This is a genomic window from Pseudidiomarina piscicola (assembly GCF_902806985.1).
Taxonomy (GTDB): Bacteria; Pseudomonadota; Gammaproteobacteria; order Enterobacterales; family Alteromonadaceae; genus Pseudidiomarina; species Pseudidiomarina piscicola.
On record NZ_CADCXY010000008.1, the window covers coordinates 1 to 57,671 of the forward strand.

At 49.3% G+C, this 57,671-nt stretch carries 47 protein-coding genes and 1 pseudogene (1 of these 48 running past the window's edge); 25 read left to right on the plus strand and 23 right to left on the minus strand.

Annotated features, from left to right (window positions below; genetic code table 11):
• The first annotated feature begins 364 nt into the window (after positions 1 to 364).
• From murB to PSI9734_RS11245, 3 genes are read left to right on the plus strand one after another with little or no spacing between them, the layout of a single operon-like run.
• Positions 365 to 1,366 (plus strand): UDP-N-acetylmuramate dehydrogenase, encoded by a 1,002-nt coding sequence (murB, locus tag PSI9734_RS11235; protein ID WP_173921223.1) that lies wholly within the window; start codon positions 365 to 367, stop codon positions 1,364 to 1,366.
• A complete protein-coding gene (gene birA / locus PSI9734_RS11240; protein ID WP_173921224.1) occupies positions 1,363 to 2,352 on the plus strand; it encodes a bifunctional biotin--[acetyl-CoA-carboxylase] ligase/biotin operon repressor BirA in 990 nt (329 codons plus the stop codon). The genes murB and birA overlap by 4 nt, the downstream gene beginning before the upstream one ends.
• Positions 2,339 to 3,094, plus strand: coding sequence for a type III pantothenate kinase (locus tag PSI9734_RS11245; protein WP_173921225.1), 756 nt, complete (start codon positions 2,339 to 2,341; stop codon positions 3,092 to 3,094). Before birA ends, PSI9734_RS11245 begins: the two co-directional genes overlap by 14 nt.
• Before the next feature lie 67 nt (positions 3,095 to 3,161).
• On the opposite strand, the gene nspC is transcribed toward PSI9734_RS11245, so the two are convergent.
• From nspC to PSI9734_RS11265, 4 genes are all read right to left on the minus strand, one after another.
• Positions 3,162 to 4,298 (minus strand): carboxynorspermidine decarboxylase, encoded by a 1,137-nt coding sequence (gene nspC, locus PSI9734_RS11250; RefSeq protein ID WP_173921226.1) that lies wholly within the window; start codon positions 4,296 to 4,298, stop codon positions 3,162 to 3,164.
• A 3-nt stretch (positions 4,299 to 4,301) separates the two neighbouring features.
• Positions 4,302 to 5,501, minus strand: a complete 1,200-nt coding sequence (locus PSI9734_RS11255) for a saccharopine dehydrogenase family protein (protein WP_173921227.1) — start codon at positions 5,499 to 5,501, stop codon at positions 4,302 to 4,304.
• A gap of 81 nt (positions 5,502 to 5,582) precedes the next feature.
• The gene (locus PSI9734_RS11260) at positions 5,583 to 7,502 is read right to left on the minus strand and encodes a tRNA(Met) cytidine acetyltransferase TmcA domain-containing protein (RefSeq protein WP_173921228.1); all 1,920 of its coding nucleotides are present in this window, start codon (positions 7,500 to 7,502) and stop codon (positions 5,583 to 5,585) included.
• A gap of 12 nt (positions 7,503 to 7,514) precedes the next feature.
• Positions 7,515 to 8,933 (minus strand): sodium-dependent transporter, encoded by a 1,419-nt coding sequence (locus PSI9734_RS11265; RefSeq protein ID WP_173921229.1) that lies wholly within the window; start codon positions 8,931 to 8,933, stop codon positions 7,515 to 7,517.
• Between the two features lie 125 nt (positions 8,934 to 9,058).
• Between PSI9734_RS11265 and alkB the strand changes: the two genes are divergently transcribed.
• Positions 9,059 to 9,709 (plus strand): DNA oxidative demethylase AlkB, encoded by a 651-nt coding sequence (alkB, locus tag PSI9734_RS11270; RefSeq protein ID WP_173921230.1) that lies wholly within the window; start codon positions 9,059 to 9,061, stop codon positions 9,707 to 9,709.
• Here the strand turns inward: alkB and trxA are convergent.
• From trxA to PSI9734_RS11285, 3 genes are read right to left on the minus strand one after another with little or no spacing between them, the layout of a single operon-like run.
• Positions 9,706 to 10,554 carry a thioredoxin gene (gene trxA, locus PSI9734_RS11275; RefSeq protein ID WP_246194939.1) on the minus strand — a complete coding sequence of 283 codons (849 nt, stop codon included), beginning with the start codon at positions 10,552 to 10,554 and terminating at the stop codon, positions 9,706 to 9,708. The two genes, alkB and trxA, sit on opposite strands and share 4 nt — an antisense overlap.
• 39 nt (positions 10,555 to 10,593) lie before the next feature.
• Positions 10,594 to 11,973 (minus strand): aldehyde dehydrogenase family protein, encoded by a 1,380-nt coding sequence (locus tag PSI9734_RS11280; RefSeq protein WP_173921231.1) that lies wholly within the window; start codon positions 11,971 to 11,973, stop codon positions 10,594 to 10,596.
• Between the two features lie 6 nt (positions 11,974 to 11,979).
• Positions 11,980 to 13,443, minus strand: coding sequence for an NAD-dependent succinate-semialdehyde dehydrogenase (locus PSI9734_RS11285; protein WP_246194940.1), 1,464 nt, complete (start codon positions 13,441 to 13,443; stop codon positions 11,980 to 11,982).
• A gap of 280 nt (positions 13,444 to 13,723) precedes the next feature.
• Between PSI9734_RS11285 and PSI9734_RS11290 the strand changes: the two genes are divergently transcribed.
• Entirely contained in the window at positions 13,724 to 15,514 is a 1,791-nt protein-coding gene (locus PSI9734_RS11290) for a DEAD/DEAH box helicase (protein WP_173921232.1), read from the plus strand.
• Between the two features lie 51 nt (positions 15,515 to 15,565).
• On the opposite strand, the gene PSI9734_RS11295 is transcribed toward PSI9734_RS11290, so the two are convergent.
• On the minus strand, positions 15,566 to 17,155 hold the full coding sequence (locus PSI9734_RS11295) for a cryptochrome/photolyase family protein (protein WP_173921233.1): 1,590 nt from the start codon (positions 17,153 to 17,155) through the stop codon (positions 15,566 to 15,568).
• 169 nt (positions 17,156 to 17,324) lie between these two features.
• Here PSI9734_RS11295 and PSI9734_RS11300 point away from each other — a divergent pair, with 169 nt between their 5' ends.
• Together PSI9734_RS11300 and waaA are read left to right on the plus strand one after the other, a co-directional pair.
• Positions 17,325 to 18,065, plus strand: a complete 741-nt coding sequence (locus PSI9734_RS11300; protein ID WP_173921234.1) for a glycosyltransferase — start codon at positions 17,325 to 17,327, stop codon at positions 18,063 to 18,065.
• A gap of 4 nt (positions 18,066 to 18,069) precedes the next feature.
• Positions 18,070 to 20,130, plus strand: a complete 2,061-nt coding sequence (waaA, locus tag PSI9734_RS11305) for a lipid IV(A) 3-deoxy-D-manno-octulosonic acid transferase (protein ID WP_173921235.1) — start codon at positions 18,070 to 18,072, stop codon at positions 20,128 to 20,130.
• Here the strand turns inward: waaA and PSI9734_RS11310 are convergent.
• From PSI9734_RS11310 to mutY, 4 genes are all read right to left on the minus strand, one after another.
• A complete protein-coding gene (locus tag PSI9734_RS11310; protein ID WP_173921236.1) occupies positions 20,127 to 21,380 on the minus strand; it encodes a glutamate-5-semialdehyde dehydrogenase in 1,254 nt (417 codons plus the stop codon). The two genes, waaA and PSI9734_RS11310, sit on opposite strands and share 4 nt — an antisense overlap.
• The gene (proB, locus tag PSI9734_RS11315) at positions 21,377 to 22,489 is read right to left on the minus strand and encodes a glutamate 5-kinase (RefSeq protein WP_173921237.1); all 1,113 of its coding nucleotides are present in this window, start codon (positions 22,487 to 22,489) and stop codon (positions 21,377 to 21,379) included. Before proB ends, PSI9734_RS11310 begins: the two co-directional genes overlap by 4 nt.
• A gap of 187 nt (positions 22,490 to 22,676) precedes the next feature.
• Positions 22,677 to 22,949, minus strand: coding sequence for an oxidative damage protection protein (locus PSI9734_RS11320; RefSeq protein ID WP_173921238.1), 273 nt, complete (start codon positions 22,947 to 22,949; stop codon positions 22,677 to 22,679).
• Positions 22,950 to 23,013: 64 nt separating this feature from the next.
• Positions 23,014 to 24,036, minus strand: coding sequence for an A/G-specific adenine glycosylase (gene mutY, locus PSI9734_RS11325; protein WP_173921239.1), 1,023 nt, complete (start codon positions 24,034 to 24,036; stop codon positions 23,014 to 23,016).
• Positions 24,037 to 24,189: 153 nt separating this feature from the next.
• Between mutY and PSI9734_RS11330 the strand changes: the two genes are divergently transcribed.
• On the plus strand, positions 24,190 to 25,248 hold the full coding sequence (locus tag PSI9734_RS11330; protein WP_173921240.1) for an OmpA family protein: 1,059 nt from the start codon (positions 24,190 to 24,192) through the stop codon (positions 25,246 to 25,248).
• Positions 25,249 to 25,330: 82 nt separating this feature from the next.
• Positions 25,331 to 26,062, plus strand: coding sequence for a tRNA (guanosine(46)-N7)-methyltransferase TrmB (gene trmB, locus PSI9734_RS11335; protein ID WP_173921241.1), 732 nt, complete (start codon positions 25,331 to 25,333; stop codon positions 26,060 to 26,062).
• 6 nt (positions 26,063 to 26,068) lie between these two features.
• On the opposite strand, the gene hemW is transcribed toward trmB, so the two are convergent.
• The gene (hemW, locus tag PSI9734_RS11340) at positions 26,069 to 27,205 is read right to left on the minus strand and encodes a radical SAM family heme chaperone HemW (protein ID WP_173921286.1); all 1,137 of its coding nucleotides are present in this window, start codon (positions 27,203 to 27,205) and stop codon (positions 26,069 to 26,071) included.
• Positions 27,205 to 27,798: an RdgB/HAM1 family non-canonical purine NTP pyrophosphatase gene (gene rdgB / locus PSI9734_RS11345; RefSeq protein ID WP_173921242.1), complete on the minus strand. Its 594-nt coding sequence runs from the start codon at positions 27,796 to 27,798 to the stop codon at positions 27,205 to 27,207. Before rdgB ends, hemW begins: the two co-directional genes overlap by 1 nt.
• A 71-nt stretch (positions 27,799 to 27,869) precedes the next feature.
• On the opposite strand from rdgB, the gene PSI9734_RS11350 reads away from it, so the two are divergent.
• Positions 27,870 to 29,609, plus strand: coding sequence for a potassium/proton antiporter (locus tag PSI9734_RS11350; RefSeq protein ID WP_217420788.1), 1,740 nt, complete (start codon positions 27,870 to 27,872; stop codon positions 29,607 to 29,609).
• Here PSI9734_RS11350 and PSI9734_RS11355 read toward each other — a convergent pair.
• Genes PSI9734_RS11355 through PSI9734_RS11370 form a run of 4 tightly spaced genes read right to left on the minus strand, consistent with a single transcriptional unit; the run spans position 29,606 to position 32,119 of the window.
• Complete coding sequence (locus PSI9734_RS11355) at positions 29,606 to 30,049, minus strand: DUF4426 domain-containing protein (RefSeq protein WP_246194942.1); 444 nt, start codon at positions 30,047 to 30,049, stop codon at positions 29,606 to 29,608. The genes PSI9734_RS11350 and PSI9734_RS11355 overlap by 4 nt on opposite strands.
• 4 nt (positions 30,050 to 30,053) lie before the next feature.
• Entirely contained in the window at positions 30,054 to 30,578 is a 525-nt protein-coding gene (locus PSI9734_RS11360; RefSeq protein WP_173921243.1) for a YggT family protein, read from the minus strand.
• Between the two features lie 12 nt (positions 30,579 to 30,590).
• A complete protein-coding gene (proC, locus tag PSI9734_RS11365; protein ID WP_173921244.1) occupies positions 30,591 to 31,418 on the minus strand; it encodes a pyrroline-5-carboxylate reductase in 828 nt (275 codons plus the stop codon).
• Positions 31,415 to 32,119 carry a YggS family pyridoxal phosphate-dependent enzyme gene (locus PSI9734_RS11370; RefSeq protein WP_173921289.1) on the minus strand — a complete coding sequence of 235 codons (705 nt, stop codon included), beginning with the start codon at positions 32,117 to 32,119 and terminating at the stop codon, positions 31,415 to 31,417. Before PSI9734_RS11370 ends, proC begins: the two co-directional genes overlap by 4 nt.
• 37 nt (positions 32,120 to 32,156) lie before the next feature.
• Here PSI9734_RS11370 and PSI9734_RS11375 point away from each other — a divergent pair, with 37 nt between their 5' ends.
• The 3 genes from PSI9734_RS11375 to tsaD are packed head-to-tail and all read left to right on the plus strand — an operon-like array spanning position 32,157 to position 35,408.
• The gene (locus PSI9734_RS11375) at positions 32,157 to 33,194 is read left to right on the plus strand and encodes a type IV pilus twitching motility protein PilT (RefSeq protein ID WP_173921245.1); all 1,038 of its coding nucleotides are present in this window, start codon (positions 32,157 to 32,159) and stop codon (positions 33,192 to 33,194) included.
• Positions 33,195 to 33,227: 33 nt separating this feature from the next.
• On the plus strand, positions 33,228 to 34,340 hold the full coding sequence (locus PSI9734_RS11380) for a PilT/PilU family type 4a pilus ATPase (protein ID WP_173921246.1): 1,113 nt from the start codon (positions 33,228 to 33,230) through the stop codon (positions 34,338 to 34,340).
• Positions 34,341 to 34,394: 54 nt separating this feature from the next.
• Positions 34,395 to 35,408 carry a tRNA (adenosine(37)-N6)-threonylcarbamoyltransferase complex transferase subunit TsaD gene (gene tsaD / locus PSI9734_RS11385; RefSeq protein ID WP_173921247.1) on the plus strand — a complete coding sequence of 338 codons (1,014 nt, stop codon included), beginning with the start codon at positions 34,395 to 34,397 and terminating at the stop codon, positions 35,406 to 35,408.
• 6 nt (positions 35,409 to 35,414) lie between these two features.
• Here the strand turns inward: tsaD and plsY are convergent, their stop codons facing one another.
• Complete coding sequence (gene plsY, locus PSI9734_RS11390; protein WP_173921248.1) at positions 35,415 to 36,005, minus strand: glycerol-3-phosphate 1-O-acyltransferase PlsY; 591 nt, start codon at positions 36,003 to 36,005, stop codon at positions 35,415 to 35,417.
• Between the two features lie 98 nt (positions 36,006 to 36,103).
• On the opposite strand from plsY, the gene folB reads away from it, so the two are divergent.
• The 3 genes from folB to PSI9734_RS11405 are packed head-to-tail and all read left to right on the plus strand — an operon-like array spanning position 36,104 to position 37,800.
• On the plus strand, positions 36,104 to 36,457 hold the full coding sequence (gene folB / locus PSI9734_RS11395) for a dihydroneopterin aldolase (protein WP_173921249.1): 354 nt from the start codon (positions 36,104 to 36,106) through the stop codon (positions 36,455 to 36,457).
• Position 36,458: 1 nt separating this feature from the next.
• On the plus strand, positions 36,459 to 37,004 hold the full coding sequence (gene folK, locus PSI9734_RS11400; RefSeq protein ID WP_173921250.1) for a 2-amino-4-hydroxy-6-hydroxymethyldihydropteridine diphosphokinase: 546 nt from the start codon (positions 36,459 to 36,461) through the stop codon (positions 37,002 to 37,004).
• Between the two features lies 1 nt (position 37,005).
• Entirely contained in the window at positions 37,006 to 37,800 is a 795-nt protein-coding gene (locus PSI9734_RS11405; RefSeq protein WP_173921251.1) for an undecaprenyl-diphosphate phosphatase, read from the plus strand.
• Here the strand turns inward: PSI9734_RS11405 and PSI9734_RS11410 are convergent.
• Complete coding sequence (locus PSI9734_RS11410) at positions 37,777 to 38,895, minus strand: tRNA nucleotidyltransferase/poly(A) polymerase-related protein (RefSeq protein WP_173921252.1); 1,119 nt, start codon at positions 38,893 to 38,895, stop codon at positions 37,777 to 37,779. The two genes, PSI9734_RS11405 and PSI9734_RS11410, sit on opposite strands and share 24 nt — an antisense overlap.
• A gap of 92 nt (positions 38,896 to 38,987) precedes the next feature.
• Between PSI9734_RS11410 and PSI9734_RS12115 the strand changes: the two genes are divergently transcribed.
• The 3 genes from PSI9734_RS12115 to PSI9734_RS11425 are packed head-to-tail and all read left to right on the plus strand — an operon-like array spanning position 38,988 to position 42,988.
• On the plus strand, positions 38,988 to 40,460 hold the full coding sequence (locus PSI9734_RS12115) for an ExeA family protein (protein WP_425500059.1): 1,473 nt from the start codon (positions 38,988 to 38,990) through the stop codon (positions 40,458 to 40,460).
• A complete protein-coding gene (locus PSI9734_RS11420) occupies positions 40,460 to 41,158 on the plus strand; it encodes a general secretion pathway protein GspB (RefSeq protein WP_173921253.1) in 699 nt (232 codons plus the stop codon). Before PSI9734_RS12115 ends, PSI9734_RS11420 begins: the two co-directional genes overlap by 1 nt.
• 54 nt (positions 41,159 to 41,212) lie before the next feature.
• Positions 41,213 to 42,988: an acyl-CoA dehydrogenase C-terminal domain-containing protein gene (locus PSI9734_RS11425; protein WP_173921254.1), complete on the plus strand. Its 1,776-nt coding sequence runs from the start codon at positions 41,213 to 41,215 to the stop codon at positions 42,986 to 42,988.
• On the opposite strand, the gene putA is transcribed toward PSI9734_RS11425, so the two are convergent.
• Entirely contained in the window at positions 42,985 to 46,152 is a 3,168-nt protein-coding gene (putA, locus tag PSI9734_RS11430; protein ID WP_173921255.1) for a bifunctional proline dehydrogenase/L-glutamate gamma-semialdehyde dehydrogenase PutA, read from the minus strand. The two genes, PSI9734_RS11425 and putA, sit on opposite strands and share 4 nt — an antisense overlap.
• A 227-nt stretch (positions 46,153 to 46,379) precedes the next feature.
• Between putA and PSI9734_RS11435 the strand changes: the two genes are divergently transcribed.
• Positions 46,380 to 47,870, plus strand: a complete 1,491-nt coding sequence (locus PSI9734_RS11435; protein ID WP_173921256.1) for a CYTH domain-containing protein — start codon at positions 46,380 to 46,382, stop codon at positions 47,868 to 47,870.
• A 19-nt stretch (positions 47,871 to 47,889) separates the two neighbouring features.
• Positions 47,890 to 50,658 (plus strand): annotated as a pseudogene (glnE, locus tag PSI9734_RS11440) (bifunctional [glutamate--ammonia ligase]-adenylyl-L-tyrosine phosphorylase/[glutamate--ammonia-ligase] adenylyltransferase); the annotation flags it as partial.
• On the opposite strand, the gene lpxL reads toward glnE, so the two are convergent.
• Positions 50,642 to 51,568, minus strand: coding sequence for an LpxL/LpxP family Kdo(2)-lipid IV(A) lauroyl/palmitoleoyl acyltransferase (gene lpxL, locus PSI9734_RS11445; RefSeq protein WP_173921291.1), 927 nt, complete (start codon positions 51,566 to 51,568; stop codon positions 50,642 to 50,644). The pseudogene glnE and the gene lpxL overlap by 17 nt on opposite strands.
• On the minus strand, positions 51,561 to 52,919 hold the full coding sequence (gene tolC, locus PSI9734_RS11450; protein WP_173921258.1) for an outer membrane channel protein TolC: 1,359 nt from the start codon (positions 52,917 to 52,919) through the stop codon (positions 51,561 to 51,563). The genes lpxL and tolC overlap by 8 nt, the downstream gene beginning before the upstream one ends.
• 229 nt (positions 52,920 to 53,148) lie before the next feature.
• Between tolC and PSI9734_RS11455 the strand changes: the two genes are divergently transcribed.
• From PSI9734_RS11455 to parC, 4 genes are all read left to right on the plus strand, one after another.
• On the plus strand, positions 53,149 to 53,757 hold the full coding sequence (locus PSI9734_RS11455; RefSeq protein ID WP_173921259.1) for an NUDIX domain-containing protein: 609 nt from the start codon (positions 53,149 to 53,151) through the stop codon (positions 53,755 to 53,757).
• A 9-nt stretch (positions 53,758 to 53,766) separates the two neighbouring features.
• Positions 53,767 to 54,207: a DUF1249 domain-containing protein gene (locus tag PSI9734_RS11460; RefSeq protein WP_173921260.1), complete on the plus strand. Its 441-nt coding sequence runs from the start codon at positions 53,767 to 53,769 to the stop codon at positions 54,205 to 54,207.
• A 76-nt stretch (positions 54,208 to 54,283) separates the two neighbouring features.
• On the plus strand, positions 54,284 to 56,176 hold the full coding sequence (gene parE / locus PSI9734_RS11465) for a DNA topoisomerase IV subunit B (protein WP_173921261.1): 1,893 nt from the start codon (positions 54,284 to 54,286) through the stop codon (positions 56,174 to 56,176).
• Positions 56,177 to 56,188: 12 nt separating this feature from the next.
• A protein-coding gene (gene parC, locus PSI9734_RS11470) for a DNA topoisomerase IV subunit A (RefSeq protein ID WP_173921262.1) crosses the window boundary here: on the plus strand, positions 56,189 to 57,671 show its 5' portion. 758 nt of this gene lie beyond the right edge of the window; the window shows 1,483 of its 2,241 coding nt (coding positions 1–1,483); the start codon lies at positions 56,189 to 56,191; the stop codon falls past the right edge of the window.

The following is a 57,671-nucleotide window of genomic DNA, read 5'->3' on the forward strand; positions in this document are numbered from 1 at the left end:
TAGTGAAACGCTTCAGCGCCGATGGTAGTGTGGGGCTTCCCCATGTGAGAGTAGGACACCGCCAGGCTTTAATTTAGAAGAGGCCCTCAGCTAACGCTGAGGGCTTTTTTTTTGTGGAAAAACGAAGCAAGAGCAAGAGCGATGTTCGATGTTTGCTGTTCGCTGTTTGAAAAAGACATAAAGAGCAAGAGCGATGTTAGCTGTTTGCTGTTCGCTGTTTGAAAAAGATAAAACAAACATCGTTTTTCGCCCTTCGTCTTTTGCCCTAACGAACATCCAACAGCTAACATCGAACATCGTTCTTCGTCTTTGTCCTTCGCTTTTGTCCTTGCTCCTGTTTCGCTTGCTGGTTTAGAATGCCCCTATGACAACACACCATAAACATACCTCGCTGAAAGAACTGCATACATTTCGCTTACCCTACAGTGCACAGGCGCTGATCGAATTGACGTGTGCCAATGATTTAGCTGAGCTGAATGACGACTATTACGTACTCGGTGAGGGCAGTAATACTATTTTTACTGAAGACTTTTCCTATCCGGTGCTTCGGGTTGCGATAGAGGGCTACGAGCAGACATCAACCGAGCAAGGCTATGAGCTGCGTGTCGGCGCCGGTGAGAACTGGCACGCGCTTGTGGTCAGAACTTTATCGGCAGGTATGCCTGGACTGGAAAATTTAGCTTTAATTCCCGGTAGTGTAGGTGCTGCGCCGGTACAGAATATTGGTGCTTATGGCGTCGAGGTGGCTGAGTATGTGCGCTCGGTTGAAGCTTGGGATCGGCAGGCTCGGAAATTTGTGGTTTTCACAGCCGAGGAATGTCAGTTCGCCTATCGAGATAGTCTTTTTAAAAAGCGACCTGGCCGGTATGTGATTACTTACGTTAACTTGCTGCTGCCTAAGCAATGGCAACCGAGGGTAAGTTATGGAGCCCTTGCGGAATTGGGCGCAGAAGCGTCAGCTAGCGCTATAATGGAAGCTGTTATCCGTATCCGTAATAGCAAATTGCCCAACCCAAAAGAGTTGCCAAATGCTGGCAGTTTTTTTAAGAATCCAATTGTTAGCCGCGGCGATTTAAAACGGTTGTTAACGACTTACCCGGCCTTACCGTATTTTTCTGTTGATGCGCAGCATGTAAAGCTCGCAGCCGGTTGGATGATTGACTATTTGGGCCTTAAGGGCTTTTCAGTTGGCGATGCTGCGGTTCATGATAAACAAGCCTTAGTACTCGTCAATAAAGGAAGTGCTTGCGGCACAGAGTTGCTGTCGTTGGCGAAGGCTGTACAGGCTAGGGTTGCAAAGGAGTTTTCAGTGGCACTCGAAGTGGAAGTGCGATTGTTAAATGATAAGGAACTGATCAACGTATGAACAAGCGTGATGATCGTGTCATTCGAGTTATAGAGCTGCTGGCCGATGGTGAATTCCATTCCGGTCAAGATATCGGTGAAGATATCGGCGTGTCTCGTACCGCCATAAGCCAGTATATTAAACAAATTCAGGCGCTAGGCCTTGATGTATTTCGCGTGACAGGTAAAGGGTACCGGTTAGCGCACTCGATAAATCTATTGGACGAACCAGAAATAGAAAAGGCCCTCGGTGAAGAACATCGTTCGAGCTTTGAAGTGTGCCGGGTCGTCACGTCGAGCAACGATGTATTACGTCAGCGACTCAATGAACAGTCGAGCCTCGAAGCGGGTTATGCAGTATTAGCCGAAGCACAAACGGCTGGGCGTGGTAGACGTGGGAAAAGCTGGTACTCGCCATTCGCATCCAACCTTTACGTAAGTATGTATTGGCCGTTAGAACACGGTATGGCGGGCGCGATGGGGTTGAGTATTGCCATAGGTACGGCGCTTGCTTCAACCTTGTCAGAAGAGGGTGTGGCCGACGTTGAGCTTAAATGGCCTAATGATGTTTTAGTGAAGGGCAAGAAGCTAGCTGGTATTTTGATTGAACTTGAAGGGCAAGCAATCGACTCGGCTCATGCGATCATCGGCGTTGGTATTAATCTGAACATGCCCGAATGGTTGGCGTCGCCGATAGAGCAGCCGTGGACCGACGTGGCCACCGAGATCAATGGACCGGTGGTGCGAAATCGACTCGCTGCAAGGCTACTCGAAAGTTTACGGCAGGCGCTTACACGTTATGACGCGGACGGTTTAGGAAGTTTTATAGAGCAATGGCAGCGATTTGATAGCCTGGAAGGTAAGGCCGTGCGATTGTTGTTTGGAGAGAAGTCTATTGCCGGTACTGCGGTGGGTATCGCCGAGGACGGTTCGCTACTGGTGAACGTCGACGGGCAGGTTAAACGTTTTCATGCTGGAGAAGTTAGCTTACGTTATGAAGCCAAATAAATTACTGATCGACGCGGGGAATACCCGTGTAAAAACTGCCCTAATGGACGCTGAAGGTCATTTAGAGCCGCTTTTCAACTTGTCTTATGCCGAGCTAGCAGCGAATCCCATGGATGTCGCTGTCGAGTCGGTGTGGTTAGCGATGGTTGGTGGTAAACCCCAACAACTGTTGCTGAATGATTGGTTACAACTGCAATGCCCTGCGGCGGAGGTCCATACGGTTAACTCAGAGGCCGAACATTTCAACGTGACCAACGCCTATGCGCAACCTGGCGACCTAGGCGTGGACCGTTGGTTAGCCATCGTTGGCGCCTATAATGAAGCGCAAAAGCCGACACTAATCATTGATGCGGGCACCGCAATCACTGTTGACTGGGTTGATAGAGACGGGCGGCATTTGGGGGGCTGGATAGCTCCTGGGGTAGAGCTCATGCAAAACACGGTGGTAGAACGTGCACCTAAGGTTTTTGCGAATGCTGGCGACATGTGGGGCCGTGCAAATCAGCTCGGCAAGTCGACACCAGACGGCTTAATGGATGGTTGTGTCAATATGTTCACTGGGTTGGTACGACAGGCCGTTCAGGTGACTGAGACAGAACTAGACTGGCTGGACTACCGACTCCTTTACAGTGGTGGGTCGACACCGCTATTACCTATTGATCTGAAACGTCGCGGCGAAACACGAACGGAGTTGGTGCTACAAGGCTTGGCCTTGTATGCGCGCGAAGCTGAAAAGTGTTAGAGGGCTAGTACTGGTGATTGATGCGCGTCATCTGAGCTTCGATAGGCTAAGATGACGCTGCAATTTATTAGGATAAACGCGAGCGGAAATCCTGATAATTAAACTTTCGAACCAAATCGAAGTGTCCATCGGCGCGTAAAATACCGATACTCGGATGCTCAACGCCATTAAAAAATGATGTTTTCACCATGGTGTAGTGCATCATATCTTCAAAGATCACGCGGCTGCCAACCTGCAAGGGTTCAGCGAAGCTATAAAGGCCTACCACGTCGCCGGCCAGACACGAGTTGCCGCCAAGCTTATAGGTGTGGGGAAGAACCCCAGGCTCACGTGCGCCGGTAATGTTTGGCCGGTAGGGCATTTCTAATACATCTGGCATGTGCGCCGTGGCGGAAATATCCAAAATTGCTATTTGGCCTTCGTTTTCGACGATATCTACGACTTCAGCAACTAAAGGACCGGTTTGCCAAGCGACGGCTGAACCCGGTTCGAGAATCACTTCTAAGTCATAGGTTTCACGTAGGTGCTTCAGCTGTTTAATTAAATGCTCAACGTCATAACCTTTGCGAGTCATAAGATGACCGCCACCTAAATTCAACCACTTGATCTGATGCAGGTAGTCGCCAAACTTTTCCTCTACCGCCGCTAAAGTTCGCTCTAGGGCAAACGAATCACACTCGCATAAGTTGTGTACGTGTAGCCCCTCAATACCGTCCATGTCGGCCGCTTGTAAGTCGCTGGCACGCACCCCTAGGCGCGAGCCTGGGGCGCTTGGGTCATAGAGTTCGGTTTCAGCTTCTTGGTGTTCCGGGTTCACTCTTAAGCCCGCGGAGACACCCGCTTCTGAAACCTGTTCTCTGAAGCTACGCCACTGACTTAAACTATTGAACGATATGTGTTTAACAAGAGGTAATAGCTCTTCCATCTCGGTAGCTTTATAGCCGGGTGCATAGGCATGTACTTCGCGGCCGAATTCTTCTGCCGCTAGCTTTGCTTCCCAGACCGAACTGGCGGTACACCCAACCAAGTACTTTCGAATCAACGGAAAAGTGCTCCACATTGAGAAGCCTTTTAATGCCAGAATGATACGGGCACCGCTTTCATCTTGTACCCGCTGCATTAACTTCAGGTTCGCTTCCAATAACGCCTCGTTACAAACGTAACAAGGCGATGGAATAGCTTTTGATAAATAGTCTTGGCTCATGGCTTAACGCTTAAAAGGTGAGTCGCACTCAATAACCTGCCACGGCAAGCCGTACTGGCTTAAGCGCTCCATAAATTGGTCTGGATCGAATTGCTCCATATTCCAGACACCGGGCTTCATCCAATGTTGTTGTAACATCATTGATGCGCCAATCATTGCTGGAACACCCGTGGTGTAAGAAACGGCTTGGGCACCGACTTCATCGTTACAAACGGCGTGATCGCAGTTATTAAAAATAAAGATGGTTTTTTCTTGGCCATCTTTCATGCCGGTAACGTAGGTACCAATACAGGTACGACCGGTGTAACCTTCCGCCAATGAGCCAGGGTTTGGAAGAACCGCCTTCAAAAACTCCAGCGGGACAATCTTCTGTCCTTGAAAGTCGACGGGCTTGATTGAGGTCATGCCGACATTTTCAAGTACCCGTAAATGCGTCAAGTATTCATCGCCGAACGTCATCCAAAAGCGCGCCCGCTTTAGTGTTGGGAAGTGTTTCACCAATGACTCAAGCTCTTCGTGAAAGAGTAAGTAGGACGCGCGGACGCCCACATTTGGGTAATCTAGGTCTTCACGAACACTGATAGGATCAGTTTCATGCCAGGCACCGTTTTCCCAGAATTTACCGCGTTGAGTGATCTCACGGATATTAATTTCAGGGTTGAAGTTGGTTGCGAAAGCTTGGCCGTGGTCACCACCATTACAGTCGACAATATCGAGGTAGTGAATTTCGTCAAAATAGTGTTTCGCAGCGTAGGCTGTAAATACGTTGGTCACACCTGGATCAAAACCGGCGCCAAGCAACGCCATGATACCTTTCTCTTTGAAACGTTCATGGTACGCCCATTGCCAGGAGTATTCGAATTTGGCTTCGTCTTTCGGTTCGTAGTTCGCGGTGTCCAGGTAGTGCACGCCAGTTTCCAAGCAGGCATCCATAATTGGAAGGTCTTGATAAGGTAGTGCAACGTTAATGACTAAGTCAGGCTCAACCTTACGAATCAGGTCAGCCACTTCACTGGCTTCATCGGCATCGACTTTATAAACGCCGACCACGCGATCTTTACCTACTTCATTTTGTAGATTTTCGCACTTAGATACCGTGCGGCTTGCTAAATGAATTTCCGAGAAATACTCAGGTAGCATGGCGCATTTCTTTACCACAACTCCAGCAACGCCACCGGCGCCGATAATTAATACTCGTGACATGTAGACCACCCTTTGTGATTCAATTTTCGGGTAACAGAAAGGCTGAAATATAGCATAACTTTGGCAAAACAGCAGCCGTTGTTAGTCACTGTAACCGTGCTCATTTAGATAATGACTGATGGTGTGGCGTAATTGCTGCTCGAACTGAAAGCGGCTGCTTGCTTGGTAAATTTGCGCCAGTTCTGAACTTGCTACATTAGGCCTAAATAATTCTGCGCCGAGTTTCTTGAGGGTGGCATGATCACCGCGATGGTGTAGTAGATACCACCAGGCAAACCGGCTATTGGAAAACGGTAAATAGCCGCGAGTGAAACCGAGCAGCAGTGGAATGATAACGTCGTCGATGGCTAGGTTCGTGCTTGGAACTTTGCCTTGTAACCAGTCCTGCTCAGCCTGCTGAAGTCGCTGAAGCTGGTTTAGTACGGCGTGCACTTCTGGCCGCAATGCGACTGCCCAAATAGCACTCACCACGCCACTTGCCATATTCTTTTTTTGTCCACGCCGAATTTCTCGCAAGGTTGACGAACGCCAGAATTCCTCAACTTCTTGGGTAACACCAAAGCTGGAACCGATAGCGTCGATTCCGTCATTTTTGGCGGCAACGGCGAGTTGCTCGAGTAAGTAGCTTGCGATACCGTGGCGGCGTAGCTGTGGGTGTGCGGCAATTCGCACTATTCGCAGCCACCGCCAGTTTAGTGCTTGAGGTTGCTGTCGGTAGAAGCCGATCGCTTGGGGTAACAACTCACCCTTTATACGTCGTTGCCCGCAAAGCACGGGCTCATGTAGTTTCTTATCCAGCGGCCCTTCATAGGCGACCCAACAAACCCCGATCAAATCGTCTGCTGAGAACACTAGGCCTAACATTTGTTTCGGGTCGTCGAGTAGCAGCCGCAGGTCGTTTGGACTGCTCTGGTAATGAGCTTCCAGTAACAGTGTCATGACCTGATGCAATAACGGTTCTGCGAGTTCGCTTGCGTGACGATAGTGCCAACGGTACTGTGCAAGCGGTGTTGGAGGGCAAACCAGAGAAGGATGTTTAAGTAGTAGCAACTCATTTAACCAAGGCTCAACAGCGTCAGCAGTACTCCATCTCAAAGGTTGCTCTAAACGGTGTTGCCGACAATCAGTGTGGTCCTGCAGCCAAGTAAGAAAACGCAATGCGAAGCCTTTACCACAGCCTTCATAGCCATCAATCGTGGTTGCCACCGCCCAAACTCGGTAGTGCTGCTGTAACAACTTTAGAATGTGCAAAGGTATTGCGGCAGCTTCATCGATCACCAGTTGCGCACCGTAGCTGCTGGTATCTCGCAGTAACCTGTCCCAAGCGCGAAATTGTGCGCCACCTGCGGCATGATCAATCAAGGTGGCTACGGCATGTGGGTGCGAGGCAGTGACGAGTATTGGCGCTTGTTGATGATAGCCGGCTTGCTTTATTGCTAGGCCTAAACAAGTACTTTTACCGCGGCCGCGGTCAGCGACGATCAGGTGAGTGATGGTCGGCTGCGCTGTCATTGCATCAATGGCCGTTTGTTGTGCATCACTTGGTAAACTTGGCTGCTCAGAGGCGGGCAGTTTGAGGTGTGTTAAGGCCTTCAAATGTTCTGCTAAATCCTTCCACTGCGTGACCAAGATGACTTGGTCGTAGCTGCTTATTGACGCTAGAAAACGGTCATAAAACGCGGTTTTTTGCGGCGGTAGTATTAACCAGATACAGCCCCCGCCGGCAACCGTGCCGGTAAGTGCCGCCAACGCATCTGCATGAATTAATTGCTGGAAATCGAGCACCAGTTGTTGATGACTTTGACCTAGTGCATCGCGGTAACGGTGTACTGCTTTGTGGCGCGTGTCACCGTCGCTGAACCAGATAGCGCCGGGCACCATTTGTTCTATGGCTTTAAGCAGCTCGTTGCGCTTATCAGGAGACTCGGGGGCAAAAACAAAAACACCACGCTGGCGTGCTGTTTTTAACTGTTGCTTCAACCTTTGTAAGGCCACATTCATGGGGTTTGAGAGCTACAACAGTGACACGTCGAAAAACTTCATTGCCACGGTGTTGATAAACACGATTGCAAGAATCACCGGAATAAAGGTGCTAATGGCAAAGTTAACGTATTTATGCAAAAAGCTGGTTGCATAGCTTTCGTTGCCGTTGCTCAACTCGGCTGTGAAGTTCTCACGCTTCCAACGGTAGCGAACGAATAAACAAATCAGCAAGCCGTTAAGCGGTAAAATAGTGTCGTAGAATACGTCAACGATAATATCGAACAGCGATTTATCGACACCCGCATAAGTGATGACGTTGCTTACCCATGGTACTAAGCCAAACGAGGTAGCGGCCAAAAGAGTCAAAATAGTAATGGCTAAACCCATGACCAATAACGCGGTGCTGCGGGAAACCTTTCGTTTCTCCATAAATGACGATGTTGGAACTTCGATAATCGATACCAGCGAGGTAATTGCCGCAACGAGCGCAAGCAAAAAGAACACCGAAGCGGCAACCGTTGCAAAGCCATAACCAACAATATCTGACAGTTGCATAAAGATCTGTGGGAAGAATGAGAAAATCATCGACACAGATGAATCACTTAAAGAAGCTGGATTAGTGTCTGGATAAATGGCAAAAATCGCTGGTAAGGTCATTAAACCAGCGGTAAAGGCGACCGCGGTATCAGTGATAGCAACGAGCTTACCAGAAGTAACGATGTCGTCGTTGCGACGGAAATAAGAGCCATAGGTGATTAAGATACCCATGCCTAACGACAACGAGAAGAAGGCCTGAGCTAAGGCTCCATTGATGACACTGCCGTCGATTTTGCTGAAATCTGGTACTAGATAGAATTCGACACCGGCCATAGCATTGTCGAGGGTAAGTACAAAAATCACCAACAAGATTAGCATCAAGAACAAGGTCGGCATCAAGATTTTTGAGGCGCGCTCGATACCCTTGCGCACACCGCCGAGCAAAATGAAATTGATGATGACGGTAACGGCGACTAGGTAGCCAATAAATGAGTAGTCATTTACAAACTGGCCAAAATATTCAGGCTGGGCAATAACATCAAGGTTGCCAGACAAGGTTTGGAACAGATAGCCAAAGATCCACACCGTAATGACCATATAGAACACAGCGATCATAAACGGTGTAATGGTGGCAAACCAACCAGCGATACGCCAATGGAGCGTGTTTTGTCCAAGTTCAGCATAAGCGCTATAGGGGCTATGCTGCGTGCGGCGACCAAGGCCCATTTCGGCAAGCATAATGGGCAAACAGATAAAAGCGACAAAGAGCGCGTAGATAATCAAAAACGCACCACCGCCATTCTTCGTTGCTGCAACCGGAAAGCCAACGAGGTTACCGATTCCAACAGCAGAACCTGCTGCAGCCAATATGAAGCCAATTTTCGAGCTAAAATGCTCGCGTGATGTACTCATAGGGAGACCTTTGTTTATAGTTATTATGCTGAGCGTGATGGGGTGGCTGAAGCCCCCCCTAAGTTATTCGCTCAATCCTAGCGTATGCCGTAGAATGCGGCAAGCGCCAGCAACGGATAGATACGATGCAACACGACTTATTTTCGACAAATGGTGGTAGCGAACCAATTTCGCTGGGTGCGCAGAGCGGACTATTGCGTGGATTTGCCTTACCACTGCAGGATCAATTGCTAGATGCTATTCAAGACATTGCACTTGAAGCTCCGTGGCGGCAATTATTTACCCCCGGCGGTAAACCTATGTCGGTGCGTACGACGAATTGCGGAACTTGGGGGTGGCACAGCGACCGACAGGGGTATCGCTATGTGGCGCACGACCCGCACACCGGCAAACCATGGCCGCAACTACCCGAGTTGCTCCAGCAGCTTGCGAGGCGAGCCGCGAGTCAGTTGGGGTTTAGCGACTTCGAAGCCGATGCTTGCCTACTGAATTGTTATGAACCAGGCGCTCAAATGGGTTTGCACCAAGACCGTGATGAACAGTCTTTTGCTGCACCTATTGTTTCGGTATCACTGGGTTTACCAGCGCAGTTTTTATGGGGCGGAACACAGCGCAATGAGCGGCCCGCGCGCATTGAATTGCTACATGGTGATGTGGTGGTATGGGGAGGTGTCGACCGTTTGCGGTTTCATGGTGTGGCCAAACTTGCAGCGGGAAAACATCCGCAATTAGGGGCGCAACGTATTAACTTAACGCTGCGCCACGCCGGCAATTAATACATCATGCTATAAAGTACACGACGGTAGTGCGCTGCTAATGGGTCGCCTTTGGGTAACCCGTTGAGCATATCGAGGGCTTTTTGTTTGGCATTGGCAAACTCAAAGTCTTGCTTAAGCACTTGGAAAACCAATTCCAAAGCTTCCTCCATACGGTGCGCCTGATAAAGCGCCGTTGCCAGTTCAAGTGCCAGTTCCAAATCGTCCGGCTGTTCCTCAACCTGTTGTTGCAAGGCCCTTAATTCAGGGCTGTCGGCGGCCTCACGGGCAAGTTGAAGTTTACTTTGTACATGCTGAAAGTAGCTGTCTTGATCAGCTAAAGCGATGGCCTTTAGCAGGGTTTCAGTCTGTTCGATGCGGCCAACACTGCAGGCAGCATCTGCGAGGGTAAGTTGTGCTTGCACGTTATCACTCTGCAGGTCGTAAGCTTGTTTCGCGGCCGCATAGGCCTCGTCAAATTGCTCTTGCTGTAGTAGCTGTTGCGCTTGCTGCAAAAGGTCGTCGCCAGGGCCTGGAATATGTTGTTCAATACGTGCTCGAATTGCGCTTTCCGGCTCAACTCCGGCGAAACCATCAACCGGTTGCCCGTCTTTAAAAAAGGCAACCGTGGGCAGACTCCGAATCCCAAATTGTGCAGCTAACTGCTGTTGTTCTTCGCAATCAATCTTGGCCAAGGTCACCCGATCACTGTAGTCACTTGCAAGTTTCTCGAGTATTGGCATAAGTTGCTTGCAGGGCTCACACCAGTCAGCCCAAAAGTCGACCATAACTAATTTAGTCTTAGAACCGGTGAGAATAATCTGTTCAAAGTTCTCTATGGTTACAGGAATTCCTATGTTTGCCACACTTTATCCTTTCTGTTGATTGCTTAGAAAATGAAGAGCTTAACTAAACCACCGTAAAAGCTTCTGTTTGAACGACGTATAAGGCGGATAGCGAAATTTTGGATCAAACCAAAACGGTCGTTGCATCACGGATTTTTGATGACTGAAGGTATCGAAACCATACTTACCGTGATAGCGCCCCATACCGCTCGGGCCCACACCACCGAACGGCAGCTTCGGGTTGAGCATAAACATCAGGGTATCATTATTACATTGATTGCCGGCGTGCGTTTGCTCGGTTAATTGTTGCAAACTTCGTGACGAACGACTAAAGCCGTATAAGGCCAAAGGCTTGTCTCGCTCACGAATAAATTCAATGGCGCTGGCAAGGTTAGGAATGGTTAACACCGGTAATATTGGCCCAAAAATCTCTTCTTGCATGACCGGACTGTCAGCTGCTACGTCAGTTAATACGGTGGGTTCGATAAAGCGGTTCTGGCGGTCGTACTCACCACCATAGCTAAGAGTTCCCTGATCTATGTAGCCGACTAATCGTTGCCAATGTTGTTCACTGACAATTTTGCCATAGTCTTCAGCGTTACTTGCATCGGTACCGAAAAACGACTCGATAGCATCGCGCAACGCATCAAGAAAGGGGCCTTTAATACTTTCCGCCACCAAAACATAATCGGGAGCGATACAGGTTTGGCCGGCATTGAGCCATTTGCCCCAAGCGATGCGGCGCGCGGTGATCGTTAAATCAGCGTCACTTAGAACCACAGCTGGACTTTTACCGCCAAGCTCGAGGGTCACTGGGGTCAGGTGTTCCGCAGCGGCCTTCATCACTAGGCGGCCCACGCGTCCGCCACCAGTGTACATAATATGGTCGAAACGTTGCGCTAATAGTTGCTGCGCAGTTTCTTTACCGCCGTTGATCACTTGTACTGCTTCATTGGCTAAATAATCAGGGATCAAGCGAGCCATCAGATCGGCAGTTGCTGGCGCTAATTCTGATGGTTTTAGCACCACGCAGTTACCGGCGGCCAATGCTGCGACTAGGGGGCTTAGGAGAAGTTGTAGCGGATAATTCCAAGCGCCGATAATCAACACCACGCCAAGTGGCTCAGGTTGCAAAAAGCTCTTGCCTGGCCACGCCATCAAAGGCTGACTGACTGCGTGTGGCTTCATCCACCGGCGCAGGTGCTTACAGGTATGGCTGATATCGCTGTGTAAGTATCCAAGTTCAGTAAGCCAGCCTTCGGCATTACTTTTGCCGAGGTCTGTCTGCAACGCCTCAAGTAGCTCAGTCTCATGGGTTTCAAGCATTAATGCTAACTGTTTTAGTTGTTTTATCCGCCAAGTATGTGGACGAGTAAGTCCGCCGACATAGGTATGACGCAAACGCTCCATGAGCGGTTCCAGCTCGCTGGTTACTTGCATTGACTGTTACTCCTTGGCAAAGCCACCTAAAGTAAGGGTTTTAGTTTCTTGATATTCTGCCAGCCCATAGCGAGAGCCTTCACGGCCAATACCTGACTCTTTCACTCCGCCGAACGCATTGTAGGCATGTGAGATAGCCCCAGCATTGATGCCTATCATACCGCACTCAAGTGCATTACTAACCCGCTCAATACGGCGATAGTCTTCGGCACAAAAGTACCCGGCAAGCCCAAACGGAGTTGCATTCGCTTTGCGTATACCTTCCTCTTCAGTGCTAAACGATTGAACCGCTACCACAGGGCCGAAAATCTCTTCTTGAGTAATAGCCATGGTCGAGGTGACTTGAGTAAGCAAGGTGGGGGCATAAAATAGCTCGCCTAGGTCGGTAAGCACTTCACCACCGAGCAGGCACTCAGCGCCTTGTTCCGTAGCTTCACCGACCAACCGTTCAACCTTTTCAATTGCGTCGCTATTAATCAGCGGGCCATAATCAACCTCATCAGCAGTGCCAACGTTTACTTTAAGTTTTTCCATTGCTGTTTTAAGCGCATTGACGAAAGTGTCGAGTACTTGTTCCTGCACTAATACTCGGTTTGCACTGATACAGGTTTGACCGGCGTTACGGAATTTACAAACCATCAACTGCTCTACCGCAAGCTCTATATCGGCATCGTCGAAAACGACAAAAGGTGCGTTACCGCCAAGTTCGAACGAAACTTTCTTCATGGTGCTTGCGCATTGCTGCATTAATGTTTTTCCGACCTCGGTGGAACCGGTAAAGCTAAATTTTTTCACGGCCGGATGTTCGGTGAGCACTTTGCCAACGGCTTTCGCGTTCGTGCTCGGAACAATATTAATCACACCGTCAGGAATTCCGACCTCACTGGCTAGCTGCGCAATCGCCAATGCCGAAAGCGGTGTCAGTTGCGGCGGTTTTACCACCATAGTACAGCCCGCAGCGAGGGCTGGCGCAACTTTACGGGTAATCATCGCGTTTGGAAAATTCCAAGGGGTGATGGCAGCACAAACACCAACGCCCTGTTTAACAATCGACACACGCTTATCGTCACTTTGGCGCGGTAAAATATCACCGTAACTGCGCTCACCCTCGGCGGCAAACCATTTTACAAAACTAGCACCATACTCGATTTCTGCAGCGGCCTCTGCGACCGGCTTACCTTGCTCTGCGGACATTAGCTCTGCCAATGCCTGTTTATTGACAAGCATTGAGTCGAACCAACGCTGTAAAAGAGCTGCTCGCTCGCCCGGAGTTTTCTTCCGCCAGCCAGGCAAGGCTTTATGTGCTGCTTCGATAGCGCGCTCTGCCAATACCGCATCAGCGTCCGCAACTTCGGCAATTAGCTCACCTGTTGCTGGATTAGCTACTTCGAAGCGCTGATCAACAGGAACCCAATGCCCATCGATGAACGCGTTAGTCTTGGTAAGTGATCGCATGCTATGGGATGTCATAGATTACCCCTTGTTAGTTGGCAGAATTTCAGAGATTTAATACTGTTCTTATGAGTATGTTGGTTATAAGGTTCACATGCAATCTTACTTTAACTTGCTAAGTTGCTCTAATTCACGTATAGTTCGCGGCCTCAGGGTCATTACCGCTAATGATGGGAGCGGCTCAACCCCTGACTACGCTGGGGTTCAGCGCCTAATCATCCTGCCAGAGTGTTCATCGTGTTCTGTAGCTGGGCGTACTTCCCCCTATGAAGCTTTACAGAAATGATGTGAGAAAAATATGTCTGATTTAATGACTGGCCAATCGTTCAGCGATTTTGGCCTACCTGAAGCTGTGCTTAATCAAGTTGAAAGCATGGGCTTTACCCAACCTACTCCTATTCAAACTCAAGCAATTCCTGCCCTATTAGAAGGCAAAAATGTCTTGGGTGAAGCGCAGACCGGTACCGGTAAAACGGCAGCTTTTGGCCTGCCCGGTTTGACCTTAGTCGACCCTAAGGTTCGTCAAACACAAATGTTAGTTGTCGCTCCAACACGTGAGCTAGCGATTCAAGTTGCAGAAGCTATTACCGAATTCGGTAAGAAAATGCGCGGCCTAGAAGTTGCAACAGTTTACGGTGGCGCTGCATTTGGTCCACAAATTAAAGCTTTACGCACTGGTGCACAAGTTATTGTGGGAACACCTGGTCGCTTACTCGATATGCTGAAAAAGGGCGTGCTGAAGTTAGATGCATTGCGCATGGCTGTATTGGACGAAGCTGATGAAATGCTGAACATGGGCTTTATCGACGATATCGAAGCCATCATGGGAGCGGTACCAAGCACTTCGCAACGCACGCTATTCTCGGCGACCATGCCGAATGCAATTCGTAAACTGGCGAAAACCTTCCTGGTAACGAGCGAAGGCGAGCAACCGATATCTATTAAAATAGAAGCCAAAACGGCAGCGAAGTCAACGATCCGTCAACGTGCGTGGCAAGTTCGTGGTATCACGAAAATGATGGCACTGACGCGGTTACTAGAAACCATGGAGTATCAGCGTGTATTGATCTTTGTTCGTACGCGTAACGATACTATGGAAGTGACCGAGTTGTTGCAGTCTGCGGGCTTCAAAGCTTCACCTTTGAGTGGCGACTTGAACCAAAGCCAACGTGAGCAAACAGTCAACCAGCTTCGTAGCGGCAAAATTGAAATTCTTGTTGCGACAGACGTTGTTGCACGTGGACTCGATGTTCCGGAAATCACCCATGTTGTAAACTATGATTTGCCAGGTGACACCGAGTCTTATGTTCACCGTATTGGCCGTACTGGCCGTGCTGGCCGTAGCGGCGAAGCGATCTTATTTTTCCGCCCACGTGAGAAGCACTTACTGCGTCACTATGAACGGTTAACGAACAGTTCAATCGAGTTCTTTGAAGTGCCTAACGCGACAGAGCTAAGTGCTCATCGCCAGGCGTCACTGCAACAGAAAATTGTGAACAAAGTTGAGAAGGGCGGCTTGGAGCAACTCACTGCTATTATCGAAAAAATGCAAGAGCAGACTGAGCTAAGTGCCACTGAAATCGCTGCAGCCTTATTGGCACAACAACAGCAGCGTCCACTGATTGTGTCAGCAGACCCAGCACCGAAGAAATTCGCTGAGCGCGCTGATCGCAACGACCGTGGCGATCGCAAGCGTCAAGACAAACGCGCAAGTTCGCGTGACCGTCGCGATGCGAGTGTCGAATTTGATACCTATCGCATCCAAGTTGGTCGTGACCACGGTGCACGTCCACAGGATATCGTTGGCGCTATTGCGAACGAAGCTGAAATGGATAGTAAATACATTGGTCAGATCCAATTATTTGAAAATCACAGTTTGGTAGAGTTACCTAAAGGTTTGCCAACTGGCGTATTACGCATTTTGCAACGGGCGCGTGTGCGTCAAACGCAGATGGGCATGGAACTTGCTGATCAAGCTATTCCACCGCGCTCGCGTAACCCTCGAGGCGACCGTCCAGCACCGAAGGGCCTTGCTCGTGGTGGTGAACGCCAGCCGCGTGGTGAGCGTCGTCAACGTCGCTTCCAGTAAGCGCTAGCGTAAAGAGAAAAAGGAGCTCACCGAGCTCCTTTTTTTATGCTGTTACGACCTCGGTAAACTTTCTAGAAAGGCTTGGGCTTGGTCGATAATTGCTGCCTTATCGTCAGGTTTACGCTGCTGCCATTGGCTCAAAATAAGCGACATTCGTTGGTTACTTTTAAGCTTTTCAAAATGCTGGTCAATAAAATTCCAATACAACAAATTAAATGGGCACGCGTTAGCACCGAACTTGCGTTTTACGTCGTAGTGACAGTTGTGGCAGTAATTTGACATCTTGTTGATGTAGCTACCACTGGAGACATAAGGTTTGCTCGCCAGCTTCCCAGCATCGGCAAATTGACTCATTGAGCGTGTATTGGGTAATTCAACCCATTCGATAGCATCAATATAAATGCCTAAATACCAACTATCTACGGCGTCTGGATGGGTGCCCGTTAGCAACGCAAAATTACCGGTCACCATGAGCCTCTGAATGTGATGGGCATAAGCATGATCAAGCGACTGTTGAATACTATGCTGCAGACAGTTCATTTTGGTTTCGCCATTCCAATAAAACGATGGCAGTGGCTGGTGCAGGTCAAAAAAGTTAGTGCTACTGTAGGCGGGCATAAAGTGCCAGTAAATGGCGCGAATGAACTCACGCCAACCAATAATTTGCCTGACAAACCCCTCAATTTGATTCAGAGAAATGCGCTCTGGGTCGTTTTGCCACGCATCAATCGCTGCTTCAACAACCTCTTTGGGAGCTATCAGCTTAGTGTTTAGTGCAAACGACAAGCGTGCATGGAATAGCGTCCACGAGTCGGTGTGCATCGCATCTTGATAGTCGCCAAAGTGGCATAGCAAGTGACTGACAAAGTAATCAAGCAGTTCCAGTGCTTCGCCGCGGTGAAGGGGCCAAATAAAACGTTGGGGCTCGATGTTGCCCATGGTACCTATGCCCTGTTGCTCTATAAGTTTGACCAAAGGGGTCACATCATGGGCAAATAGTAAGGGTTCGGGTAATGGATCTTTGGTACCCAGCGACTTTCTATTCTGTTTGTCGAAGTTCCACTGCTCACCGACTGGCTGGTCACCGTTCATTAGATAACCCGTTTGCTTGCGCACCCGCCGGTAGAAATACTCCATTAGGTAGCTGTCTTTATCGCCAAACCAGCGAGTTAAGCTATCCCGTTCAGTAAGGAAGTGCTCGCTGTCATACCAGTCGATGGTAGCCTTGGACGTTGCAGACCATTGGCTAAGCATATGATCGAGCCGGTATTCATCAGGTTGTTGTAGTAAAACCTGGTTACACTGGGTGTGTTTAATCACGGCATCAAGGTTATCAAGCAACTTTTGCTGATTTTGTTTGTTATCTAAAGCAAGGTAGAGAACCTTGTGTCCTTTATCCGCCAAAGCACTGGCAAAGGCTCTCATGGCAGCAAAGAAACCGACAACTTTTTGAATATGGTGGCGGCAATAATCGGTTTCTTGACGCATTTCAAACATCACAAATAACCGGTGCTGCCGAACCTCTGCAAACCAGCTATGCTTGCTATTCAATTGGTCGCCAAGAACCAAAGCGACTTCAGCGAATTGTTCTGTAGATAGATCGGCAATGCTGGTGAGGCAGTCGGAATGCAGTTCATTCATTGGTGGTGCTACCGTTTCTTATGTTTAGGAGATTCTGTACTACACTAGCAGTCAACTACGGCGTAAGTTGTGGAAAAGATCGCAATTTTACCCCTTAAACATAGCCACACACGGCAGAATTTGGCATCATGCGCAGATTCATCGGTGAGTCTTACAGGCAGGAATAATAATGCAGCCAGTTAATGTTATTTGTATCAAGTGGGGCCAAAAATATGGCTCGGATTATGTTAATACACTTTATTCGATGGTGAGTCGTAACTTATCTCGACCGTTTCGATTTGTCTGTTTGACCGATGATAACGATGGCATTCGAGAAGAAGTCGAAGTGAAGCCGATTCCAGAGGTAGGCTTTGAGGACTTTGATCAGCGCAAGCCTTGGACTTTTGGTCACGGCTGGTTGAAACTGACATGCTTCGCAAAGCCGCTGTATGATCTTGAAGGGCCCACCTTATTCCTAGATTTAGACATTGTCATTGTGGGTAGTTTGGATGAATTCTTCGAGCCCGAAGGTGACTTCCTGGTGATCAAAGAGTGGGACAAATCGGATGCGACGGGTAATACGTCAGTATTCCGCTTCACCATAGGAGCACACGTTGATGCGCTTGAGCACCTTAAAAACGATCCTATCGGCTCACGCAAGGAAGTACGCAATGAGCAGGAATTTATCACCCAATTCGTCGATCGACAGGGTAAGCTGAGCTATTGGCCAGCTGAATGGTGTCGTAGCTTTAAGCGCCATTGTTTACGTCCATTTCCATTAAGCTTCTTCCAGCAACCGCGGATTCCAGAAGGTGCGAAAGTGATCATTTTCCATGGCCGTCCGCATCCTGATGATGCTGTCGCTGGGCGCAGTGGTAAGTGGTATCGCAAAGTGCTACCAACGACCTGGATCAAAGAATACTGGCGCTAGTTGAATGACTTGGCTTTATCGTCTGCTGATACGCACATGCGTACCGTTAGCCTTTGTCTATTTATGGCTACGAGGCGCAAAAGCACCTGCTTATCGACGCCGTTGGCGTGAAAGGTTAGCGTTACAAGCGATTCCGATTCAAGCACGTCACGGGTTACTCATCCACTGCGTGTCGGTAGGTGAAACCGTGGCGGCTCGACAACTGATCGAGCGGTTACTGCAGCAGTACCCGAGTTTGCCAGTGACGCTATCGTCAATGACACCTACCGCATCTGAACTCGCGCGGTCACTCTTTGGTGAACGGGTTCACCATCTGTATTTGCCACTCGACACACCAGCAGCGATGCAGCGTTTTTTTAATAAACTGGCCCCCCGTGCGGTGGTTATCTTAGAAACCGAACTTTGGCCGAGCCTTTTACAGCAAGCCACGCGACGCGACGTGCCCGTCATATTACTGAACGCTCGAATGTCCGAAAAATCCGAACGCACCTACCACAAGTACGGTTGGCTACTGGGTCCGATATGGCAGCAATTAACCTGGGTGGGCGCGCAAAACGAAAGTAGCTACGAGCGCTTTCGAGGTCTGGGCGTCGGCACTGAACGTATTGGAGTAAGGGGCAATCTTAAGTTTGATAGCCAAGCGCCTGCCGAGCTATTAGCTGAGGCCGCGACACTTAAACATCAATTACAGCGGCCTATTGTCGTGGCTGCGAGTACGCACAATGGTGAAGATGAAATTGTGCTTGCTGCCTACCAAAAGCTACTACACAGTCAGCCCGACGCCTTACTGATACTGGTGCCTCGTCACCCGGAACGTTTTGCTGAAGTTGCCAGCAAAGTTGAAGCTACGGGGTTTGCTTTAGTGCGACGAAGTTCAGGACAATTACCGCAGCCCAAGCAGCAGGTATGGCTTGGCGATAGCATGGGTGAATTGTTACTTTGGTATGCTGTAGCCGATGTAGCCTTTATCGGTGGTAGTTTGATAACGCGTGGTGGGCATAATCCGTTGGAGCCACTGGCCACCAACACGCCGATTGTTACCGGCCGTCATGTGTTTAACTTTGCGGACATATTCGAACGTCTTGAGCGGGTTCAAGCCGTGCGTTGGGCCGAAGATGCGAAAGAGTTGGCTGAGTGTTGGCAACAGCTACTGACCGACGACGATTTGTGTTTTCAAATGCAACGGGCTGCAACCGAAGAATTTGCGCAGGACCAAGGTGCGACTGCAGCCATGCTGACTGATATTGATCAGCTTTTGGTAAATGATGAACAACGCCCAAACGGCACCGAACTGAAATCTGCAATGGAGTTGAACAGTATGAAAAATATAGCCACTTATTCGCCCCATAAAGCGGCTGAAGTTTGGTATGACCGGCGGGTGTTTGACTCCTTCGAAAATGACTTTTTTAGCGCCGAATACTGGCGCCAAAAAGGCAAAATAAAAGGTTCAGCAACAGGGCGCAGCACCGCTTGGTTTATTGATAATGGCGAGCAAGGGATGTTACTTCGACATTACTATCGAGGTGGACTGGTCGGCAAAGTCAACAAAGATCGTTTTGCTCGCGAAGTGGTTTCGAACAGTCGGGCTATGGCTGAGTTTGAGCTATTATTACAGCTTCGTGAGCGTGATTTACCAGTGCCTAAGCCTTTGGCTGCGCGTTTTGAACGTGCTCGCATTTGGGGCTATCGCGCCGACATCTTGGTCGAAACCATACCACATACCCAAGACGTGTTTCGTCTACTTGGGCAACGTTCACTGACAAGTGAAGAGTGGTTCAGTATCGGTGCGGTGATACGTCAGTTTCATCAACAAGGCGTTTACCATTCAGACTTAAACTGTCACAACGTGATGCTTGATAAGCTGGGTAAGGTTTGGTTAGTCGACTTTGATAAATGTGAATTGCGGCCAACAGGCGAGTGGCAGCAAGATAACCTAGCGCGTCTATTACGGAGTCTCGTTAAAGAGACGACTAAAGCAAAAGAGGCCAGCCGCGAGTTCCATTGGCAGGAACAACGCGACTGGCCTCAACTTATCGCTGGCTATGATAAAGCAAATAAACTTTAGTCGCGAATTTGACCGGTACCGGTGACCACAAACTTCTCTGTGGTCAGGGCTTCAAGGCCCATAGGTCCATAGGCGTGCAGTTTGCTGGTAGAAATACCAATTTCTGCGCCTAAGCCTAATTGCCCACCATCGCTAAAGCGTGATGATGCATTCCACATGGTCACCGCAGAGTCGATATTGCGAATAAAGCGCTGTGCGGTTGCTTCATTTTCTGTTGCAATAACTTCAGTATGGCCACTACCAAAGTTTTGGATGTGTTCCATGGCACCATCAAAGTCAGCAACAGTGCGAACTGCGATCTCAAGCGCTAAGTATTCTTCACCGAAGGCATCATCAGCGATAACGTCTGGCTCGTTAAAGTAGCTTGCCGATTTTTGATCGCTATGGATTTTAACGCCTTTGTCTTGCAACGCTTCTGCGACGCGAGGTAAGAACTCGGCTGCTACCGCTTTATGTACTAATAACCCTTCGAGGGCGTTACAAACACCGGTGCGTTGCGTTTTACCATTCAACAGCAGTGCGAGGGCTTTATCTAAATCCGCATCTTTATCGACATAAAGGTGGCACACACCTTTGTAATGTTGAATGACTGGAATTTTACTATTATCGCTAACGAAGTGGATTAAGCCTTCGCCGCCACGCGGTATGACCAAATCGATGGAGTCGTCTTGCTGTAACAGTTCAAGCATTAACTCGCGATCTGGGGTTGGAACAACCGTGATCACATCTTCAGGCAAGTTACACTCACGTAATGCTTCATGAAGGGCCGCAGCGATAGCTTTACTGCTATCAATGGCTTCACGGCCGCAGCGCAAAATAACCGCATTACCTGATTTGAAACACAATGCACCAGCGTCCGCAGTTACGTTCGGGCGTGCTTCATAAATCATGCAGATAACACCAAGTGGGATACGCATTTTTTCAATCACCATACCGTTTGGGCGGGTGTTGAAAGGTTTGCGGCTACCAACCGGGTCCTGCAGCTCAATGATTTCTTCGATGGCAGTTGCCATGCCTTCGATACGCTCAGGGTTTAGTTGCAAACGGTCGAGCATTGAGTCAGATAACTGTTTTTCGCGGCCTGCTTTCATATCGTTTTCGTTCACTTCAAGAATTTTATCTTGATGCTTACGAATGGCATTTGCCATGCTTTGTAGAACTTTGTTTTTTTCATCTTCAGTCAATGTTGCGACTGCACGCGCTGCGACAGCAGCGCGTTGAGAAATTTCTTGTGCTACGGAGTTACTCATTCATCCTCCAAAATCATTAAGTCGTTACTTTCGATCACTTCAGTGATGGGGCTATAACCAAACTGTTCGGCAATGTCACTGACCTCTTGGCCTTTAATGTGAATCAATTCATGCGAACTGTATTGGCATATGCCTTTGGCCACGGCCTCGGCATTGTCGCCATTGCGAATTACTACAGCATCACCGCGGTTGAAATCACCTTGAATATCAACAATACCCATAGTGGTCAAAGATTGGCCATTGACAACACCTTGCGCCGTTTCAGCATCCACGACAATTTCGCCCTGCGAAACTAACGTATGACGTAACCAATGCTTTTTATTTGTCATCGGGTCTTGTTGACGACTAAATAGAGTGCCTGGGTTTTCGCCTTGTAATAGCCGCTCAAAGGTTTCGCCTTTACGACCATTGACAATATAAGTGTCAATGCCATGGGACGTCGCTTTCTCTGCTGCTTCAATCTTCGTGCGCATACCGCCCGTTGCGATTTTATTGGTGGTACCGCCGGCCAACGCAAAAATTTCCTCGGTGATGGTATCGACCACAGGAATTTTCTTGGCATCAGGTTTGACGCGTGGATCCGCGTCGAACAGACCATCAATATCTGAGCAAATAAACAGTGCGTCCGCATCAACCAGTGTCGCAACCATGGCGGCAAGGTTGTCGTTGTCGCCGACTTTCATTTCGTCAGTGGCGAGCGCATCATTTTCATTCACAATAGGTAATACATCGTGGTCTAACAATGTGTGCAATGTATTGCGGATACTGACGTAGCGCGCTCGATCACGGAGATCACCGTGAGTCATTAATACTTGGGCACAGGGAAAGTCAAAAAAGCGTGACCAATTCGCCATCATGTCGGTTTGACCGACGGCAGCCATTGCTTTTTTCACGGTGACTGGAATAGTCTCGCTGTCAAAAGTGATGTGTTTACGTCCGGCAGCAGCGCTGCCCGATGACACTAAGACAACTTCTTGCCCGCGTTCATGACATTCAATGATAAAACGGGCAATGGCTAATAAGAATTTACTGCTCGTTCCTGTATCGTCTGGCGCAATCAAAGCACTGCCTACTTTCACAACAGCACGCTGCCAGGAAGGCATTTTCATAGTGGCTCCCTACTTGAAAAATTCGTTCGTAGTCTAACAGAATACAGGGTGTTTCTCTAGCTTCGAACTATAACTGGTGTGTATGTTGATCATAGTTTAGTAAAATTTAGGAAATGGCGCCTAAATTTTCGGCAAAAATAAGATTAAGATAAAAAAAAGCCCCTAAGGCTAGGGGCTGAACAAGAACTTATTGGCTAGGCGGTGTGTAACCTTCGATTTCAACATCACGGCCTTCGAAAAGAAACGCTTTCATCTGTTGTTCGAGGAACTCGCGAGACTTTGGGTCCATCAAATTTAAACGGTTTTCATTAATCAGCATAGTCTGCTTTTTTTGCCACTCGGCCCAAGCCTCTTTTGAAATATTTTCAAAGATTTCCTGACCAAGCTCGCCTGGGTACATTTGAAAATCCAAGCCCTCAGCTTCTTTCTTTAAGTATTGACAATAAACGGTGCGACTCATAATTACCTCAACGCTGGTTTGATAAAGATAATAGTACGCATTATGGCTAATGCTGACAAACTTATCAGGTATTAATTTGCTGTAAATAAGTGCGAATCGGAGCTGGCAAACCAACACTGTCTAAATCGGTGAGAGCAACACGCCGATAGTGTTGTGATGGTGCTAGAGTTTGGCGCCATACGGTGGCATGCAGTTTGTAGTGACTGAAAGTGTGTTTAAAATGTCCATCCGGAGTGCCTTGCGCGGCAGCTTCTAGTTCCGGTAAACACCATAAGTTGGGCCAGACGCTATCGCTGCCACGTTTTAATAACAGTATTCCAGCGTCATTAATATCTAAAGCAAAGTAGCCGGAGCGAGTAGGGGTTGCCTTTTTCTCGGCACGTTTAGGGAAGTCTGTGACCGTATTATCTTGGTAGCTACGGCAAGTGAGGCGAAATGGACAATCGCCACATTGGGGTTGGGTTGGCTTGCAGATGGTTGCACCCAAGTCGAGTAACCCTTGCGCAAAACGGCGGCCATTACTTTGCGGAGTGTAATGTTCGGCAAGGGCCCAAAAGTAACGGTCAAATGAGCTTTTATTGACTAAGAAGGGCAAACTAAAGAGCCGCGCAAATAGCCGTTTCACGTTGCCGTCGACAATTGCCGCTGAGGCATCAAAGGCAAACGCCCGTATTGCTCCTACGGTATAGGGGCCGACACCAGGGATTTCGCGTAGTTGATCCGCGTTCTCTGGAATTTTTCCTTGATAGTGCTCAACTACGGTCATTGCCGCAGCATGCAAGTTTCGAGCACGGCGGTAATAGCCTAAGCCTTGCCAAAGTTGCATAACATCATCTTCTGGCGCGTCCGCGAGTGACTGCACATCAGGAAACCGCTCTAACCAACGATTAAAGTACGGGATCACGGTTTGCACCTGCGTTTGTTGCAACATTAGCTCACTAACGAGAACATGATAGGGATTATTTTCCGTCTGCCAGGGTAAATTATTTCGACCATGGACTTGTTGCCATTGAATCACCTGTTTCGCAAAGTCGTCAGCAGCGACCACCGAACATGCTTTTTGAATATAAAAATCAATAGACTGCATGAAACTCCAAGAATCTGTTTTAATCTCGTTATGAATTACGTAAAGGTTTTGTAAACCTTAAAGATTTTGCTAAAAAACGAGCAAAATTTACTTATATCGTATATAGTAATGGGAAATCGAAGTCCATTCATAGAGAAATTAAAGGAGCGTCTCGTGAATCGTATCGCCGCAATTTCAGTAGCAGTATTAGCCGGTCTTTCTGCAACGGGGACCGCATATGCGCAATCCACGTCAGAAGAAGGCCAGTGGTACCTTGGTCCGCGTCTTGGTTCGTTTGGTACAGACTCTGACCGTGTTGCCATAGATAACAACCAACTTCGCACCTTTAAAGGCGGTTTTGATAGCGCTTTTGCTGGCCTAGAAGCTGGCTTCCAGTTTACGCCAGAGTGGGGCTATCGTGTCTACTACGATTACCTGCGTGGCGATCTGCATAATGCAGACTCTGCGACAGGCCGAGTCTTTGGTGTCGATGTTCTGTATAACTTTACCGACAATGTTTATGGTAGCTTAGGTATTAACAACACCGAACTTGGTGATGTTTCAAATCGCTTCTTGCGTGCTGGTGCCGGCTATCGCGAACAGTTGAATAGCAACTGGCAATTATTCGTTGAAGGTGCTGTGCAACAGAACGACGGTGACCTGACAGAATTCATGGTGATGACAGGTTTACGTTATTACTTCGGACAGTCGGCTGCACCAGCACCTGCGCCAACACCCGCTCCAGAGGCGGCACCTGTTGACTCAGATGGTGATGGTGTAATGGACGCAAATGATCGTTGTCCGAACACACAGCCGGCCTATAAAGTCGATTCATACGGTTGTGTAATGTACCGTAATGAAACAGTGACGCATGAGCTACGTATCAACTTTGCGTTCGACTCTGCTGTGATTCCTACGGGCGAAAAAGCCGAAATCCAAGATACGGCTGAATTCTTGAAAGAGTTCCCACAATTGGATATTCGCATCGAAGGTCACACTGATAGCGTTGGTACCGTTGAGTATAACCAAGGCTTATCAGAGCGTCGTGCTAAATCAGTAGGTGAAAGCCTGATTTCTGATTTCGGTATCGAGCAAGAGCGAGTAAGTACCATTGGTTTCAGTGAAAACCGCCCATTGGTGCCTAACAACTCTGCTGAGAACCGTGCGAAGAACCGTCGCATCGAAGCACAAATGTCGGTAACCAAAGAAGTTCCGATTAAAGAAGACAACTAAGTCTTTATTGCTGTTAGAAAAGGCGCGCTGAGCTCTGCTTAGTTGCGCCTTTTTTGTCTTAAACTGAGAACAAATAACCACCATGACCAATAAACCAACCACACAAGACAACCTAAGTGACGCGCAAGAACAAGGCCGTTATATCCGCAAAGTTAGAAGCTTCGTAAAGCGCGAAGGGCGCTTAACCAAAGGACAAGCCGCAGCGCTTGCGCGCAGTTGGCCGACCATGGGGTTAGCGCACGCCGACGGTATGTTAAACCTAGATGAGGTGTTTGGCAGAAGCGCTGAAACCATCGTGGAAATAGGTTTTGGCATGGGCCAGTCATTAGTTGCTATGGCTGCGGCAGCACCAGAAAAAAACTTTATTGGAATTGAAGTCCATCGGCCCGGTGTTGGGGCGTGTCTGCTAGAAGCTGAAGAGCAGAGGGTTACGAACTTACGAGTGTTTGAACACGATGCTGTCGAAGTACTCAATGACTGCATTGCTGATTCCGCGTTGGCCGGTGTCCAAGTGTTCTTTCCTGATCCCTGGCATAAAAAGCGCCACCACAAGCGACGTTTAATTCAGCCTGATTTTGTTGAACAGTTACGGTTGAAGTTGCAAAAAGGCGGGGTGTTACACCTAGCTACAGACTGGGAAAATTATGCGGAGCATATGCTTGAGGTAATGCGTTCTGCGCCGCAGTGGAAGAACTTGTCACCGACGAATGACTATATTCCAAGGCCCGAGGAACGCCCGTTAACCAAGTTTGAAAAACGCGGTGAGCGCCTTGGTCACGGCGTTTGGGATATGAAGTTCAGCCGCTGCGATTAATGCGCGCTACACCATTTCATCAAGTATAGAATTGAGAAAACGGCGCCCAAGTGGCGTCGTCGACCAAAAGTCTTCGTTACTTGTCAGTAACCCTTTATCGATGGCAGGAGCTAAGGCCCGTTCGGCATGCTCTAGTGGCAAACCTGTACGATCAGCATACAAGCGCTTGTGCATTGGCTCATTGAGTCGTAAAAGGTTCATAAAGAACTCGAAGTTCAACTCGGCTTTGTCGACGTACCATGTTCTATAGCGCAAGGGTTTAGATAAGTTTAAATAGCCCTGCGGATGCTTTATTTTTTCACAGCGAAGAATTTGCTCTTGTTCAATCAATGAAATCTTGCTGTGTGCCCCACAACCGATCCCTAAATAGTCGCCAAACTGCCAATAATTGCGGTTGTGTCGACTCTGGTGCCCGGGTTTTGCATAAGCACTCACTTCATAATGTTGATAGCCCGCGGCGGCCAGCTTGTTGTGACCTTGTTGATAGATCTGCCAGAGCGTATCGTCGTCGGGCAGAGTCGGTGGACGGCTCGCAAACGACGTATTGGGTTCGATAGTCAGTTGATACCAAGAAATATGTGGTGGGTCGAGCGCAATAATTTCATCTAGATCGGCCATGGCTTGGGCTAAACTTTGCTCTGGTAGGCCGTGCATGAGATCGAGATTATAGCTTGTTAGCCCTAGCTCTTTCGCATGGCAAGCTGCCGCGCGCGCCTGATCAGGATCGTGGATGCGGCCGAGTCGTTTGAGCTGCTCGGCGTGAAGACTTTGTATACCGATGGAAATTCGGTTCACTCCAGCATCGACAAAACCTTGGAACCGTTCTTTTTCGAAAGTCCCTGGGTTGGCTTCCAAGGTGATCTCACAGTCATCGGCGAGTACTAAATAGGATTCTATTCCACTAAGGAGTCGCTCAACTGCCGATGGAGTGAGTAGGCTCGGTGTGCCGCCGCCAATGAAAATACTCTGCAAAGGACGGTCTTGGACCCACTCGAGATCCGCGCGCAGGTCGTCCAGTAGGCGGCCTATGTAGGCTTCCTCGGGAACCCCGCCTTTTAAAGCGTGCGAGTTGAAGTCACAGTAGGGACATTTTTGTACACACCAAGGTATGTGCACATAAAGCGATAGCGGCGGTCGTTTCATCATTGTGCTTGTAGGTGGTTGATGAATTGCTGCAAAGCCTGTCCACGATGACTAAGCGCTTGCTTCTTAGCAGTTGACAATTCTGCTGCGGTACAGCCTTCAGTAGCGATATAAAACACCGGGTCGTAACCGAAACCACCTTTGCCGCTGGGCTGCCTAGCTATTTCACCTTGCCACACACCGTGGCAAAGCACCGGCGTTGGGTCACTTGCATGACGCATAAAGGCGAGGACACAGTGAAAGCTAGCGGTACGTAACTCAACGGGGGTGTCCGCCAATGCGTCGAGTAACTTAGCAACGTTTTTGGCGTCAGTCGCTTGCGCACCAGCGTACCTAGCTGAATAAATGCCGGGTGCGCCTGCCAGAGCATCAACGGCTAGGCCCGAATCGTCTGCAAGGGCGGGAAGCCCAGTTTGTTGGGCTGCATGGCGAGCCTTAATAATGGCATTTTCGACAAAGCTCAGACCGTTTTCTTCGGCTTCTGCAAAGTTCCACTCGCCCTGCGGCCGCACTTGCCAGTTTAATGGCTGCAATAGCGCCGTTAACTCACGAATTTTTCCTTGATTACCAGTAGCTAATACTATTTCTTGCATGACATAGGACTTCGATTTCGGCACAATGGCTATAGTATAAGGCATCCAGACCAACGACCAAAGGAGAATTCTTGGGCGACTTAAATAGTGTAATGCTAATGATGGGCTCATTGCTGTTAGTGAGTATTCTTGCCGCGGTGGTGTCATCGCAGCTAGGAGCACCATTGCTTTTAGTTTTTTTAGTCGTGGGTATGTTGGCGGGTGAAGAAGGCCTATTGGGAATTCAGTTTGATCAGCCCGAAGTGGCATTTTTAATTGGTTCTCTAGCTTTAGTGATTATTATTTTTGACGGCGGAATGCGCACCAAAAGAGAGCGCTTTCGGGTGGCTCTGTGGCCAGCCATTAGCCTAGCGACAGTAGGCGTGGCGCTCACCTCGACACTGACCGCTGTTGGTGTCGTGTGGTTATTCGATATGCCGTGGCCCATCGCGTTGCTGATCGGCGCTATATTAAGCTCAACAGACGCGGCCGCAGTCTTTGGTATCTTTCAGTCACAGAACTTAAAAATAAAGCAAAGGGTTGCATCGACGCTAGAAATTGAATCGGGAACGAACGACCCGATGGCAGTGATTTTAACGATGACCATGACCACGTTAATCGCTTCGGGGCAAACCTTCTCATTGACTATTGTTAGCTTAGAAATAGCCCAACAGTTGGTGATTGGTTTCTGTGGTGGTTGGCTAGGCGGCCGGCTGTTTGTTTTTATGGTGAACAAAATCACCGCACAGTTTACTTTTTTTCCGTTAATGGCGGCTGCCAGTGCGGTGGTCGTTTTTGCGCTTACCTCGTCGTTAGGCGGCAGCGGTTTTTTAGCCGCTTATTTGATGGGCTATAAAATTGGTAATGCACGGCTACCGCAGTTAATTCATATGCTGCAAGTGCAAGACGGCTTGGCGTGGCTGAGTCAGATCATGATGTTCTTAATCTTAGGGTTGTTAGTAACGCCGTCTCACCTGATTGAGAATTTGCCCCTGTCGTTAAGTATTGCTGGAATCATGATTTTTGTTGTTCGTCCGGTTGCCGTGATGGCAAGTTTATTACCGTTTTCGTTCCCCATACGTGAGCAGTTATTTATCAGTTGGGTCGGGCTACGAGGCGCGGTACCTATTATTTTGGCCTTATATCCATGGCTTGAAGGGTTGCCCGGTCAGGAGCTATTCTTCGACGTGGCTTTTGTTGTCGTGTTGGTGTCGCTGCTATTACAAGGCTGGACCATAGCGCCCATGGCGCGCTGGTTAAAACTCGAGGTGCCACTAGAGGCTGAGCCTAGTCAACGTATGGCGTTAGACAAAGTAGGTAGCAATGATCCTTTAGAGCTTTGGTCTTACGAAATTAGTGAGCGTTCGCCTGCTTGTGACCATTATTGGTACGAGCTCCGTTGGTCGGTTCCCTTGGAGTTTGTCGGATTAATTCGTGAAGGTGAATGGCTACAGCCGAGTGTCCGGCCAAAACTGCGGGAAAGCGATCACGTATTGGTGGTGGCGAAAGTACAGCATATTGATGAAATCAGTCGCGTGCTTGCCGCCGGTGGTAAGGCTCGTTCGCTAAATAGCAGTGACTTCTTTGGTGACTTTACGCTCAATGGTGAATTAACGTTAGCCGATGTCGCCAGCTTCTATCCCCTTGGCCAACTCAAAGAGAAGCAGAAATCCATGAGCTTACATGCTTACTTCTCGCAAAAGTTCCATCGACGCATGGTGGTGGGTGACCAATTGAAGCTTGGTAGCGTTCAGCTCACGATTCGAGAGCTGAACGAAGACAATGCAATTACCAAGGTTGGTGTGAAGTTATTAGAGACCGGCGAGGCTTAGTTACGCCAGAACTCTTGTGAAAAGCGTAGCTCTTGGCTTTGTCCATCTTTTGTTACGGTAATGAAAAACCGTAACGTTTCAAGGTTTGTAAATGAAGTTTGGGCTAAGTAATACACTGCGTCACCCTCTACAACTTCTTGGAAGTCTAGCGGTTGTTGCATACTTAGCGGGTTCATCGCATACCCTTCGACGGTAACTTGCTGCGCTGGTTTTCCCGCAACATCAGCCGCTAAAACCGCAATATTTAAAGTGGCAAGTGTTGCTGAGCGTTCTAAGCCGTACTGCTGCGCCATCTCAGGGCGCAGCAAGGTTGAATTGAACGCATTGTAATGCACTTCCCACGGGCCTAAGCGTTTACTTTGCTCAGCGTGCGATTGAGCCGGCAGTAAGCTTGCTGCCAGCACAACCAGCATGACAGCGAAAAAGCCAAGTTTGCGCATAGCATTACACTCCAATGACGATACGTAAGGCTTGAATTCCGATCACCAGAACCAACACCGATAAGTCCAGGCCGCCGATAGGCGGAATGATTCGGCGGATCGGCGCTAAAAAAGGTTCGGTTAGCTGCACTAAAATCGCTTGCATAGGGTTGTACCCTTGGGCAAACCAACTTAGCAGGGCGCGGATAAGTACTACCCAAAATAGCAATTGTAAAAACTGGCTTACTGCACCCAATACGCCCATGAGAAGAATATCACTCCAAATCATTGGGTAACCATGGGCGGCGTATAAGGCCATAAATTTACCAATACTGACCACCAACGCCAGCACAATTGTGGCAAGGTCCCACACTCCAACCATCGGAATCGCTTTTCTTAATGGCAGTACTAACGGGTTCGTTACTTTTACGACAAATTGGCTAACAGGGTTGTAAAAGTCAGCGCGAGCCGCTTGTAACCAAACTCGCAGGATCACCACCATCAAAAATAGCTCAAAGACAATGGTGATCAGAAAACGCATAAGTTCCATAGTTTGTTGCCCTTAAAAGAGTTTCGCCATCTCTTGATTACGTTTAACGGCCGCTTTCACGGCATCATCAGAAGTTTTATCGAGGTCATGGGCTTGGTACTGTTCAACCCCTTTTGCCGTTGAGCCGCCTTTGCTGGTGACTTGTTTTCGTAAGTCTTCTAGCTCTAGCTCACTGGCTATTGCCATTTCTGCGGCGCCCAATGCTGTTTGTTGTACCATAGCTCGGGCTTTTTCTCGATCAAAACCGAGGTTTACGGCGGCCTTTTGCAAGCTCGCCATAAATTCAAAGAAGTAGGCTGGGCCGCTGCCGGCAACTGCACCGAGAATATCTAGCTCATCTTCATCGGCAACCCATAAGGTTTCACCCACGCCGTCGAATGCTTCGGTGATATAGGCTTTGTCGTCATCACTGACGCGGTCGTCGGCAACTAAACCGGACATTCCTTTACCCACCAACGAAGGGGTGTTTGGCATGACGCGAACCATACGAATGGTATCGCCTAAATAGCTACGGTATTTTTCAATACGGATGCCTGCGGCAATGGTAACAATGAGTTTATCGGCTAAGTTGCTTACTTGTTCGGTCAATGCGGCACACACATCGGCCATCAGCTGCGGTTTAACAGCCAGCACAATAACGTCTGCAGCATTGGCAATCTCGGCATTATCGTGACTGGTATGGACGTTTAACGACTGCGCCATTTTTTCCAACTTACCAGCACTTGGGTTACTTACAAAGATATGATCACTTGGATAGCCACTTGAAACCATTCCGCCAACGATACTTTGGGTCATGTTTCCTGCACCAATAAAGGCGATTTTACGTGTCTGTGTGGTCATTCATTACTCCTTGTTTGATCGCGGGCACCGAATAATGCAGTGCCAATACGCACCATTGTTGAGCCGGCTTTGATTGCCGACTCAAGGTCATTACTCATACCCATAGAAAGTGTATCTACTGTAGGATATTGGGATGCAAGCTCAGAATACAAGCGTTGCATAGTAGCGAAGCTCTGTTGCTGTTGTTGCGCGGAAGCTTCGGCCGCTGGAAGTGTCATTAAGCCGCGTAGCTTGAGGTTCGGTAACTGGGCCATTTCGCCAGCGAACTCGACCAGTTGCTCGGGCTGAATACCTGCTTTTGTTGATTCATCGTCTATATTTATCTGAATCAGGACATTTAAAGGGGGCGCATCTTGCGCTCGTTGCTGACTTAACCTGCGGGCGATCTTTAGTCGATCAATGCTGTGCACCCAAGCAAAGTGACTGGCGATATCGCGTGTCTTATTTGACTGAATAGGGCCGATAAAGTGCCAAACAATATCAGTGAGGTCGAGCAGCTGTTGCTGTTTTGTTAGCGCTTCTTGTAAATAGTTTTCACCAAACTGCTGTTGTCCAGCGTGATAGAGTGAACGTATGTCCGAGGCGGGTTTGGTTTTGCTTACAGCTAACAATTGCACCGATTCTGAACTACGATTGCTCTGTAGACAGGCAGATTCTATGCTGCTGCGGACTTCTTTTAAGCGGTCAACTATGCTATTCATCATGTAACGGATCACCGATAACAATAAGAGAAATGGTATGGATATAACAGAGTTACTAGGTTTTGCCGTCAAACATAATGCGTCAGACTTACATCTTTCGGCAGACTCACCGCCTATGATACGGGTTGATGGGGATGTTCGTAAAATTAATATTCCGGCGCTAGGTCATAAACAAGTGCAAGAACTTGTCTATGACATTATGAATGATCGTCAACGCAAGGAGTTTGAACAGAACTTTGAATGTGACTTTTCGTTTGAGCTGCCAGACTTAGCACGTTTTCGGGTGAACGTATTTATGCAGAATCGGGGCTGCGGCGCGGTCATGCGTACCATCCCGAGCGATATCCTATCGTTAGAGCAGTTAGGTTGCCCAGAAATATTTAAAACCATTGCGGACCAGCCGCGTGGGCTGGTACTGGTGACCGGCCCAACCGGTTCAGGTAAGTCAACTACACTGGCAGCCATGGTCGACTTCATCAATGAAAACAAACACCATCATATCTTAACCATCGAAGACCCGATTGAGTTTGTGCACAATAATAAGCTAAGTTTGATCAATCAGCGTGAGGTGCATCGCGATACTCACGGCTTCAGTGCTGCGCTACGTTCAGCGTTACGGGAGGACCCGGATGTTATCCTCGTTGGTGAAATGCGAGATCTGGAAACCATTCGATTGGCGATGACAGCTGCAGAAACCGGCCATTTGGTTTTTGGTACCTTGCACACCACCTCAGCGCCGAAAACGATTGACCGGATCATTGATGTATTTCCCGGCGACGAAAAGCCGATGGTTCGTTCCATGTTGTCGGAGTCTTTACGCGCAGTGATATCGCAGACATTACTTAAACGTGTTGGCGGCGGCCGTGTCGCTGCACACGAAATAATGATGGCTACGCCAGCCATTAAAAACTTGATTCGTGAAGACAAAGTAGCGCAGATGTACTCATCGATTCAGACCGGCGCGGCGCATGGTATGCAAACCCTAGATCAAGGCTTACTCAACTTGCTCAATCAAGGGGTCGTTGCACGAGTTGAAGCGCGCGCGAAAGCGGCAAACAAAGAAGCGTTTAAATAGGCGTTGAAGCGCGAGTAAAAGCGAGGAACCACCATGTTGTTAGATAAGTTGCTTAAGGTCATGATCGAAAAGGATGCTTCGGACCTGTTTATCTCCGCGGCGCTACCACCAAGTGCGAAAGTGAATGGTGAATTACGTCATTTAAGTGAGCAGAAGCTCTCTGAGGAAGGCGCACTTGACCTCGTCAAAGAAGCGCTCGGCGAGAAGCACCTTGATGAATACTTGACGACCCATGAGGCTAACTTTGCGATTTTCCGCAAAGGTATTGGCCGTTTTCGGGTGAGTGCGTTTTGGCAGCGTCAACGTGCCGGTATGGTGGTTCGCCGTATCGTTACCGAGATCCCAACCGTCGAAGAGTTAAAGCTGCCAGAAGTACTTACCAAATTGATTATGGCCAAACGCGGTTTGATGCTCGTGGTCGGTGGTACAGGTACGGGTAAGTCGACCAGTTTAGCAGCGCTAATAGGGCATCGAAACCAAACTTCCAGAGGGCATATTCTGACCATCGAAGATCCCGTTGAATTCGTTCATGAGCATGGTCACTCAATGATCACGCAACGTGAAGTAGGTACCGATACTGAGAGCTTTGAAGCGGCTCTTAAGAGCTCTCTGCGCCAGGCTCCCGACGTTATTTTAGTTGGTGAGATCCGCTCGCAAGAAGTTATGGAATACGCGCTAACCTTCGCCGAGACAGGGCATCTGTGTGTAGCAACCTTGCACGCAAACAATGCCAACCAAGCGATCGAACGCATCATGCACATGGTTCCCAAAGAAAAAGTTGGCAAATTAATGTTTGACCTCTCGCTGAACCTACGTGGAATTGTTGCACAGCAACTGGTTCCGACGAACGATGGTGGACGCATTGGAGCTTTTGAAGTGCTACTTAATAGTCCGATTGTGGCAGAGAAAATTGCCAAGAACGATATGGGCGAAATTAAGGAAATTATGGCCAAGTCGCGCGAGCTAGGCATGCAAACCTTCGACCAAGCCTTGTTTGATCTTTATAAAGCACGCAAAATTTCGTTCGAAGAAGCACTACGCCACTCAGATGCACCTAATGATTTGCGCTTGAAAATTAAACTGAGCGGTGAGTCAACACCGGGTGACGAAGGCGGCTTGAAAGGTGTGACTGTCGATCTTGATTAACTTCGAGTAAACTACCGCCCTTAATTTAAAGTGCTGCGGTAGACGAGGTGAAACATGCGTGTGTTGGGTATCGAAACATCCTGTGATGAAACAGGAATCGCGATTTATGACACGGAACAAGGTCTCTTAGCTCATCAGCTTTATTCACAAGTTAAACTGCATGCGGATTATGGTGGTGTGGTGCCTGAGCTGGCATCTCGCGATCATGTCCGCAAAGCGCTTCCTTTAATTCAAGCTGCTCTCGATGAAGCGCAACTCGACGCAGCTGATATTGATGGTATCGCTTATACCGCGGGCCCAGGGCTGGTAGGGGCTCTACTAGTCGGTGCTTGTATTGGTCGCAGCCTCGCTTACGGTTGGCAAGTGCCTGCGGTTGCTGTTCATCATATGGAAGGGCACCTGCTTGCGCCTATGCTGGAAGATGTGGCGCCAGAATTTCCGTTTATCGCTTTACTGGTCTCTGGCGGCCATACGCAGTTGGTGAAAGTTGCTGGTATTGGTAGCTATCAATTGCTCGGCGAGTCGGTCGATGATGCGGCTGGCGAAGCATTTGATAAAACCGCCAAGTTGATGGGCCTAGACTACCCGGGTGGACCGCGTTTGGCAGCCTTAGCTGAGCAGGGTGAAGCTGGGCACTATAAATTTCCTCGCCCCATGACCGACCGACCTGGGCTCGACTTTTCATTTAGTGGGCTTAAAACGTTTGCGGCCAACACCTTGGCCAAAGCAGAGCAAGACACGCAGACTCAAGCCAACATCGCGCGCGCGTTTCAAGAGGCGGTCGTCGATACCTTGGTGATAAAGTGTCGACGTGCGCTCAAAGAGACCGGACTGAAACGGTTAGTGGTTGCAGGCGGCGTCAGTGCGAACCACGAATTACGCCGTCAGTTGCATGATTTTGCGCGACAAATTAATGGCGAAGTGTTTTTCCCGCGAGCAGAATTCTGTACCGATAACGGCGCAATGATTGCTTACGCCGGCGCGCAGCGTTTAGCGGCGGGTGAGGCGGTAGATACCAAGGTGAAGACCTTTCCTCGTTGGCCGTTGGAGCAGTTGAATCAGCCGTAACCAACATTAATTACGGCGTTTGATCTGTTTTTCACTCCCTTGACGTAGGCGCGAAATATTCGCTTGATGCCGCCAAATAATAAGAATGGATATCATGATCGTGGGCACGGTGTATTGCGGCTTGATCCAAAAGGCATAAAAAGGCGCCAGGGTAACGGTGATAATCGCAGCCAACGAAGACACTTTACTCACTCGGAAAACCAATAGCCAAGTTGCGATCAGTAGCAGTGCCATTTGCCAAGCAACGGGAAACATTGTCCCCAAAGCTGTGGCCACGGCTTTGCCGCCCCGAAATTGAAAATAGAGCGGGAAGATATGACCAAGGCAGGCCGACACCGCGATCAAGCCTAAAAATAGCGGGGCAATACCGAAGAAATAGGAGACCCATACCGGTAACATGCCCTTGAGCACGTCAAAGCTAAGTGTCAGCACCGCTGGTAGCTTGCCACCTAGCCGATAGACATTGGTGGCCCCTGGGTTGTTAGAACCGTGGCAACGAGGGTCTGGCAAGCCAAAGAGCTTGCAAATAATTACGGCACTACTGAGAGAGCCAAACAAATAAGCCACAATAATGGCTAGGATTATTAATGCACCCATATAGTTTTTTTTCCGGCGCGCTTTCCGTTACTATGCAAAGCCCTAAGCATAAGCGCTTAGCGGGAAAATTTCTATGCCGATAATGAGAGTAGTGTGCAATGGATAAGGTTTTTGTAAAGGGGCTAAGAACGTCAGCCCTGATTGGGGTGTTTGAGTGGGAGCATGAACAGCCCCAGCCGCTGGTGTTTGATCTTACCATGGGGTGGGACCAACGTAGCGCAGCAGCGACGGATGAACTGCAATACGCACTTGATTATGACGCGGTGAGTAAAGCGGTGATTGCGTTGGTTGAATCTCGCCCGCGACAGCTAATAGAAACCGTTGCTGAAGAAGTTGCACAACTTATTATGGAACGCTTTCAAGTGACTGAAATAACAGTTTCGGTGAGTAAGCCGCAAGCGGTTGCGGCGGCAACAACTGTTGGTGTGGAAATTCATCGGAGCAAGAGCTGACATGCGTCCGGCGCAGGTATTTTTGGGGCTGGGTAGCAATAGGCGCCGATATCATCATATCAATCTAGGCTTGCGGGCTTTGCATGACAGATTCGCCTCGGCAACCGCACCGATGCACGTGACACGGGTATTCGAAAGCGAGGCGGTTGGTTTTGCCGGGCATGACTTTTTAAATACTGTGGTGGCACTGCAAACGACTCTCTCGATAACCGAATTAGCGCAGGCATGTAAAGCAATTGAAAAGGGTCATGGTCACCTCTCAAGCGCCGCTAAGTATAGCCCCCGAACCTTAGATATTGATGTGCTGATGTATAATGACGAAGTTTGCTCAGCGCCAGTGCAGTTGCCGCGAGCGGAGATTATTCATAACGCTTTTGTACTTTGGCCACTGGCTGAACTTGCACCAGAAAAACGACATCCCGTTGACGGCCGAAAGTTAATAGATATTTGGCGTAATTATCGTGGCGAACAACGGCTGCAACCGATAGAATTTGAATTTGAAAACCTACCTTATTTGGTGACTCCAACAATGAACAAGGAAGCCTAGTTTGAGTACATTTGAAGCCATTATTCTCGCGTTAATTCAGGGGCTAACAGAGTTTTTGCCGATTTCCAGCTCGGCCCATTTAATTTTGCCTTCGCAGCTTCTAGGTTGGCAAGACCAAGGCTTAGCTTTTGATGTGGCCGTGCATGTAGGAACCTTAGCTGCGGTGGTGTTCTACTATCGAAAAGAAGTCGGTGAGCTTATCGTTGGCTGGTTTAACAGCTGGCGCGGACAACACTCCAGCTATAGCCGTTTAGCTTGGTTTATCGTTTGGGCTACGGTCCCGGCTGGGGTGGCAGGGCTGCTCGGCAATGACCTACTGGAAAACTATGCGCGCTCGGCATTGGTGATAGGCACCACAACTATTGGCTTCGGTTTGCTGCTTTGGTTTGCCGATCGTCGCGCGAGTGAGCGCTCTTCGCTAGAGCGGTTAACACTCAAACAAGCGCTATTTATTGGTGTTGCCCAAGCGATTGCATTGATACCTGGCACGTCAAGGTCGGGAATCACCATTACGGCAGGTTTGCTGTTGGGACTTACGCGGACAGATGCCGCACGTTTTTCATTCTTATTATCAATACCGGTGATAGCCCTTGCGGGTGGGTATAAAGGTGTTCAGCTTGTGCAACAAGCTGAACCGGTCGCTTGGGGAATGGTCACTTTGGGCATGTTGGTGGCATTTTTTGCTGCTTACCTATGCATTAAGCTGTTCTTACAGGTCATCGAGCGCATGGGAATGCTACCTTTTGTCATTTACCGCTTAGCGTTAGGCTTGTTACTCTTCGCTTTCTTTGTTTAACACGGTAGCGATGACCTGTTCGCGTGCGTCTTGAACCGCGGCCCCAATTGCTGGGCCGCGAAGTTGTTCGCCGCGGTTTGCCGCCTGCGTGATAAGGTCGCTGGCCGATATGTCAGTGGCCGCCTGAAAGGCGCGTTTAAGAGTGTTTTGCTGCGACTCGGGCAGGCCTTGTTGGTGCCATAGCTCGGTTAGCTTTTCGAAACGTTCGGGGCGGCGCCAACAGTCGGCCTGCTGTAAACAAGCACAGAACACCCTTGGGCAGGTTAATGAGTGCCTACTCGGGTGCCATTGGCAGCTCAGTTGCCCCAACTTTGTCCATTCGTTTGGCACTTTTAACCGCGCACAAATCGCGTCGACATCAGCTTCCTCATGTTCGCCCATCCATAACCCAAATTTGATGTCAGCGCTTTCCTTTTTAGCGTTTTTTAAGCGTTTGACGACCCGGGTAAAGAGTTTTTCGTCGGTGAGCTCTGGGAACCAAGGTCGCAATGCTTGAGCGCGCCGCAGCACCTCGAAATAGACATCAGCTCGTGTCGTGGAGAGCGCTTTCACTGTTTCGACCCACACGCGTTCATTGGCCAGGGTGCTCAGTTCGTCGGCTGCGCTGATTTCTTGCATCAGCGCTAGAGTTTCGTCTGCTACGACAAAGCCATCATTGGCAAATCGTGCCGCAAACCTCGCTGCCCTGAGAACACGTAAAGGGTCTTCGACAAACGCCGGCGAGACATGACGGATAATACGCGCATCGATATCGTCGACCCCACCGTAAGGATCAATCAACTCGCCATCGTCGGCCTGAGCAATCGCATTGATAGTGAGGTCTCGGCGTTCTAGATCTTGCTCTAGGGTAACCTTAGGCGTGGCGGCAATCACGAAGCCGGTGTAGCCGCGGCCCGATTTGCGCTCGGTGCGCGCCAATGCATATTCTTCATTGGTTTCGGGATGCAGAAATACGGGAAAGTCTTTGCCTACCTGACGATAGCCTAGTTCTAGCATTTCTGCAGGCGTTGCACCAACCACCACATAGTCGCGTTCATGAATGGCCTTACCTAATAAATTATCGCGTACTGCACCACCGACCAGATAAACGTTCACACTCTACTCCTAAATTAGTTATGCTGATGATGGCGAATGACTAGCCCTGATGCAAGTCAGTCGTTACACTGAAGTTCGTTTAACGTTGGCAAATGACCACTATTATGTACCTCAATTACTTTGGCTTACAAACGGAACCCTTCTCGATCGCACCTGATCCGAGCTTTCTTTATTTGAGCGAGCGTCACCAAGAAGCGCTTGCGCATTTAAGTTACGGTCTACAGGGAAGTGGCGGCTTTATTCTGTTAACAGGGGAGGTTGGTACGGGCAAAACGACAGTGTCTCGTGCCCTACTCGAAAGGTTACCGGAGCAAACGCGCACGGCATTTATTTTGAATCCCATGCTCAACGAAACCGAGTTACTGGCAACGCTATGTGACGAGTTCGGTATCCGCTATGCCAAGCGTAACATCACCAACAAACGGCTCACCGATAAACTGTCAGAGTTTTTGCTGGCGGCGCATGCTGAAGGTGAGCAATGTGTTGTACTAATCGACGAAGCGCAGCATTTGAGGCCCCAGGTACTTGAGCAACTGCGTCTGTTAACGAACCTGGAAACCAATCAAAGTAAGTTGCTACGGGTTATTTTGATTGGCCAGCCAGAACTCCAAGATCTACTACGACGCCGTGAGTTACGCCAACTGGCGCAACGCATCACCGCCCGCTATCACTTGTTGCCTTTGCAGCAGAGTGACACTGAGCGGTATGTGAATTATCGATTACAAGTTGCGGGGGCGCAGCGCGCGTTGTTTGACAAAACCGCATTACGCTTGGTGCATCGTTTCAGTGGCGGGATCCCACGGCGACTTAATTTGCTGTGCGATCGCGCCTTGCTAGCAGCTTACAATGATCAAGTGCACGTTGTCGGGCGCGCGCAACTGAAACATGCGGTGAAGGAACTTGAGCTTGATGCTGGTCAGCAACGCCCCTCCCTGGGGGGCCGTTGGGCTATGGCCAGTGTGGTAATGGTCGCACTGGCGATGGGTGCTACGGGCGCCTGGTTTTGGCAACACAAGGCAGCGCCAACGAGTCAGCCAAGCGCGAAACTGACGCAGCAAGAACAACCGATGCGTGCGCTCATGAGGGCTTGGCAACTACCGCAGCCAGCAACAGAAACGACTTTGTGCGATTGGGTCAATCAATACCAACTAAGCTGCGTTAAAGGAAGGCTGCGTTTCGACCGCATTTTAGCGTTGAACTTGCCGGTTTTGCTGCAACTTAATTCTGGCGATTGGCAGTGGGTCGATAGCGCTGCGGTGACTCCTGATGATGATTGGAACGGTGAGTTTCTCGCTGTTTTCCCGCAGCCGCCGGGTTATCGCTTAGAGGATCCGCAAACGTATCAAAGCTGGTTACAAGACCAGCTTGCACATTACCTTCCGGCGGCGGCTCTAGCTCGTGAAGGTGATCAACTTAACGCCTTGGCGCAAGCTGTACAACGTCAACATGGGCTGCCAATAACGGGCGAGCTGGACGGCGTTACTTTGGCATGGTTAGCGAGCCATCATACCGAACTGGGCCCGCGCCTAAAAACCACCTCACCTGTTGATGGAGAAGTCAACTAATGTCTTCAGTTTTGAAAGCGTTACGACAACAGCAGTCGCAACTGATACCGACACAGGCGGCCATTGCACTTGCGCCCGCGCGGACATCGCCGGCGACCGTCAACTGGCTGAAATGGTTACTTATCCCCATAGCAGGACTCGCTGGCTGGCTGATAGTAGCTGGGCTTACAGCGCCGACGCAGTTGCAAACCACCTCAGCACCGCCGCCTCAATCATCGTGGCAAGTGGGAGAGCCTCAACCGGTACGCCATGTTGCAGTAATTGCACCTCGCGCTACTGCGGCAAAGCCAGCGCCTGAAGTAGAGCGTCCTACGGTGTCCAGTTTTACTTCGCCACAATCGGTCCCGGTTGAGCAAGGGGTGGATTTAAACGAGGTTCCCGCCGATTTACTGAGCGCGTTTGAGGAGGCTATTGCGGCGACAGGGCAAGGCCCGACCGAACAATCATCGGTATTGCCGCGAATAAACGAGCTACAGCCGACCATGCAATCACGCATCCCAAGTTTTTCCTATGATGCACACCAGTATTCGTCGCGCACTCATGAACGCTTTATAAGCCTGGCCGGGCAGCGATTGCGTCAAGGCGATCTTTGGCAAGGAATTCAAGTTCTTACCATTGCACCTAACCATGTGGTTTTAGCCCTTGGCAAGCAAGCCTTCCAGCAACCAGCGTTAGAAGACTGGACAAGCAGCGATTAACTTGATATTAAAACACCTGTTTAAATTCATTGTTTGATTTTATAGAGGTGTTGTATGGCTGACTATCGGGTCCCTCGTGACGACATGCAGTTTTTGCTGCAAGACGTTTTCCAAGTAGAGCAAGATTGGGCGCGCTTCCCTGCGCTTGAAGACGTTGACATGGATATGGCGACGGCCATTATTGATGAGGCGGCAAAGTTCACGGAAACCGTGATTGCTCCTCATGCTCGGGCTGCCGACGAGGAAGGTGTTCGCTTTGATAACGGCAGCGTTACAACACCGGAAAAATATAAAGAAAACTTCCAACAACTTGCCGCAGGTGGTTGGGTAGGCGTCACCGCTAACCCAGAGTTTGGTGGTATGGGCTTACCTAAAGTGGTTTCTGCGCAATATGAAGAAATGCTTTGCGCGGCGGATATCTCGTTTTCACTCTACCCAGGACTTACCGCTGGCGCGATTATTGCGATTGACGCGCATGGTAGTGATGAACTGAAAAGCTTATATCTACCCCGTATGACAGCGGGTGAGTGGACCGGCACTATGTGCTTAACTGAACCTCATGCCGGCACCGACTTGGGTATTATTCGAAGCAAAGCTGAACCACAAGAAGACGGTAGTTGCGCGATTACCGGAACCAAAATATTTATCACCGGTGGCGAACATGACTTAACCGAGAACATTGTTCACTTGGTGCTTGCTAAATTGCCCGACGCACCTGCTGGTAGCAAAGGTATTAGTCTATTTTTAGTACCCAAATTCTTACCTGATGCGCAAGGCAATGTGGGCGAGCGAAACAGTCTTGAGTGCGGCTCCATCGAGCATAAAATGGGTATCCATGCCTCTGCAACTTGTGTGATGAACTTTGACGGTGCCAAAGGTTGGCTTGTGGGTGAACCTCATCAGGGCTTGCCGGCAATGTTTACGATGATGAACTATGAGCGTTTAGGCGTTGGTATTCAGGGCTTAGGCGCAGCGGCTCGCTCGTACCAGAATGCCTTAGAATACGCGCAAGATCGCTTGCAAGGGCGCGGTGAAAAGGCGACCCGCGAAATGGACAAAGAGGCCGATCCGTTGATTGTGCATGGCGATATTCGCCGCATGTTATTGACCATGAAAGCCTTTGTAGAAGGTGGTCGTGCTTTCTCTAGCTATGTTGGCCAGCAGCTTGATATTGCGAAATACAGTGACGATGCCAACGAGAAAAAGCGCGCGGATGCGCTGGTTGCATTGTTAACCCCAATTGCGAAAGCATTTATCACTGATACCGGTTATGAAACCACAGTGATCGGACAGCAAGTATTTGGCGGTCATGGCTATGTTCGCGAATGGGGACAAGAACAGTTGGTGCGTGATTGCCGTATCGCGCAAATTTATGAAGGAACAAACGGCATCCAGGCCCTCGACCTCCTTGGCCGTAAGGTTGCAGGTTCGCGTGGTGAATTGTTAAAACCACTGTTGGCCGACATTCAAGCCTTATTAGCTGAACCAGTGCCAGAACTTGCTACGGAGTATGCACAGTTGGAGCAGGCGGTCGCGCGCGTGAGTGAAGTGACGGAGCAGGTGCTCGGACAAGTTATGCAGGACGAAAACGTTATTAACAGCGTCGCAGTAGAGTATTTGCACTTGTTAGGCTACGTTATCTACGGCTACTTATGGTTACGGATGGCAAAAACAGCACAGCCACTGTTAGCTGAACGGCCTTATTTGTCGAGCAAGGTGAAAACTGCGAAGTTCTTTATGGCGCGCTTATTGCCGCGAGTTGAAAGCTTGGCCGCCGCCGTCGAAGACGGCAGCCAATCGCTTTACTTACACGAGTTGAGTGAGTTTTAATCGCCCAACGACAGTAAGGTAGCATTACCGCCAACTGCGGTAATGTTATTCGATCGGGTTTTCTCAGTAATAAAGCGGGTGAGGTAATGTGGCCCACCTGCTTTAGGCCCGGTTCCCGACATACCACGTCCACCGAACGGCTGTACGCCAACCACTGCACCAATCTGGTTGCGGTTAATATACACGTTACCAACGTCAATGCGGCGGGCAATATCAGCTGCGAAGGTTTCATTGCGGCTATGAATACCAAAGGTCAAACCAAATCCGGTCGCATTAATGCTTTCAATCACATCGTCTAGGTTGTCAGTTGAGTAACGGATAACATGCAAGATCGGACCAAAGTTCTCTTTCACCAACTGATTGATGCTATCGATCTCAATCGCTGTGGGCGCTAAGAACGTACCACCGTCGGTGTAGTCTGGCATGGGAGCCCGCGCAATTAAGCGGCCCGCTTGTGAAATATCACTAATATGTTGCTCAAGGTTACTCTTAGCGACCCCATCGATGACTGGGCCTACGTCGGTTTCATGGAGCAAGGGGTCACCAACGTTGAGTTCAGCCATAGCGCCCTTGAGTAACTCGATGACGCGGTCGGCAATGTCATCTTGAACGAACAATACCCGAAGTGCTGAACAGCGTTGCCCTGCGCTTTTGAATGCGCTGGCGACGATATCAGTTACAGCTTGCTCAGGCAGTGCTGTTGAGTCAATAAGCATGGCGTTTTGCCCACCGGTTTCCGCAACCAGCGGCACTATGGCACCGGTTCGTGCAGCAAGAGCTCGGTTAATCGACTGTGCGGTATACGTTGAGCCCGTAAAGCAAACACCACCGATATCTTCTTGGCTGACTAAGAACGAGCCTACTTCAGCGCCGCTACCAGGCATAAAATGGACCACATCGCCAGGAATACCAGCTTCAAGGAGTAACTGCACCGCGCGAAAGGCAATCAAACCAGTTTGCTCAGCTGGCTTGGCAATAACGCAGTTACCGGTAACGAGTGCGGCAACCACTTGACCAGTGAAAATAGCTAACGGGAAGTTCCAAGGGCTGATACAAATAAAAGTGCCTCGGCCTTGCACAAAGAGCTCGTTGGTTTCGCCCGTCGGCCCTGGCAGTGTTGTGCCTTCGCCCATAAGCTTACGAGCTTCGACCGCGTAGTAACGGCAAAAATCGACGGCTTCACGGACTTCATCGATACCGTCCTGCAAACTCTTACCAGCTTCCAATGAGCATAAGGCAATGAGTTCGTCGCGGTTGGCTTCCATTAAGTCAGCAAACTGTTCAAGTGATTTAGCACGAACTTCAACGTCGGTATCACGCCAACGACGATAGGCCGCGTTAGCGCTGTTCAAGGCTTTTTCGGCAAGTGCTTTATCGCCCCAACTAATACAGCCAATTTGGCGCTGATTCTCTTGTGGGCTGGTAATACTAACTTGGTGGTGGGCATCAGCCACTTCACCGTTAACGATAGGGCCACCTTGCCATTGTTTGTCACGATACTGCTGAACCGCAGCAATAAAGTCGTCTGCTTGTGAGTGAATATTCATGTTCAATCCTAACGAGTTTTTGCGATCGCTGAAAATCTGCGTCGGCAGGGGAATCTTGGTATTTGCTAAACGTTCGTACTTGGTAATCGTACGCATCGGGTGTTGTATTAACTCATCAACTGGGGTCGCGGGGTCAACGAGCTTATGCACGAACGATGTATTCGCACCGTTTTCTAATAAACGTCGCACCAGATAGGGTAGCAAGTCTTTATGCTTACCAACCGGCGCATAAATGCGAACAGTGGTGTTTGGGTCTTCCTGCAGTAGCGTGTCGTATAAATCGTCACCCATGCCGTGCAGACGTTGGAACTCAATGCGGCGCTGGTAGTCTTGATTCATCTGCTGAATCGCGACCACGGTTTGCGCATTGTGTGTGGCAAATTGTGGATACAGCGCACCTTCAGTGGCTTCGCACATTAAATAGCGCGAGCAGGCGAGGTAACTAATGTCGGTATTCGCCTTGCGAGTAAACACTGGGTAACCGGTTAAGCCGTTTACTTGGCAATGCTTGATCTCGGTATCCCAGTAGGCACCCTTGACTAATCGTACTGGGATTTCGTCGCCACACTCTTTGGCGAGAGCGGTTAACCAGCATAAAGTAGGTAACGCTCGCTTGGAGTACGCTTGCACCACCACACCAAATCGTGGCCAGCCCTTACAAACACCGCTGCGATAAACTTTTTCGAACAGCTCGAGTGATAATTCATGGCGATCAACTTCTTCGGCGTCAATGGTTACGCCTACGTCTGCTTCTTTCGCTAACTTAACGAGATCGGTCAAGCTTTGCGCAAGCTCAGTCAATACCCGATGCTGATTGGCTGACTCGTAGCGTGGATGCAGAGCTGATAGCTTTATCGAAATGGTCGGTCGCGGCGCATCGGGATTGTTAAAGTCTTCTTTAGCAACGGTTTTTATCGAGTTCACGTAGTCTTCGTGGTAACGACGTGCGTCGGCCATGGTGAGTGCGGCCTCGCCGAGCATGTCGTAGGCATGAGTGTAGCCTTTGTCACGGTTGTTACGGCTATTTTTTAACGCCTCTTCGATGCTACGGCCGAGCACAAATTGTTTACCCATGATACGCATGGCAGCATAAGTTGCTTTACGTACCACCGGCATACCAAGACGCCGCGTCAATCGTCGGAAGACGCCACGTGGGCTTTGCATAGGCAGCCCAGTGGGGTTGATAACAGAGTTGGTCAGAGCTAAGCCCCAACTGCCTGAGTTCACCAGCCAAGATGCGCTTTCCCCCATATGCTTCTGCCAGTCGCCACCGGACAACCGGTCTTGAATAAGTGCATCCGCAGTATGACTATCGGGAATTCGTAATAAGGCCTCAGCCAGGCACATTAAAATAATGCCTTCTTTGGTATCAAGACTGTATTCTTGTAAAAACGCATCAACCCCACCACCTTTCGCGCGATCGCGCACGGTGTTCACCAGTTTGGCCGAATTCTCGGTAACTGTATCTAAGGTTGCATCATCATTTGGAACCAATTGCATCAGCTCTTGCAGGTAGGCATCTTCGTCAACTAGATAGTTTTCGGTGATAGCGCTTTGCAAGGCTCGAAGATCGGAACCTTTAAACTGAGCCTGAAGTACTTCACTGGCTTTGAACATAGCATCTCCTATGGGACTCAGCGCGCGGCTGGATTGGGCATAATTCGAGCGCCAGTATAGGGTTTTTTTGGCCCTCGTAAAGCCCTTGTGATCAGTTTTTTAAGTTTCCTCTTTGTCGGCCACGGTGCAATTTTTATACGCCCCTGTCAAGCCCATATAAGTTGACCCGTCGACGGCCTGCGAGTACCGTAGATAACCATATGTAGTCAACGTACGAGAGAGTCTTTGTGAGCCAGGAAATTGAGATCAAATTATTAGTTGAAGGCGCTTCAACCGAGCAAGTGCTGGCACTGTGTCAAAGTCTGGCCAAAGATGCAGAAATGGCCGAATTAGAGCTCAGTAATAGTTATTTTGATACTGAAGACCTACGTCTACGGCAACATGATATGGGGCTGAGGATTCGCAGCCGTGGTACCGAACGTGAGCAAACCATAAAACTCGCAGGAGAAGTCTTAGGAGGGGTTCATAGTCGCCCTGAATACAATACAGTTATTACTTCTGACAAACCTGACTTAACTTTATTTGAGGAAGACATCTGGCCGGATGATTTTCCATTGTTCGACATTAATCGCGACTTGGTAGAAATTTTCCGTACTGACTTTACCCGCTATCGTTGGCATTTGCCTAGTGGCGAGGGACGTATCGAACTGGTCTTTGATCAGGGCACAATTAAAGTAGGTGAAAATGAACGTCCATTGGCTGAAATTGAGCTTGAAGTACAGCAGGGCGATATCACCGATGCGTATCGCTTGGCACGTCGCTTTATTACCCGATTGAATGCCCAGCTGGGTAGTTTGAGTAAGGCCGCACGTGGTTATATGCTCGCCGGCAAAACGGTTTTAGAACCTTTCACACACGCTCATTTTGTGCCACAAAAAACCAATGATGATGTTGGAACCGGACTTTATAGAGCACTCACCTATGCATTGCAGTACTGGCAGCATAATGATGCTTGTTTGACCGAGGTGCCGAGTGTGCGCGCTGTAGCCGGAATTACGGATGGTATCCGACTAAGTAAGGTGGTGTTGCAACAGTTGGCGACGCTTGAGGTTGATGTGGATGATCACATTTTGCGACTCGAGCAAATGCTGGGTCATCTCGGCTGGTTGAGCCGTTATGATGGCTTAACGGAGTTGACCGCTGACGATGGTGCTTATCATCGTGCGCTTAAACAATACCCCAAGCTTTTTGAGACGATTCAAGAACAACAAGAGCATGCGGTGCAACTCGAGTTGGTACAAAGCTTGAGTGTGCGCGACGATTATCAGTTAACACTGTTAGAGCTTGGGGCACTGTGCCATCAACAGCCACGCCATGAACAAATCGCCGAGCTCCCCTTAAGGCAGTGGGCGAGCCAACGACTGCGAGAAGACTGGCAAAATGTTATTGATGCTTTTGCGCGCCCAACCGAGTTGAAACCGGAGTATTACCTGAAACAACTACCATTATTACAAAGCTCGCTGCAGCTAGGGTACTGCGTGGGCTATTTATTCAACGAGGAAGATCGCGAACTGTTTCGAGCGCCGTGGCAAGATCTGGTTCGCGGGATTCGTGAAATCATGGCGCTCAAGTTACTACGCGATGCCATCAGAGATGAAGATGATAGCCAGGCGGAACGTTTACTCAACTGGCAAAAAGTCCAGTTAGAGTCATTGCTTTATGCGCTTGAACGTTCGCGCAAGGCAGCATTGAAACAAGAACCTTATTGGTTGGGTTAATATGGATAAGGTTCAGCAACTGAAAGAGTTTTGGTGCGCAACCAGTGAATTTATCGCAAGTGTCTGGCGCAATGATGCGAACGCGATCGTCACCGATAACGAAGGGCAGGTTCAACTACCTGCACCGGAAAGCTATGCAGCGCAGTTGCAACAGGCACTAACAGAGGTTGACAGTGAAGAAGAAGCGCAACGTGTGTTGCGTCGCTACCGTCAGCGTTGGTTTGCGAGTTTGGCGGCGGCCGACTTAGCCAATCAACTGGAGTTGAAACAGACCCTGCAGCATATTTCGGCGGCCGCCGATGCCTTTATTATTGCTGCTCGCGACTGGTTGTACCCGCAACTTTGCCAACGTTATGGCGTGCCACGTGATCACCAAGGGGAAGCCCAGCCTTTATTAATCATTGGAATGGGGAAGTTAGGTGGTTACGAGCTTAACTTTTCGTCGGACATCGATTTGATTTTTTGCTACCCAGAGCAAGGCGAAACTGATCATCCGCGAAAGCCTATCGAAACCAACGTTTTTTTCACCAAACTGGTGCAGGGGCTGGTGACACTCCTTGATAGTGTCACGGCAGATGGTCGAGTGTTTCGTGTTGACCTGCGCTTGCGGCCTTTTGGTCAATCGGGCCCAGTCGTTACCAGCCTTGCCGCGCTCGAATACTACTATCAAGAACAAGGGCGTGACTGGGAACGCTACGCCATGGTAAAGGCGCGGCTGATTGGCGCTGCGGAGGACTATCAGCAGCAGTTAAGTCAACTGTTACGGCCTTTTGTTTATCGGCGTTATATCGATTTTTCGGCCATTGATGCCTTGCGTAAAATGAAAGCTTTGATCACTCAGGAAACCCGCCGCCAAGGGGTGCAAAATAACCTTAAGTTAGGGCCAGGTGGGATCCGTGAAATCGAGTTTATTGCGCAAACCTTTCAACTTATTCGTGGTGGTCAAGAACGACAGTTACAAACGAATTCCGTTTACCAAGCCTATGCGGCCATTCGCGAACTAGAGCTGCTACCCGTCGCAAGTGTCAATGAGCTGCTGGCAAACTATGAGTTTTTGCGCAAAGTGGAACATGTGCTGCAGCAGCTTAACGATGAGCAAACACAGAGTTTGCCTGATGACCCTGAGCATCAGCAAAGGGTCGCCGACGCTTTCCAAACCGACTGGCAAACACTCTATCAGCGTATTCGAGATGTAATGGAGCAAGTGCATCACCAATTTCAAAATGTTATTGGCGATAATGAAACCGACGAAGAAGACGTGGGTGCGTTGCAGCTTTTGTGGCAAGACATGGTTGAAGATGACACCGCTTTAGATGTTTTGCATGATGCGGGTTTGAATAAGCAACGGGCACAGCAAATATGGGCCTTGGTGGCAGACTTACGTTATGAGGTACGGCGCCGTGGTAGTGGTCCGCGCGGGCGCAAAGCAATGGCTAAATTGGTGCCATTACTGTTGCAGCGAAGCCTGCCATTAGCCGATGCTGAAGTCGTTCTCGAACGTGTATTTAAAGTTTTGCGGCGCATCATGAGCCGTACTGCTTATGTCGAACTACTCGTAGAGAATAGCGGAGCGTGCGAACAATTAATTAAGCTTTGTCGTGCCAGTGAATGGATGACTCAGCACATCGCAAATTTCCCGATTTTGCTTGATGAGCTGATTGACCCTCAGCACCTCTATGAGTTGCCCAAGGTACACGACTATCCGGCAATTATTAACGATTACATGGTACGAATACCAGAGCAGGAAGACGACTTAGAGGCACAAATGAATGCGCTGCGTCAGGCGCGGCAGTCGTGTCAGTTAAAAATTGCGGCGGCTGATATAAGTGGCGCATTGCCATTGATGCATGTGAGTGATCATCTGAGCTTTCTTGCCGAAGCGATTATTGAACATGTGGTACAACTAGCGTGGCAGCATTTGGTCGCGCGTCATGGGTGTCCGCCGGGACGAACCCTAAGCGACACTGGGCTTGCCGTGATCGCCTATGGCAAGTTGGGGGGGCTTGAGCTCAGTTATAGTTCGGACCTTGACTTAGTCTTTGTCACTGATGGCGACTACCAAGGTGAAACCGATGGTGTAAAGCCGTTGGAAGTGCAGCAGTTTTATTTACGGTTAGCACAGCGAATTCTGCATTTATTCACCACGCGTACCATGATCGGCGTACTTTATGAGGTTGATATGCGGCTGCGGCCCTCTGGCAAAGCCGGGCTATTGGTGAGTCGCTTGTCGACCTATGCCAGCTATTTACATGATGAAGCGTGGACCTGGGAGCTACAAGCTCTGGTACGCGCCCGCCCGGTGTATGGTAGCCAACCGCTGCGAGAAAAATTCAACCAATTGCGCCAGCAGCAGTTAAGCCGCCCGCGCGATGCACAGAAGTTAGCTCAGCAGGTGGCCTCTATGCGTGAAAAGATGCGTAGTCATAATGAACGCCGCGATGCTGGCGCAAGCACAGCTCGCGCTTTTGATCTCAAGCAGGGGGTTGGAGGCATTACCGATATTGAATTTTTGGTGCAGTTTTTAGTGCTACGTTTTAGCGCTGAGCACCCGGAGCTGGCGCACTTCACCGACAATGTGCGCTGTATCGAAGTTGCCGGCAAACTCGGTATTTTGACCGTCGACGAAGCGCAACAGCTAACCACTGTGTACATACGGCAGCGCCAATGGCTACACCAATTGGCGCTGGATGACAGTGGTTCTTTAACCTATCGGACGGTCGATAACGAGCGCCAAGTGGTTAGCGAGGCGTGGCAGAAGTGGTTTGTAGACGCTAGCGATAAAGACTAGGGTCGTCTTCGTTTGGACGGGTTTTAAAGCGTCTATGCACCCATAGATATTGTTCTGGGCATTGTTGAACTGCGTATTCCACCATTTTGTTAACCCGTGTGACATCTGCGATCGGGTCAGCGGTTGGGAAGTTGCCAAACTCAGGGTAGAAGGTGACGTCATACCCGCTTCCATCGGCGCGCCTAAAGCAAGTGGTCGACAGTACAGCACACTTCTTGCTGGCAGCAAATAATAAGGTTCCCGTGGTAGTGCTGGTTTCTTTTACCGCAAAAAACGGTGCGAACACTGTACGACGGCGGCCATAATCTTGATCGGGAAGGTAGCCAGCAATTTCGCCTTGCTCAATGGCTTGTTTCATACTGCGCACATCGGTCCGCGGGATCATATATTTGTTCGAACGGCCGCGTCCACGGGTCTGCAGAAATTCCATCAAGGCATTGTTGTGGGGCCGATAAAGCCCCACCGCGGGCTTAATAAAGCCGTGCAATCGAGCATGCACCTCAAGGCTAAGGAAGTGAAACAACAATAACAGCACGCCCTTGCCTTCTCGCTGGGGCGCCTCGAGGTGTTCAACACCGTGTAAATGCAACTTCCGGCGAATACGCCAATCGGGCCACCACCACGCCATACCAGTTTCGAAAAAGGCGATACCGGTATTTTCCATATTGCGTTTTACCAGAGCTTCAATTTCATCAGCCGATTTATCGGGAAAGCAGAGTTCAAGATTGCGACGCGCGACACCGGCCCGTTTCGGCACGAATTTATAAAATAGCCGACCTAGACCGCGGCCCATCGCCAGCTGCCACTTGTAAGGAAGCCATGAAATAAAATAAAGAAGGCCGACCCCTAACCAGGTCAGCCAATATTTGGGGAGTAAAAACCTTGCTTCAAACTTAGGTTTTTCAATTATTTTCATTAATTAAACTTGCGTTAATTGCCATTAGATCACGTTCACTAATCTTACCTGAAGCTTGTTGCAGTGTCAGTGATTGACGAATGTAGTTATAACGCGCGGTCGACAAGTTACGACGAGCATTAAACAAGTTTCGTGTGCTATCAAGTACATCAACAATAGTACGGGTGCCAACTTCGAAACCGGTTTGTGTTGCTTTAAGCGCACTATCGGCGGAGACGACGGCCTGCTCTAAAGCACGAATAGTGGCAATAGCGGCGACTAAGTCGTAATAGGCACTACGTACTTGGCGTTCAACGTTTCGACGTGTGAACTCAAGCTGTTGGCTGCTAGCAACGTAATTGGCTCGCGCTTGTTCGGCTTGTGATGAGGTACGAAAACCACTAAACAAAGGCACATTTAGGTTGACCCCAATCGACGAGCTATCCATACGAGGCGGGTTCGAGGTGCGACCTAGAACTTCGCTTTCGCTATCTTGCGTCGACAATGAGCCGCTCAATGAAACCTGTGGGTAGTGCCCAGCTAGCGCTAAATCGATTTGTTGGTCGGAAATTTCGACGGATACGCGCTGTACCAAAAGCTGTAGGTTTTTGTCCTCAGCAGTCGCTACCCAGTTATCTGCATTTTCTGGGTTTGGCGCGCTCGGTGAAAAGTTCTTCGTATCTAGTTCAGCGATATCTTGATGATAACGTCCGGTAATTTCACGTAGACTTTCTTGCGCGATTTCCACTGCGTTTTTGGCTTGGATTTCACGCGCAACAGCATTGTCAAACTGTGCTTGAGCTTCATGCACGTCGGTAATGGCTGTTAAACCAACTGAAAAGCGTTGCTTGGTTTGCTCAAGTTGACGTTCAATGGCGCGTTTTTCGGCTTGCGCGAACTCTAGGTCATCTTTGCGCTCAAGTACGCTAAAGTAGGCGTTGACGACGCGTAACATCAAGTTTTGACGTTCACTGAGGTAGTTGACTTCAGCTTGATAGGCTTGTTTATCAGCTATTTCAGTTTGTTCCCATGTCGCTTTGTTGAAAAGCGTTTGGCTTAAGTTAACGCCAGCGCTCCAACCGGTACTGGTAATGTCGTACATAAAACTATTACCGGAACTATCGAAGTCTTGGGTTTCACGGGTGCTACGCGAGTAGCCAGCTTGAAAGCCGACCTGTGGCCACCAACTAGCTTCGGCAATATTCACCCCTTGGCGAGCAGCATCTCGTTGGGCTTGAGCTTGTTTTAACGTAGGATCATTTTGCAGTGCGAGTTGAAAAATCTGCGCAAGGTCGTCAGCATAAGTGACTGAGCTACCTGCTGCAAAAGAGAGTCCGATTAGAGCTGAAAGAAACTTTTTTTTCATGAGTTCAGTTGTCCTGATAGGTTTGTCTGGCTCAAATGACTGTTGCTAATGGGTCGGTATTTTACATACACATTTGAATGATTACTAGCATACATCCGATAGTACGCACGAATCATGCTTTTAGTTGCAACGGGACGTGCTTAAATGTAACCAAATATAAGAAGTATGCACTTATTTTCATTTTTTTCCGTAATCAACGTAGACATCTGACTAAGGCAAAAGGTTTACCGTGCAAAGATTTAATCATGACGATTATCAAATTCTCGAGAAAAAATCACTACGCAAGGGCTTTCTTAGCCTGTTTAGTTACCGTTTAAAGCACAAGCTGTTTGCCGGTGGTTGGTCACAGGAGTTTGAACGCGAAATCATGGACCGCGGGCATGCGGTTGTGGTGCTACCCTATGATGCGGAGCGCGACGAGTTGGTGCTACTCGAACAATTTCGGATTGGTGCACTAGAGCAAAGTGATTCGCCATGGCTGCTCGAATTTGTGGCCGGAATGATAGATAACCCCGACGAAACGGCTGAGTCAGTAGCGCATCGAGAACTGGAAGAAGAGGCTGGGCTGCACGCCCATCAGCTTGACTATGCGCTGACGTATTTATCGACTCCTGGCGGGTGTAGCGAAAAGATCTCTATCTATCTTGCCCATGTGGATAGCAGTAAAGCTGCCCGACACGGCGGTCTGGCAAGTGAGAATGAAGACATACTCGTGCACGTGCTTCCGCGAACTGAAGTGGTAGAGCTGCTAGAGCAAGGAAAAATTAACAATGCCGCGAGTGTGATTGGGCTACAATGGTTGCAATTACACTTGGCTGACATTCGAAAGCAAAAATAGACGAGGCTTATGGCTACTGACGTGGTGCGAAAACGTTATCAATTTGATTTGGCAGCGCTACAGCGTCTGGCAGCGTTAAACTATGCTGCGCTAGAAAGTATTGTGCTGCAGCTAAAGCAAGGGCGAGAACGGCTGATTAAAGTCGGCGCGAACTTGCACTTTCGCATTGCGGTAACCGAACAAGCTCGTTACACCACCGACGTTAAAATTCGTCAGCATGCACTAGAAAAACAACTGCCTGGGTTAGTAGAAACCGAGTTGGACGTGAGGCTCTATCACGACGCTCAGCTTGCAGAAGTAACGCGTAGTCAAAATGTTAGCCGACTTGAAGCGGTTTATGCGCAGCCTAATAAAGCGATGCACCATGCCAATGAAAAATTTCAAGTGAATCGTTTTTTGCAAGAGTGGCTGGAGCTTATTCGCGAACAAGGGCTAGCAGGCGAATACTAACTTGAGTTTCCGCTCATCCTGTAACAGTATATGAGCATCCTATAACAACAATTCTTGTCACCAAAAAGAAGAGCGCATGTCAGATTACAAAGCAGATGCGATTGAGGTCCTCAATGGCCTAGAGCCGGTGCGTCGCCGCCCGGGAATGTACACAGATACCACTCGTCCGAACCATCTTGGTCAAGAAGTTATTGATAACAGCGTAGATGAAGCACTTGCTGGTCACGCTCGCGAGCTATTGGTGGTTTTGCATCCTGATCAATCGCTAGAGGTACAGGATGACGGCCGCGGTATGCCCGTAGACCTGCACGTAGAGGAAGGTGTGCCTGGGGTCGAGTTGATTATGACGAAACTCCACGCAGGCGGAAAGTTTTCGAACAAAAGCTATAACTTTTCAGGTGGTTTACACGGGGTCGGTATCTCAGTAGTGAACGCGCTGTCGACGCGGGTTGACGTTACCGTAAAACGTGACGGGCAAGTGTATGAAATGGCTTTTGAAAATGGTGACAAAGTCAGTGAACTAACGGTTACCGGTACGGTTGGCAAACGCAATACCGGTACCAACTTACATTTTTGGCCAGACCCCAAGTATTTTGATTCGGCAAAATTCTCAGTATTAAAAATGACGCATTTATTGCGTGCTAAAGCGGTCCTTTGCCCAGGTTTAAAAATCACCTTCCGTAACCTCATTGATGACAACGAGCAAACCTGGCAATACCAAGACGGTCTACGCGATTATTTAGTGGAGGCGGTAGAAGAACTACCGACTCTGCCAGAAGAACCTTTTATCGGTAGCTTCAGTGGTAACGAAGAGGCCGTTGACTGGGCCGTTACCTGGTTGCCCGAGGGCGGAGAAGGAGTCACTGAGAGCTACGTTAATTTGATTCCAACGCCGCAAGGTGGCACCCATGTAAATGGCCTACGTCAAGGCTTACTGGAAGCGATGCGAGAGTTTTGTGAGTTCCGAAACTTATTACCGCGCGGTGTTCGTCTAACGCCCGAAGATATTTGGGAGCGTTGCACTCATATTCTTTCGGTGAAAATGCAAGACCCGCAATTTGCCGGACAAACCAAAGAACGACTGTCGTCTCGCAAATGCTCGGCCTTTGTCTCAGGGGTAGTGAAAGACGCCTTTAGCTTGTGGCTGAATGAGCATACCGAGCAAGCGGAGTTGTTGGCTGACCTTTGTATTAATAATGCCCAGCGCCGCATGCGAGCCAGTAAGAAGGTGGTGCGCAAGAAAGTCACGCAAGGGCCACCGTTACCCGGTAAATTAACCGACTGCGCAAGTCAGGACCCAGCGCGTAGTGAGCTGTTCTTAGTTGAGGGTGACTCTGCGGGTGGTTCCGCAAAACAAGCGCGCGATCGTGACTTTCAAGCGGTAATGCCGTTACGCGGTAAAATCTTAAATACTTGGGAAGTCGAGTCGGACCAAATACTTGGCTCGCAAGAAATCCATGACATCTCAGTTGCGTTAGGGGTTGACCCTGACTCGGAAGATCTTGAAAAGCTGCGCTATGGCAAAGTCTGTATCTTAGCGGATGCCGACTCTGACGGTTTGCACATCGCCACGTTGTTATGTGCGCTATTCGTGCGGCACTTCCGTGCACTTGTTAATGGTGGCCATGTGTACGTAGCAATGCCTCCCTTATACCGGGTGGATTTTGGGAAGGAAGTATTTTACGCCCTCGATGAAGACGAAAAGCAAGGTATTTTAGACCGTATCGAAGCAGATAAACGCAAAGCCAAAGTGAATGTGCAACGGTTTAAAGGGCTTGGGGAAATGAACCCATTGCAACTGCGAGAGACCACGATGGACCCCAACACTCGACGTCTCGTGCAGCTCACTGTTGATGACGACAGTGCAACGGAAGAATTAATGGATATGTTATTGGCGAAGAAGCGTGCCAGCGACCGCCGCGATTGGCTGGAAAGCAAAGGCAACCTTGTCGATCTGGCTGAGCTGTAAGGAGAATTAAACATGACGATGGACACCGTAGAACAAATTCCATTACGCCGCTTCACCGAAGACGCCTACTTAAATTACTCCATGTACGTCATTATGGACCGAGCCCTGCCACATATTGGTGATGGCTTGAAGCCGGTACAAAGACGTATTATTTATGCCATGTCAGAGCTTGGTTTATCGGCCCTAGCAAAGTATAAAAAGTCGGCTCGTACCGTGGGTGATGTGCTCGGTAAGTTTCACCCCCATGGCGACAGTGCGTGTTACGAGGCCATGGTACTAATGGCGCAACCGTTTTCCTATCGCTACCCACTGGTCGATGGCCAAGGTAACTGGGGCTCGCAAGACGATCCAAAGTCGTTCGCAGCAATGCGTTATACGGAAGCAAAGCTGTCACGATTTAGTGAGTTACTGCTTAGCGAGCTAGGCCAGGGCACTGTCGACTGGACACCAAACTTCGACGGCACCATGAAAGAGCCGCGCATGCTGCCGGCGCGTTTACCGCATATTCTATTAAATGGGGTCACCGGCATCGCCGTCGGTATGGCGACCGATATTCCTCCGCACAATGCCCGCGAAGTGGCTCATGCTTGCGCCTTGCTATTAGAAAAGCCAAGTGCCGACCTGAGCGAGGTAATGGAACACCTACGCGGCCCAGACTATCCGACAGATGCTGAGATTATTACTCCGGCAGCCGATATCGTAAAACTTTACGAAACTGGCCGTGGCAGTATCCGAATGCGCGCTAAATACCAAATTGAAGACGGTGAAGTAGTTATCCACGCTTTACCCCATCAAGCTTCAGGCTCAAAGGTGTTAGAGCAAATTGCCGCGCAGATGCAGGCCAAGAAACTACCTATGGTGTCAGACTTACGTGACGAATCTGACCATGAAAACCCGACGCGACTGGTGGTGGTTCCGCGTTCAAATCGCGTTGATGTGGAACAAATGATGCAACACTTGTTTGCGACCACAGATTTAGAGAAACAGTACCGCGTTAACTTAAATATGTTGGGCCTTGATGGCCGTCCCCAGGTGAAGCCGATCCTTAATGTGCTCAAAGAGTGGCTTACCTTCCGACAAACAACAGTAACCCGCCGCTTACAGCATCGGCTCGATAAAGTACTCGCGCGGTTACATATTCTCGAAGGCTTGTTGATTGCGTATCTAAACTTAGACGAAGTGATAGAAATCATTCGTTACGAAGATGAGCCTAAAGCTGAGCTAATTAAACGCTTCAAGCTGACCGAAATTCAAGCCGAAGCCATTCTTGAGCTGAAACTTCGTCACTTAGCTAAGTTAGAAGAAATGAAGCTGAAGGGTGAACAAGACGAACTGGAAAAAGAGCGCAAGCAACTCGAGTTACTGTTGAGCTCAGACCGTCGTTTGAAAACACTGATCCGCAAAGAGATTCTGGCTGATGCCGAAAAATATGGTGATGAGCGTCGCTCACCGCTAGTTGAGCGTCAAGAAGCGAAAGCCTTGAGCGAACGTGATT

Coding starts and splice junctions, on each gene's coding strand:
- murB (WP_173921223.1), top strand. CDS start 365: ATGACAACACACCATAAACATACCTCGCTGAAAGAACTGCATACATTT.
- birA (WP_173921224.1), top strand. CDS start 1,363: ATGAACAAGCGTGATGATCGTGTCATTCGAGTTATAGAGCTGCTGGCC.
- PSI9734_RS11245 (WP_173921225.1), top strand. CDS start 2,339: ATGAAGCCAAATAAATTACTGATCGACGCGGGGAATACCCGTGTAAAA.
- nspC (WP_173921226.1), bottom strand. CDS start 4,298: ATGAGCCAAGACTATTTATCAAAAGCTATTCCATCGCCTTGTTACGTT.
- PSI9734_RS11255 (WP_173921227.1), bottom strand. CDS start 5,501: ATGTCACGAGTATTAATTATCGGCGCCGGTGGCGTTGCTGGAGTTGTG.
- PSI9734_RS11260 (WP_173921228.1), bottom strand. CDS start 7,502: ATGAATGTGGCCTTACAAAGGTTGAAGCAACAGTTAAAAACAGCACGC.
- PSI9734_RS11265 (WP_173921229.1), bottom strand. CDS start 8,933: ATGAGTACATCACGCGAGCATTTTAGCTCGAAAATTGGCTTCATATTG.
- alkB (WP_173921230.1), top strand. CDS start 9,059: ATGCAACACGACTTATTTTCGACAAATGGTGGTAGCGAACCAATTTCG.
- PSI9734_RS11280 (WP_173921231.1), bottom strand. CDS start 11,973: ATGCAAGTAACCAGCGAGCTGGAACCGCTCATGGAGCGTTTGCGTCAT.
- PSI9734_RS11285 (WP_246194940.1), bottom strand. CDS start 13,443: ATGACATCCCATAGCATGCGATCACTTACCAAGACTAACGCGTTCATC.
- PSI9734_RS11290 (WP_173921232.1), top strand. CDS start 13,724: ATGTCTGATTTAATGACTGGCCAATCGTTCAGCGATTTTGGCCTACCT.
- PSI9734_RS11295 (WP_173921233.1), bottom strand. CDS start 17,155: ATGAATGAACTGCATTCCGACTGCCTCACCAGCATTGCCGATCTATCT.
- PSI9734_RS11300 (WP_173921234.1), top strand. CDS start 17,325: ATGCAGCCAGTTAATGTTATTTGTATCAAGTGGGGCCAAAAATATGGC.
- waaA (WP_173921235.1), top strand. CDS start 18,070: ATGACTTGGCTTTATCGTCTGCTGATACGCACATGCGTACCGTTAGCC.
- PSI9734_RS11310 (WP_173921236.1), bottom strand. CDS start 21,380: ATGAGTAACTCCGTAGCACAAGAAATTTCTCAACGCGCTGCTGTCGCA.
- proB (WP_173921237.1), bottom strand. CDS start 22,489: ATGAAAATGCCTTCCTGGCAGCGTGCTGTTGTGAAAGTAGGCAGTGCT.
- PSI9734_RS11320 (WP_173921238.1), bottom strand. CDS start 22,949: ATGAGTCGCACCGTTTATTGTCAATACTTAAAGAAAGAAGCTGAGGGC.
- mutY (WP_173921239.1), bottom strand. CDS start 24,036: ATGCAGTCTATTGATTTTTATATTCAAAAAGCATGTTCGGTGGTCGCT.
- trmB (WP_173921241.1), top strand. CDS start 25,331: ATGACCAATAAACCAACCACACAAGACAACCTAAGTGACGCGCAAGAA.
- hemW (WP_173921286.1), bottom strand. CDS start 27,205: ATGAAACGACCGCCGCTATCGCTTTATGTGCACATACCTTGGTGTGTA.
- rdgB (WP_173921242.1), bottom strand. CDS start 27,798: ATGCAAGAAATAGTATTAGCTACTGGTAATCAAGGAAAAATTCGTGAG.
- PSI9734_RS11355 (WP_246194942.1), bottom strand. CDS start 30,049: ATGCGCAAACTTGGCTTTTTCGCTGTCATGCTGGTTGTGCTGGCAGCA.
- PSI9734_RS11360 (WP_173921243.1), bottom strand. CDS start 30,578: ATGGAACTTATGCGTTTTCTGATCACCATTGTCTTTGAGCTATTTTTG.
- proC (WP_173921244.1), bottom strand. CDS start 31,418: ATGACCACACAGACACGTAAAATCGCCTTTATTGGTGCAGGAAACATG.
- PSI9734_RS11370 (WP_173921289.1), bottom strand. CDS start 32,119: ATGAATAGCATAGTTGACCGCTTAAAAGAAGTCCGCAGCAGCATAGAA.
- PSI9734_RS11375 (WP_173921245.1), top strand. CDS start 32,157: ATGGATATAACAGAGTTACTAGGTTTTGCCGTCAAACATAATGCGTCA.
- PSI9734_RS11380 (WP_173921246.1), top strand. CDS start 33,228: ATGTTGTTAGATAAGTTGCTTAAGGTCATGATCGAAAAGGATGCTTCG.
- tsaD (WP_173921247.1), top strand. CDS start 34,395: ATGCGTGTGTTGGGTATCGAAACATCCTGTGATGAAACAGGAATCGCG.
- plsY (WP_173921248.1), bottom strand. CDS start 36,005: ATGGGTGCATTAATAATCCTAGCCATTATTGTGGCTTATTTGTTTGGC.
- folB (WP_173921249.1), top strand. CDS start 36,104: ATGGATAAGGTTTTTGTAAAGGGGCTAAGAACGTCAGCCCTGATTGGG.
- folK (WP_173921250.1), top strand. CDS start 36,459: ATGCGTCCGGCGCAGGTATTTTTGGGGCTGGGTAGCAATAGGCGCCGA.
- PSI9734_RS12115 (WP_425500059.1), top strand. CDS start 38,988: ATGACCACTATTATGTACCTCAATTACTTTGGCTTACAAACGGAACCC.
- PSI9734_RS11420 (WP_173921253.1), top strand. CDS start 40,460: ATGTCTTCAGTTTTGAAAGCGTTACGACAACAGCAGTCGCAACTGATA.
- PSI9734_RS11425 (WP_173921254.1), top strand. CDS start 41,213: ATGGCTGACTATCGGGTCCCTCGTGACGACATGCAGTTTTTGCTGCAA.
- putA (WP_173921255.1), bottom strand. CDS start 46,152: ATGTTCAAAGCCAGTGAAGTACTTCAGGCTCAGTTTAAAGGTTCCGAT.
- tolC (WP_173921258.1), bottom strand. CDS start 52,919: ATGAAAAAAAAGTTTCTTTCAGCTCTAATCGGACTCTCTTTTGCAGCA.
- PSI9734_RS11460 (WP_173921260.1), top strand. CDS start 53,767: ATGGCTACTGACGTGGTGCGAAAACGTTATCAATTTGATTTGGCAGCG.
- parE (WP_173921261.1), top strand. CDS start 54,284: ATGTCAGATTACAAAGCAGATGCGATTGAGGTCCTCAATGGCCTAGAG.